The organism is Microtetraspora sp. AC03309 (assembly GCF_020826795.1).
GTDB classification, from domain to species: domain Bacteria; phylum Actinomycetota; class Actinomycetes; order Streptosporangiales; family Streptosporangiaceae; genus Microtetraspora; species Microtetraspora glauca.
On record NZ_JADDIL010000077.1, the window covers coordinates 1 to 47,414 of the forward strand.

Genomic DNA, 47,414 nt, shown 5'->3' on the forward strand with positions numbered 1-47,414 from the left:
GCGGGGGCTGGGGCGGGAAGCGCTCCCGGAACCGCGACGCGCGAGGGGGAATCGTCTGGTTCCAGTCGCGGAGGAATGATGTCGACAAAGGGTAATCTCGTGCTATGCCGGTCGCCGTCGTCACGGATTCCACCGCCTATCTGGACGCGGCGGAGAGCGCGATGTGGGGTGTCACCGTCGTTCCGCTCCACGTGGTCATCGGCGGGCGTGAGTTCGACGACACCGCGGATCCTGCGCTCACCGGAGTCGCCGAGGCGCTTCGCGACCACGCGCCCGTCACCACGTCCCAGCCGGCACCGCAGCGTTTCGCCGCCGCCTACGCCGCCGCAGCCGCCGCGGGAGCCGACGGCGTGGTCTCCGTCCATCTGTCCGGCTCCCTGTCCGGTACGGCGGAGGCCGCCAGGCTGGCCGCCAAGGACGCTCCCGTCCCGATCGAGGTGATCGACAGCGGGTCCGTCGGCATGGGCCTCGGATTCCCGGTCCTCGCCGCCGCCGAAGCCGCCCGGCGGGGCGCCTCCCTGGCCGAGGTGGTGTCCGCGGCGGGCGAGTCCGCCGCCGCCACGCGCAGCTTCTTCTATGTCGACACGCTCGAATACCTGCGTCGCGGCGGCCGGATCGGTGCCGCCGTCAACCTCCTGGGATCGGCCCTCGCGATCAAGCCGTTGCTCCACCTCGCCGACGGCACGATCACGGTCCTGGAGAAGGTGCGAACGGCGAACCGGGCGATCGCCCGGCTGGAGGACCTCGCCGTCCAGGCCACCGCCGACGGCGCGGTGAGCGTCGCCGTGCAACATCTCGGGGCGGCCGCGCGGGCGCGGGCACTGGCGGACGGCCTCGCGGCCCGTGTGCCCGCGGCATCGCGCCTGACCGTGGTCGAGGTGGGAGCCGTGATCGGAGCGCATGTCGGTCCCGGCCTGCTCGGGGTGACGATCGCGCCGGCCCATCCGTAGGCGTACTGATTTCCACAGGCGCACTGGTTTCCACAGGGTGTACCGCGGGGCCGTCGCGGGGGCACGGGCGCGCCTAACGTCACGGGCGTGCGAACCAAGGAGCAGCCGGACCACCGCCTCGCCGCCGAGGCACGTCTCCGCCTCCTCCTGGATGCCCGGCCGGCGCGGCCGGCGTCCCGGCCGTCCGAACCGCCTCGCCGACCAGGGGGCTCCGAGCCTTCCTCCGGCCGATCCGCGCGTCCAGGACCACCGCCGTCCTTCGGCCGTTCTCCACAGGCCCGGTCTCCCCACGGCGGTTCTGCTTCTGATGCTCTTCCGCCACGCGCACATCGCGAGGGCCGGCCCCGGCCTCCGGGCCAGGTCCTCAGCAAGCGGCCGGAGCGGTCTGGGCCTGCGACAGGAGTAGATCCCGACCATGACGGATCGTCGGTGGACATCGCGATGCGCCCCGTCGACGACTCACGTCGGGGCGCCGGAAGCGGGGGTGAGTGGGCGGATCCCGGGCCCCGGCCGATGAAGGACGAGGCAGCGCAGGATGACCACTGTCTGCCGCCGACGCCGCCGGAGCGCATCGGCTCCACCTGGAGGGAAAACGCCCTGTCGAGGGGGCGAGCGGTTCTCGACGGAAGCTCGGCGCTGAAGGAGACCATGCCGTTGCTCGATCCCGGGCGTCCCGGCCTGCGCGTTCTGGTTCTTCTCGGGTTGCTCGCCGCGGCAGTGGCGGGGATCTACGCCTGGCGGTCACAGCCGGTGGCCGAGCCCGTCACACCGCCCGTTCCCTCGGGTGCGGGGGCCATCAGCGCCGATGGAGCCGCCGCGAGAGCGGTTCTCCCCGGCGCCGCTTCCGGTGCCGCTTCCGGTCCTACGTCGCTGTCGCAGGCAGCCGGGGTGACGGTGCATGTCACAGGCAAGGTGCGGAAACCCGGTGTGCTCACACTCGCCACCGGAGCCAGAGTCGTCGACGCCATCGAGGCGGCCGGGGGAGCGCGCGCCGGTGCCTCGTCCGACGGTCTCAATCTCGCCAGGCGCCTCGTGGACGGCGAGCAGATCGTGGTCGGTGTGCCCGCCCCGCCGGGCGCCCCGGCCGGTACCGGCGCCGGAGGGATCACGACGCTTAGCCTCAGCTCCGCGACACTCGATCAGTTGCAGGATCTGCCCGGCGTGGGTGAGGTGCTGGCGCAGCGGATCGTCGAGTACCGGGACGCCCACGGAGGCTTCCAGAGCATCGACCAACTCCAGGACGTCTCCGGCATCGGCCCGCAGAAGTTCGCCGACCTGAAAGGCAGGGTCACGCCATGAGCGGATCGGCGCGGAGGCTCGGTCCGGCGGCTTCGCCCACAGCGTCTGAGCGGCCGCACACCGGGACGGCGGGCCTCGCCTGGGCTTCGGGGCACTCCCTGCGTCTGGTCTGCCCGGCGATCTCTTGCTGGCTGGTCGCGCTCGTGCTCATCGGGTGCTCCGCCACGACGGGTGCCGTCGTGGCCGTCGGGTCCGCGTCCGCCGCGCTGCTGATCTGGGCGGCGACCAAGCGCCGCCGCCCGCGTGCCCGGAAAAGCGGCCCCGGAGCCCCTGCGACTTCCCGCGCACACGGCTTCATGACCCGTGGAGTCGGCCGCCTGCGTGGCGCCATGGCTCATGGGGCCGGTTCTGGTGCCGGGCGGATCGGCCGCTCGTACGGCCCGGTGGCGGGGACGGCCCTCGGGGTGCTGGTCTGCTGCGCGGCGACAGCGGCGGTCGTGGCCTTCACGGTGCATGCGGTCGGCAGCGGCCCGGTGGCCGAACTCGCCGCCCGGCGTGCGACGGTCACCGCCGTGATCGAGATCAGCGATGACCCCAGGCCGCGACCGCAGCGGGGCGGTCTGACCCGGCAGGACGGCGTCGTGGTGGAAGCCCGGATGCTCACCGTCGAGCCCGGAGGAGGCACACCCGGTGGAGCTCCCGTCTCCCGCTCGGGGCTCCTCGACTCCCACCCCGCCGGCTCGGCCGCCTCCGTTGGGGACGGCCGACGAGAGGGGACGGGCGGGCGGATCCTGGTCGATGCTCCGGTGATCGTTCTCGCATCGGGGGACGGCTGGCGAACGTTGTCGCCCAGTCAGCGCGTCCGCGTGTGGGGGCGACTGGGGGTGGCAGACAAGGGGAGCCTGACCTCCGCCGTGCTGCTGGTCCGGGGGCCGCCTGAGGTGCTGACCGAGCCTTCTGCGCTGCAGCGGGCCGCCGGGGCGCTGCGCTCGGGTCTGCGAGGGGCCTGTGACGTGCTCCCGCAGGGGCAGCGTGGTCTGCTGCCCGGTCTGGTCGTCGGGGACGTCTCCCGTCTGGACGAGGAGATCAAGGAGAACTTCACCGCCGCGGGACTCAGCCATCTGACGGCCGTTTCCGGTGCCAACCTGGCGTTCGTCGCCGGAGCCGCACTCGTGATCGCCAGGATGGCGGGGCTTCCGCTTCCCGCGCGGGCGGTCCTGGCGATCGTCGCCATGGCGGGATTCACCGTGGTCGCCCGGCCGTCTCCCAGCGTGGTCCGGGCACTCGCCATGGGCGTGGTGGCGGCGCTCGCCCTGGGCACGGGACGGTCTCGGGACGGCGTCACCGCACTGTCCGCGACGGTGCTCGGCCTGATCCTCTTCAATCCCGGGCTCGCCCGGCAGTACGGCTTCGCACTGTCGGTCTTCGCCACCGGCGGCATCCTCGTCCTCGCTCCCCGGTGGCGTGACCGGATGGCGGCGCGGATGCCCCGTTGGGCGGCGGAGGCGATAGCCGTACCGGCCGCGGCGCAGGTGGCCGTGACCCCGCTACTGGTGCTCATGTCGGGACAGCTCGGCTTGGTGGCGATCCCCGCGAACCTGCTGGCGGGCCCGGCGGTCGCACCGGCGACCGTGCTGGGTTTCGGCGCGGCGATCGTCGCTCCGATGAACATGACCGTCGCTCAGCTTCTCGTCCGTCCGGCGGGGCTGGCCGCCGGCTGGATCATCGTCGTCGCGGAGCGCGCGGCGGCGCTTCCGGCGGCGACCATCGGCTGGCCCGGTGGCCTGACCGGGCTCGCACTCCTGGCGGCGGCGGCCGTCCTCGGCTGGTTGGTTCTGCGCGGCAGAGCCCGCCGGTACGCCGTGGCGGCGCTGGTGGCCGGAGCCCTCGTCGCGGTCCTCGTCATCGGTCCGCCGACCTCACCGTGGCCTCCTCCCGGGTGGCTGCTCGTCGCCTGTGACGTCGGGCAGGGGGACGGCATGGCCCTGTCCACCGGTCCGGGCAGCGCCGTGGTGGTCGACGCCGGTCCGAAGCCCGGCTCCGCGAACCGGTGCCTGCGCGATCTCGGAGTCAGGCGGGTGCCTCTCCTGGTCCTCAGCCATCCGCATCTCGATCATGTAGGTGGGCTGGCGGGCGTGCTGCGCGGGCGCACGGTGGGCGCGGCGGTCGTCAGCCCGAGACGGATACCGGCGGGCGAGAGTGCCCGCGTGTCCGCGGAACTCCGCGCGCGGCGGATCCCCGAGTGGGTGGTCCCACCCGGCGGCCGATGGCGGTTCGGCGCCACCGAGATCACGGTGGTCGCACCCGAGCCCGACGCCTCCGGAGAAGGTTCGGCGGAAGGAACGATCGCGAACAACGCCAGCGTCGTGCTGCTCGTACGGTGGTCCGGCGCGGGGGGCGCTCTCATCGGGTCGGCACTGCTCGCGGGTGACCTGGAGACCGAGGCACAGGCCGCCCTGTGGCGCCGGGGCATCCCGCGGGTCGATGTGCTCAAGGTGCCGCATCACGGTTCGTTGAGACAGGAGCCGGCCTTTCTCGCCGAGACGGGGGCGCGTGCCGCGCTGATCAGCGTCGGCACCGGCAACGACTACGGGCATCCCGCACCGTTGACGATGGCTCGCCTTCACCTGCTGGGCATGCGGACCTACCGCACCGACCTGTCCGGTGACATCGCGGTCATCGAGCGCGACGGCCGCCTCGCCGTCGTCCAGCGCGGCGATGACCGCTGATCGCCCCCCTCCGCGAGACGAGCCCCGGCCGCACGTTCGTTGCCCTCCGCGAGACGAGCCCCGGCCCCACATTCGTTTCCCTCCGCGTGGTCGCCCCACGGCCGGTCGATCCGCCGCGCGTCGGCTCCTCCTGAACGCCGTCCTCCGGCGAGGGCCGATCTCTGTGATCATCTGCGATAGAGCACGGACGTGGTCATGGGACGCCGTCAACGCCACTATGGCCACCGGGAGGATCACTGTGGAGAAGCTGCTCGTCTCGTGTGAGGAGCTGGCCGGGTTGATCGGCGCACCGTCGGTCCGGATCGTCGACACGCGCTGGCCCGTGGGCGACGGTCCGGCCGGACGTGGCCTGTACCGCCGCTCACGCGTGCCCGGCGCCGTCTACCTCGGGTTCGACGCCACCCAGGCGCCCAGCCCGCAGCCACAGGGCCGGGCCGCCCATCCCGCGACGCTCGCCACCGCGCTCGCCGGCCTCGGCGTCGGCACCGACACCACCGTGGTGGCCTACGACGACAATCACCAGTTCACCGCGGCGCGGCTGGTATGGCTGATGCGGGCTCACGGCTTCGAGCGGTCGTTCCGCCTCGACGGTGGATGGCCCGCCTGGCTGCGGTCAGGTGGGCCCGTGGAGACCGGTCCGACCTCCTGGCGGCCCGGCGCGACTCGCCCGCCGTTCCTGAGCCAGGCCGGCCCCGCGGTCGCCGGCCTGGACGACGTGCTCGCCCATCAGGCGGCCGGCCTGCCCATCGTCGACTGCCGCCGCGACTCCAGTTGGGCTGAGCAGCCGCAGCTCATCCCGGGCGCGACGAGGTTGCCGATGCGCATGCTCGTCGACTCCTCGGGGTTGCACCTTCCGCCGTCCCGCATCAGGTCGGCGGCCGCCGCGGCCGGGATCGGCGTCAGCACACCGGTTGTCGCGTACTGCGGAGCGGCGATCTCCGCCCCGGCCGTTTGGCTCGCCCTGCGCTCGGCCGGCATCGCCGGGGTACGGGTGTACGACGGTTCGATCACGGAATGGATCGCCGACGGCCGGCCCCTGAGCCCTGCGGCGGAGTGCCGGCCCGAGCAGCCCCGGGTGGCACAGCCTCGAACGGCCATGCCCGCGGGCCGAGAAGGGGCCGGCGATGCGCCGGCGACCGAGGATCGCTGACCACCATCGCCGGACGGCGGGAGCCGGCGAGGATGGCTTCCGTAGGTCTTCGGTAGGACCTCAGTACGGCTTCGGTACGGCTTCGGTACGGCTTCGGTACGGCCTCCATACGGTGGGAGAGCGGGCTGAGGGGCTGGAGGGGCGTTCAGTCGGCCGTTTCTCCTCCGGGTCCGGTTCCCGGTGGGGAGGCCGGGCGTGGCATGCTGCCAGGCATGGCGAATCCCGCACCCGTGACCCTGGTCGTCGGCGACGAGGAACTCCTGTCCGACCGGGCGGTCGGATCCGTCGTGGCGGCCGTACGAGCCACCGACCCGAGCGCTGAGATCCATGACCTGGTCGGCGGCAAGGTCGAGTCCGGCGAGCTCACCGGCCTGGCGTCGCCGTCGCTGTTCGGCGACAGATCCGTGATCGTGATCCGTTCCGCCCAGGACCTGTCCAAGGACGTCATAGCCGAGATCGTCAAGTACACGGCCCATCCGGCGGAGGACACGGTCCTCGTGCTGGCCCATCCGGGTGGTGTGAAGGGCAAGGCCCTCGTCGAGGGCGTGAAGAAGGCCGGTGCCGATGTCGTCACCGTCACCAAGCTGACCAAGCCCGGCGAGCGGCTGGAGTTCATCAAGGCCGAGATCAAGCGGGCGGGCCGATCGATCGCTCCCGCCGCCGCGCAGGCGCTGCTCGACGCGGTGGGGAGCGACCTGCGCGAACTCGCCGCCGCGTGCGGCCAGCTCGCCTTCGACACCCCTGGCAAGACCATCGACGAGGCCGCGGTCGCCCGTTACCACCGGGGCCGGGCTGAGGTCAGCGGGTTCACCATCGCCGACCTGGCCGTCGAGGGCAAGCTCGGTGAAGCGCTCGAACAGCTCCGATGGGCCCTGGCGACCGGGGTGGCACCCGTGCTGATCGTCAGCGCCCTCGCGGGCGGCCTCCGGTCGCTCGCCAAGGTCGGGGGTGCTCCGCGAAATCTGCGGGGTGGCCAGCTCGCCAGCCATGTCGGCATGCCTCCGTGGAAGATCGACCGCGTCAAGCGCCAGCTCACCGGGTGGGGCCAGGAAGGCATCTCCCGCGCCATGCAGGCCATCGCCACGGCGGACGAGCAGGTCAAGGGTGGTGGCACCGACCCCGCATACGCTCTGGAGCGAGCCGTCCAGATCATCGTCGCCAGCCGAACCGGCCGCTGAGCGGGCTCCGACCGGCCTTCCGCCCCTCGCACACGTATCCGGGTCGGCCTCCGGGCCCCGGATCGGGATCTGAGCGGCCTTCCGGCCCTCGCACACGTATCCGGGTCGGCCTCCAGGCCCCGGCCCTGTCTCCGATCGGCCGTCCGGCCCTTGGCACAGCCTTCGGTTCCGAGTCGGCCTCCAACCCCGCCCGGCGTTGGGGTGCCGTCAAGGTTGGCCCCACCAGCCGCCATCTGCAATGTTCCCGCAGGTCAGGCAATGGGATAGCTCCGCCGGCAGATAGCTGGCCGCGTGCGTCACACGGCCTCTCGCGGCGAGGCGGTGCCTGGGCCGGGCAACCGCACGGTTACCACCAGGCCGCCGCCGTGTCGAGGGACGGCCGTTACCGAGCCGCCGTGACCGCGGGCGATGGAGCGCACGATGGACAGGCCGAGGCCGAACCCTCTCCCACCACCGGTACGCTCGCGATTGAGACGCCGGAACGGCTGGAACAGCGACTCGATCTCGTAGTGCGGCACGATGGGCCCCGAGTTGGCCACGGTCAGCACCGCGTCCTCGCCGACGGTCTCCGTGCTCACGCAGACGAGCCCGGAGGGCACGTTGTGCTCGACGGCGTTCTCGACCAGGTTCTGTACCAGCCGTTCGAGCAGGATCGGATCACCTCTGGTGATCGCGGCGGCCGCGCCGTCGCAGGGCACGCCGAACTGGTCGCAGACGTGGCCGGCGATGTCAGCCAGGTCGACGGGGGTGCGCTCGGTAATGCCGTGCTCGGAGTCGGCCAGCGTGAGCAGGCCGTCGATCAGCCGTTCGTGCCGTTCGTTGACGGTCTGCAACGACGTGCCGAGCCGGATGCAGTCCTCCGAGGCGCCAGGCCTGCTGACCGCGAGCTCCACCAGCGTCCTGTTCATGGCCAGCGGGGTGCGCAACTCGTGAGAGGCGTTGGCGACCAGCCTGCGCTGTCCGTCGAAGGCCGCGTCTAGTTGCTCCACCATCAGGTTGAAGGCGTCGGCCAGGTCGCGTACCTCGTCTTGCGGGCCGTCCATGACGATCCGTTCGTGCAGTCCCCGCCCCGCTCCCACGGCGAGCCGCCGCGCGGTCTCGGTGATGTGGTGCAGGGGCTGCAGCGCGCGGCCCGCCACCAGCCAGCCGAACCCGACTGTGGCTGCGCCGACCAGCAGCAGCCCGATCGCGCCCTGCGATATCAGGGCGGTGGTGGTCGCCGCGCGGATCCTTTCGCTCAGCATCTGCCGTCCCTCTTCCATCGGCGGTCCAGATGGCGTAGAGGACAGAATGTGCTTTCCGCTGATGGCTGACGGCACCTGCTGGGACACCAGCAGGGTCGTGACGCCGAGCAGCACCAATCCGCCCACCAGGAAGAACGCCGCGTACACCAGGGTCAGCCTGGCCCTGATCGTGAGCTTCTTCATGCGATCCGGTACCCGGCTCCAGGAACGGTGTCGATCACGGGGATCTCCAGCTTGCGGCGCAGCTTCAGAATCGTCACCCGCACGACGCCGGTGAACGGGTCGATGTGCTCATCCCAGGCCCGCTCCAGTAGGTCTTCGGCCGACACCACCGCCCCGTCGGCGCGCAGCAATTCGGCGAGTACGGCGAACTCCTTGCGCGACAGCGCGACGTAACGTCCGTCGCGGTAAACCTCCCGCCTGGCCAGATCCATCCGGATGCCACGGCGGCTGAGGACTGGAGGCGTGGCGGGCCCGGTGCGCCGCAGCAGTGCCTGCACTCTGGCCGACAACTCGGCCAGTGCGAACGGCTTGGGCAGGTAGTCGTCAGCGCCGAGTTGGAGGCCCGCCACCCGATCCCGTACGGCCGCAGCAGCGGTCAGCATGAGAACGCGGGTTCGTGTGGCCGATTCCACGATCGATCGGCACACGTCGTCCCCATGGACGGCGGGCAGATCACGATCAAGGATGACCACGTCGTAGTCGTTCACTCCGAGCCGCTCCAGCGCCGAGCCGCCTTCGTTGACCACGTCAACGGCCAGCGCGTCGCGACGCAGCCACTCGGCGATGCCGTCGGCCAGCACCGGTTCGTCCTCAACGATCAGAACACGCACGCTCAGAAGTTCTATCCGGTTGTGTGTATCGCCACGGTTAACGTTCGCGCTAACGCCACGGTAATCGGATCTGCGATGAACTCCGGGGCCATGAAGACGAAGACGCTGATCACGCTCCTCGCCGTGGGCCTCACCCTGACTGCCTGCGGCGCCCAACCCGAGCCCAGGGTCGCCACCGCGAGCGGCGCCACGGCGAGCGCGGCCACGAGCCCTTCGGCCGCCGGTGACGGAGAGGTGGCCTTCGCCCGGTGCATGCGAGGTGAAGGCATCGACATCAAGGACCCGACCGACGGCCGCTTCCAGGTCAGAAGCGACATCGCAGAGAAGAAGAAGATGGACGCGGCGATGGCCAAGTGCGGTCACCTCCTCCCCGGCGGACAGGGAGGCAAGCCGAGTACTCAAGATCTCGATAGCGCGCGCAAGCAGGCAAAGTGCATGCGCGAGAACGGATACCCTAAGTTCCCCGACCCCGACCCCAGCGGAAGGCTCCAGCTGGATGTCGGAGCCCTCGGAGCCAGCCCTGACGACCCGAAGTTCAAGGCCGCGATGGAAAAGTGCCGCGCGGCATGACCGGCCGGATCGCGGCCGGGTCGCTCATCCTTGCGGCGGTCTGCGCCACCACCGCGGTAATCGTGTTTGGCGGGCGCGGAGACGAACCGGTCACCCGCGACGCCGTGCCCGCCGCTCTCGCCGAGGTCACCAAGCAGGACCTGGCCGACACCACGACGGCCACGGGGATCGTGGGCTACGGCCGGGAGCGCCCGCTGGCCGCGGCCGCTGCCGGCACGGTCACCGCGCTCCCCGCCATCGGCTCGACGGTCCGGCGCGGTGGCGTGCTGTTCAAGGTCGACCAGGTTCCCACCGTGCTCTTGTACGGCAAGGTGCCCGCCTACCGGACACTGCGGTCCGGCGTGCGAGGGGCCGATGTCCGGCAGCTGGAAGAGAACCTGCGCGAACTCGGCTATCGCGGTTTCACCGTCGATGACGTATTCAGCAGGGAGAGCGCGCGGGCCGTACGGAAGTGGCAGAAGGACCTCGGCGTCAAGCAGACCGGCGTGGTCGAGCTCGGCCGGATCGTCTTCCAGCCGGACGCCGTCCGCGTCAACGACCAGACGGCAGTGCCTGGGACGCTCGTCCGTCCGGGCTCTCCTCTCCTCACCGTCACCGGAACCGCGCACTTGGTCACCGTACGGCTGGACGAGACAGAGTACCGACTGGCCAAGATTGGCGCGACGGCGACGGTCAAGACACCAACCGGCGAGCAGGTCCAGGGAAAGGTCGCCACTGCGCACTTCGTGGTCAATTCCGATCAGGGAGGCACGACCACGAAAGTGGAGCTGACCGTGGCGATCGGAGCCGTCGGCTACGACCGGGCGGCGGTCGATGTGACGCTCGTCTCCGAAGTGCGCAAGGACGTCCTCACAGTGCCGGTCGCGGCGCTCCTGGTGCTGTCCGAGGGCGGGTACGGCGTCGAGCTCGGGGATGGCCGGATCGTTCCGGTCCGGACGGGGCTGTTCGCCAGTGGGCGGGTCGAGGTGTCGGGACAGGGGCTCACCGCCGGCCTGAAGGTGGGGATGCCGACATGATCGCGCGGCTCGAGGGCGTCACCAAGGCCTACCCCGGTGGGGTCACCGCGCTGGATGACGTCTCGCTGGAGGTCGAGAAGGGCGAGCTGCTGGCCATCGTCGGGCCGTCCGGGTCGGGAAAGTCCACCATGTTGCACATCCTCGGCACCTTGGACCGACCCACCAGTGGCCGGGTGCGCCTCGACGGCCAGGACGTGGACACGCTGCCGGACCGCGCCCTGTCGGAGCTGCGGGCCACCAGGATCGGGTTCGTGTTCCAGCAGTTCCACCTGACCACAGGCGCGTCGGCGCTGGACAATGTGGCCGACGGACTGCTGTATGCAGGGGTGCCGCTCGGGCAGCGGCGCGCCCGCGCGCTGGAGGCGCTCGACCAGGTGGGCCTCCGCCATCGCGTACGGCACCGGCCACACGAGCTGTCCGGCGGTGAGCGGCAGCGCGTGGCCATCGCCAGGGCGGCCGTGCGCAAGCCCGTCTTGCTGTTGGCCGACGAGCCGACGGGCAACCTCGACTCAGCGGCGGGCACGGGCGTGCTCGCGCTGCTACAGGAGCTGAACGCGTCAGGAACCACGATCGTGGTGATCACACACGACCTGGACATCGCGCACGCCCTGCCCAGGCAGGTGTGCATGCGGGACGGGCGGATACTGCCATGACAACGCTATCGGCCAGGGACGTGATCAGGGTGGGCGGGGCCGGGCTGCGCACCCGACCGCTGCGAGCCCTCCTGTCGGCCCTCGGCATCGCCATCGGGATCGCCGCGATGGTGTCGGTCGTCGGGATCTCCGCTTCCAGCACAGCCGAACTGGACAGGACCCTCGCCAGACTCGGCACCAACCTGCTCACGGTCGCGCCGGGCCAGACCGTCTTCGGGAAGCAGGCGCAGCTGCCGCAGGAGGCGGCGGCCATGATCCGCAGGATCCGCCCGGTGACGGGTGCCGCCGCCACCGCGCTGCTGCCCGACGCGCACGTTTACCGCAACGATCGGATCCCTGCCGCCGAGAGCGGAGGCATCGCCGTCGTCGCCACAGAGCTGACCGTCCCCCATCTCATCGGGGCGGCCGTAGCGCGAGGCACCTGGCTCAACGGCGCGACGGCGAGGTACCCAGCCGTCGTTCTGGGCTCGACGGCGGCTGAACGGCTGGGCGTCACAGCACTGGGACGGCGGGTGTACCTGAGTGGACACTGGTTCACCGTCATCGGGATGCTGGACGCGGCACCGCTCGCGCCGGAGTTGGACTCCTCCGCCCTGATCGGCTGGCCCGCTGCCGCACGGTACCTGTCGTTCGATGGGCATCCGACCACGATCTACACCCGCACCGAGGACTCGGCCGTGGAAGCGGTGCGCGCCGTGCTGGCCGCCACCGCCAAACCTCAGGTGCCCGGCGAGGTGAACGTGTCCAGGCCATCCGACGCGCTCGCCGCCCGCCAGGCGACAGACCGGGCTCTGACCGGCCTGCTGCTCGGCCTCGGCGCGGTCGCCCTGGTCGTCGGGGGTGTGGGCGTGGCCAACACCATGGTCATCTCGGTCCTGGAACGCAAAGCCGAGATCGGGCTGCGCCGGTCACTAGGCGCCACGCAGGGGCAGATCCGCGTCCAGTTCCTGGCCGAGGCGCTGCTGCTGTCCGGTCTCGGCGGTCTCGGCGGCCTGTTCCTGGGCACCGCGGTGACCGGTGTGTACGCGGCCATCCAGGCCCTGCCGATGGTGATCCCCATCTGGGCACTGGGAGGCGGTCTGGCCGCCACCCTGCTGATCGGCGGCCTGGCTGGGCTCTACCCCGCCATCCGTGCCAGCCACCTGGCCCCGACAGAGGCGCTGGCCTCGCCCTGACCAGCCGCCATCACACCACTGGATCGGCGGCTGGCCGCTGGGCGCGGCGGTGCGGGGAACGCGGTGAGTCCAGGCTCGGCGGCCACGGTTTCGGCTTACGTCGTGAGGCACTGTTGATCGGTAAGTCGGCGTACGAGGCCGGTGAACATGTGCTGGTGGACGTGGCGCGGCCTCCGTAGCTGTAATGTTCGCCGGCGCCTTCGAACTCCGGGAGGCTGATGAGGGTGGCCGGGCAGCTCAGGCGTGTGCCGGAGCCGTCCGGCCGAAGTGCCGACTCGCCGATGGGTGTCGGCACTTCGCTGGTTTTGAGGACAGGCCAGTGCCGGTACGTCCAGGATGAGACCCGATTCGGGGAAGGAATGTGCCGCCTCCGCGTGTTCTCGGCACTTTCCACGTGCGCATGCCCGCCGCGGCCAGAGGCCGCCATCCTTCTCTGAGCGTAGAAGAGAGACCTGAACCTCGTGGCGCGCCCCCTGCTGGTGGGGCCGGCCTTACCAACAGGCCGCGTTCCGGCGCTGTCCGTTCGCTCCGGGGCTCGACGGACCAGGTCAGGCGGCGGTCTCCTGCATGATGGCGCCGTCGTGCAGTTCGAGTACACGATCGGCGAGTGTGATGAGCTTCGGATCATGGGTGGCGACCAGCGCCGTCACCCCTTCGCTGCGGACGAGGGCCTGGAGCAGTTGCATGATCTGCAGTGCGGTGTGCGAGTCGAGCTGTCCCGTCGGCTCGTCCGCGATCAGCAGGCGGGGCCGGTTCGCCAGCGACCGGGCGATCGCCACACGCTGCTGCTGCCCACCGGACAGCTCGTACGGCCGCTGGTTCATGTGATCGCCCAGCCCGACCAAGGTCAGCAGCATCCGCACCCGCTCCTCACGCTCGGCGACCGCCGCGCGGGTCAGGCGGAGCGGCACCCCGACGTTCTCGGCCGCGGACAGGACGGGAATCAGTCCGAAGGACTGGAACACGAAGCCGATCATGTCCCGGCGCAGCTCAAGCAGGGCGGCCTCAGGCAGCTCCGTCACTGTCCGCCCGGCTACCTCGACCCGGCCCTCGTTCGGCCGGTCCAGGCCGCCGATCATGTTGAGGAGCGTCGTCTTGCCTGATCCGGATCGGCCGCGTACGGCGACCAGCTCTCCGGGGTAGGCCTCGAACGACACCCCTCGCAGGGCCTCGACCCCCTTGGGATAGACCTTGCGCACGCCTTCGGCGACGACCAGCGGCTGCTTCGTCATCACTGTTCGTCTCCCTGGTTGGCGGGCCACACTCCGATGTGGTCGCGTTCGAGCTCAAGCCGGACCCGGCGTTCCATCTCCAGCGCGGACATGAAGTCACGCGGGAGCTGCAGGCGGCCTGCCCGGTCGAGCACGGCGTACTCCTCGGCGATCACGCCGCCGTCCTCGGACGTACGGCGGAGCGTCTCGCTGGAGGTCCGGCCGTCCCGGATGCCGATCGTCCGGTCGACCTGGTCGGCCACCATGGGGTCGTGCGTGACGATGACGGTGGTGACGCCGAGCTCCCGGTTGGCCCGGCGCAGGGCGCCGAAGACGTCTTCCGATGTGTCGCTGTCGAGCTCGCCGGTCGGCTCGTCGGCCAGGATCACCTCGGGAGAGTTGGCCAGCGCGACCGCGATGGCCACGCGCTGCTGCTGGCCGCCCGACATCTCCCCGGGGCGCCGTCCGGCGCAGTCGGCCACGCCCAGCAGCTCGAGCAACTCCGCCGCCCGCGCCCGATGCGCCTTGTTGGCCGCCAGCCGCATGGGCAGCAGGACGTTCTCCTGCGCCGTGAGGTAGGGGAGCAGGTTGCGGGCCGTCTGCTGCCAGATGAACCCGACGACGGAGCGGCGGAACCGCAGCCGGTCGCGGGCGGTCATCGACAGCAGGTCCATGCCGGCGACCCGGGCGAGCCCGGCGGTCGGCACGTCCAGCCCGGAGAGCACGTTGAGCAGCGTCGACTTGCCCGACCCGGACGCGCCGACGATCGCGATCAGCTCACCCTTGTCGATCAGCAGGTCGAGCCCCTGCAGGGCGACCACCTCGACGCCCTCGGTCTTGTAGATGCGCACCAGGTTGTCGCACAGGATGTGGGCGGCCGCGCCGAAGGCGGCTTTCGCCGCCCCGGCCTGTGCCTCCAGATCAGCGAGACTTTGCACGGCTGCCTCCAAGGTAGATGCCGGCCAGGGCGACGAGGGCGATCCCGCCGGCCAGCAGGGCGGGCATGACCGGGTCGATCGGGTAGTCGCCGAACCGCAGGCCGGCGTAGGCGGACAGGTCGATGCCCTTTCCGAGCAGCGTGGGCAGGCCGAGCCCGAGCGCGAGCCCGGCGAATCCGGCGAGGACGAGCACCGGGCCGACTTCGAGGACCGCCATGACCCTGGCCTGGCGGCCCGTCAGGCCGATCGCGGTCAGCAGTCGCAGGGCCCGGGCCCGTTCGGCCGCTCCCGAGATGAGCATGATCGCCACCGCGACCAGCGTGTACGCCGCGAGGGCGAGCGTCACGACGCGCAACCCGGTCATCAGGCTGGACGTGAGCGGCGCCGCGGCGATCTGCGCGAGTTCGTCCTCCATGGTGCGGACCACCGTGCCGGCCGGCACGGCCGCCTTGACCGCGGCGGGGTCTCCGCTGATCAGCAGCGTGTTCGTGTGCTGCGGCATGGCCGGGACGACGACGAGCGCCAGGTCGGGGGACCCCACACCGGGCAGTGAGGTGATCTTGCCTTGCGGGCGCACGGTCATCCGCTCCGGCCAGCCGATGTCGAAGCTCGACATCGCGGCCACGTCGGGTGACACGAGGGCCCCGCCCGCGGGCGGCCGGGGGATGTCGAGGGGACTGCCCGCCACCAGCCGCCGGTAGGCGTTCAGGTCGATCGCGACGACGGCGGTGTCGCGGCCCCTGAACCCGACCTCGGCGACGGACTGGCCGATCGCGGCGGGGACGACCTCCTTGACCCCCGACGTCCGCCTGATCCGCTCGATGAGGTCCGCCGGGATGCCCTGCTGCCGTTCCACCCGGATCTCGGCTCCGACCCGCTGCCAGGCGGCCAGGCGCTGCGCCGTACCGAGCCCGTCCGCGGCGACCGCGCCGTACGCGGAGATCGCGAGCGCGGGCAGCAGGGTCAGCACCGGCAGCGTGGCGCCCGTCGCGGCGCGTGCCGCCATGGCCAGCCCGAGGTACGGCGCCGCGTCCCTGCGGCGGGCGGCGAGCCGCAGCAACAGGCGGAGCGGGAACGGGTAGAGGCGGAGCGCGACCAGCGCGGCGGCGACCGTGAGGAACGCGGGCACCAGCATCAGGAACGGGTCGTCGCCGAGCCCGCGGGTGCGCAGCAGTTGGACGCCTCCGGCCCCGAGCAGGACGATCAGGATCTCCAGGGCGATCCGCTTCGGGGACGGCTTGCGCGCCACGATGTCGTCCCGGCGTTCGTTGAGGGGCTGCCGGTGGTCGCGGGCCGCTTCCGCGCACGCGTAGGCGACGGCCGCGACGGCCAGCGCGACGGGACCGGCGAGCAGCATCGGCAGGTACGGCCCTCGCACCAGGAAGGACAGCCCGGCGCCCGCCAGCGCCGCGGGCACCACGGCGAGCGCGGTCACCCCGCCCCCGATGGCCGTGATCCGCCGCAGTGACGCGCCGCGCGCCCGCATCAGGGAGAGGCTGCCGTGCATCCGGGCGCCGAGGAGTCGTACGGCGAGTGCGATCGTGCCGAGGCAGGCCACGGCGAGGCCGCCGAGGAGCACCGCCATCAGCGCGCGGGTGGTGGACAGCCGGTCGAGGAACTCCGCGATCAGCTGGTCGAGTCCCGTCGCGAGCGAGACGCCCTGCCCTTGGGTGGAGATCCCGGTGGTGACGGAGGTGCCCTGCCGCGCGCTGGGCACCTTGTGGCCCGCCTCGACCACCCCGGCGAGCACGTCCCGCGCGTTGCGGGCGGTCAGGGCCGCCGGGTTCACCTGGAAGACCCAGCTGTAGTTCAGGTCCAGTTTCCCGGACGCCAGGGCGTCGCCGTTGGCCAGGCCGGTGATGTAGTGGTCCTCTTCGTCGGCGAGCGGCTCCTGCCTCCTGACGACCTCCGACATCCCCCTGTTGTAGACCGTCCAGAACGCGTCGTCGGGGTCCAGCGGTTCGTAGAGGCCGGTGACCGTGGCCTGGTACCCCTCGAACGGGACCGTGTCGCCGACCTTGATGCCGAACTGGGCGGCGGGATCGGCCGCGAAAGCGACCTCGAAGTGCTTCGGTGTGTCGCTCCGTCCGGGAGCCTTGCCCTCGACATACCTGATCCGTGAATCCGTGTCGTTGACCCAGACGAGGTACAGATAGCGGTGCCGCCGGTCCGTGATCTGCATCTTGCTCGTCAGGTAGCCGTACCTGGCGGTGCCGTCCAGCACGCCCTGGACGCTCGGCGGCATCGCGGCACGCCAGAGGGCGTTCTTCCGCGCCGTCTGCTCGACGTTCTTCGGAGGGTCGAAGCTGTAGGTGCCGTCCAGGTTGACGGTCAGCGCGGTCGTCAACGGGGGCGAGGTCCGCAGCAGGGTCTCCGCGCTCTCGTCGAGGGACGCCTCCAGCGCCCGGGGAAGCCCGGCGACCAGCAACGACGCGGTCAGCGCGAGCAGGGCGAGCAGCGCCGCCGTCCCCCGGTGCGCTGTGAGCAGCCGGATCATCGGTCCTCCCCGGAACGCAGCACGCCACCGGGCCCGCGCCGATGCAGCGTGCGGGCCAGTCCGATCACGACCACCAGGAGCACGGACGCGACCGCGAGGCCGAGCGCGGTGATGCTCGGCCACGGGATGTCCAGGATGACCGACGGTGTCACCGTCGTGGCCTGCCCCGTCAGCACGATGGACGGCACGACGGCCATGGCCACCACCACGGCGAGCAGCACGCCACCTACCAGTGACAACCCGATGACGAACGACTGCTCGACGGCGAGCAGGCCGAGCATCTGCCGGAAGCTGACTCCGAGCGCGCCCAGCAGCGCGAACTCCGACCTGCGCTCTCGCGCGGACACGGCCGCGTTGACCAGGAACCCCAGGACGGCGAACGCCAGCGCGGCGACGAAGCCGAGGACCAGCGCTCCCTGCAGGCCGCCCGCCAGCGGGTCGTCCCTGAGCTGCCGGTTCAGGGCGCCGACGTCGGTCACCTCCGCCCCCCGTTTCGCCAGTACGGCCGCCGCGGCCGAGGTGTCGTCGCCGGAGACGGCCAGCCACCACTCCGTCGCCTCCGCCGGGACCTTGGCCGCGGTGCGCAGCAGGGACAGGTCGGTGAGGACGGCCGAGGTGCCGGCGGGCGTGCCCGGCATCGCTCGCACGGTCCCCACCACCATGACCGGGACGGGTGCCGTGCCGACGGTCAGCGTGTCGCTCTTCGCCAGGTCCTCGGTGACCACGACCGGCAGAGCCGCTTCCTGCGCGGCCAGCCTGGACGAGAGTGCGGCGAGCGAAAGGTCGGACAGGTCCGGGCGGAGCAGCATGATCTCGTTCAGCTTCGTCGCCTCCGCCGCGATGAGATCGACGTCGCCGCCCCCCATGGCCGCCCGTACGCGGTGGACCGGCATGAGCGCGGTGACACCGGGCAGCGACGAGAACGCCTGCTTCTGGTCTCCCGCGTCCGGCCGGATGGCCACCCGCAGGTCGGCGCCCGCGAGATGCCTGGCCTGGTCGTCCTGCGACTGCCTCCAGGTGGAGGAGGTGGCGAGGGACAGCGCGCCGATCGCGACGGCCATCGTCAGGAGCAGCGCAGGACCTGAGTAGCGCGCGGGTCGCCTGCTCACCTGGCGGGCGCCGACGGCGGGTGCGAATCCGGCCCGCCGGGCGGTGGCCCGCTCCAGGATCCGTGAGACGAGGGGGACCAGTCGAAGGCCGAGCAGGCCACCGCAGAGCAGTGCCAGCGCCGGTCCCATCACGATCAGCGGGTCGATGCCCAGATCGCCGCCCGTCGTCTCGGTCACGGGGGCGCCGTAGAGCCGTAGCTGCCAGATCGCGAGCGCCGCGACCACGAGCAACGCGAGGTCGGCCCCGGCTCGCTGGATCAGGCCCTGCCGGTCACCGCGCCCGCGCGCCCCCTGTTCCTCGACGTACGTCCTGCGGGCCCCTCTGACGGCGGGAAGCGCGAGCAGCACGGCGCAGACGAGCGCCACTCCCGCGGAGATGACGAAGGTGCTCACACCGGGGGCCTGCCAGAACGGCACCTCCGCGCCGCCGACGAGCGCGAGCAGGGGCGGCGCCAGGAACGGTGCGGCCACCGCGCAGGGGAGCGCCACCAGCAGCGCCTCACCGCCCGCCAGGGCGGCGAGCCGGACCGATCCCGCACCCCGGGACCGCAGCAGCGCGATCTCCATCCGGCGGTGGTCGGACAGCAGGCGGGCCGTCAGGGTCAGGGCGTACGCCGCAAGGACCAGGAGCTGGAGCACCGGGATCAGCATCGTCGAGCGGGCGACCAGCGCGGCCCGGTCGAGCTGGGTGAGCATGCCGGGAAGGCCGGTGGAGATCGAACACCCCGCGCAGTCGCCCTTGAGCGCGTCCGAGATGCCGGTGACCGACGCGGCCAGGGGACGGAGGTCCTCTCGGGACAGGCCGCCCAGATCGGGTACGGCCAGCCAGGTCGCCGAGACGCCGGTGGCGAACCGGCCGAGAAACGTCTTCGCGGGAATCAGGAGCGGGCCGTATGTCGTGTAGTCGCCGACCTGGCTGCCCGCGCGGAGCAGTTCGTCACCCGTCCACCGGCCGCCGTTCGGGGCGGTGAGCCGGAAGACGCCGCTGATCCGGACCCGGACGCGGCGGTCGTCCAGCCGGCCCACGACCTCGAACTCGCTGCCCGTGCTCAGCCGCATCGCGGCGGCGGCGGGCTCGGACAGCGCGGCCTCGACCGTGCTTCCCTTCTCACCCTTGTCCGCTCCCGTGCCGGCGTTCGGGGCGCTCTCACCGGGCCAGGCGCCGGCGACCAGCTCGGCGTGCTCGCGGAGGTCGTCGTACGTGGCGAATCGGGTCAGGTCCGGGCGGTCCCGCCCCTCCTGTCCGGGCATCGCGTACGAGTCGGACCGGGCGCCGGACACCACGCGGTTGGGGACGCCCGCGTAGCCGCGCGCGATCCGGTCACGGACCCTCTGGTCGATGCGGGCGTAGTCGTCGGCCCGCACGGAGGAGGTCACGGTGGTCGACGTGAAGGAGAGCGGCGCGGTCTCCATGGCCTGCCGTACACCCCTGTCGGTGACGGAGGCCGCGTACGCCATGAGCGCGACCAGCGTGGTGGTGGCAAGAAGGATCGAGCCGAACGCCGCCACCAGCAGGAGCGGCTCGCTCAACGCGCGCCGGATGACCAGCGGTGTCCGCCCCCGCATGTACCGTCCTAAAGGCTCGCCGGGCTACCTATCGATCGCCTCACCATAGGGGGGTTGACGACGGGTCAGGAAGATCGGTGACGGACTCGATGCGCGGCGGCGACCCGGACGTGATATCGAAACTGTGACATTTCTCGACTTGAATCGTCAAAAACTTTATGAATGCGTCCCATGCGGGCGGAACGTGCCGCCGTGCGCTCAGGAATCGCGGTGGGCACGGCGAAGGCACGGCGAAGGAACGGCGAATCACGGTGACCGTACGGCCGGCGCCGTGCCTGGTCATCACGTGAACCCCGGCACCGCGAGCACCGGAGCACCGGAGCACGCCGGGCGCGGCGAAAATGCGATAAATCCGATGACCGTGATGAGCCTGATGACCGTGACGAACCGATGAACACGATGAAGCCGATGAAGCCGATGAACGTGATGACTCTGATGAACTAGCGTCATGACGTGATGAACCCGATGAAATGGTGCCTGCCGGCGCGCGGCGGCCACGCGATGAACGCGATGAACGCGATGAACGCGATGAACGCGATGAACGCGATGAACCGGTTGGAGGCACCAAAACGCCGCACCCCCGGAAAAGGGGATGCGGCGTGGACGTCCGCGCGGCCCGCGTCGCGGGTGACTGCGTGAACTACTTGGCGGCCTGCAGGGCGGCGGCGCGCTTGGCGATCGCCGACTTGCGGTTGGCGGCCTGGTTCTTGTGGATGACGCCCTTGCTGACGGCCTTGTCCAGCTGACGGCTCGCGGTCTGCAGCGCGGCCAGGGTCTCCTCGACGTTGCCCTGGTCGGCGGCCTCGCGGAACTTGCGGACCGCCGTCTTCAGGGACGACTTGACAGCCTTGTTACGCAGCCGGGCCTTCTCGTTCTGCCGGTTGCGCTTGATCTGGGACTTGATGTTCGCCACGAAGAAAGCCTCGGTGTGAGTCTTGGTCGGATGGGGCGCGCGGGCTCGAGAGAGGGCGCGCCACACGCAGTTGAACAGGGTACCAACAGCCTGGTATGTCGCTCAAATCGAACGAACGGGTGGTCACCTGCCCCGCAATCCTAACCCGGTCCGGCCCCGTCAGGTGTGCGGCCGGACCCAGGATTCCTCGTATTCCCGCCAGTCTTGTTCCGTGGCCGTGAAATCGACGTACATCGCCAGCCCCACCTTCGTCCTGCGGCTGTGTTCCGTGAGGGCCAGGCGGGCGCCCTCGGCCGCCGTCGCGACGCTCTCGGCGTGGTCGCCGGCGTGGTCGTGGTAGGCGGGGGCGCCGATGAGGAGGGTCTTGTCCTCGGGCACGATGCCGAGTGCGATCTCCGCCTGCCGCGTGACGTGGCCGCCGTAGAGCGAAGGGAGGAACGTCCACGAGTCGTACGTCATGATGGCGACCTGGTCGGTGAGTCCGGTCACCTGGCGGAAGTAGCCCTGGCTCCAGTACTTCTCGTGCCCGATGGCCAGCCGGGCCGGCGGCCCCAGGCCCGCCAGCGGCTCGATCTGCTGGGTGGCGACCGACAGAGGACGCGTTCCGATGGCTTCGCGGGTCTCCCGCAGCACGGCGAGGAAGGCCGGATCCCCGTCCCTGACCGGCTCGAAGTCGTAATGGATGCCGTCGAAGCCGAGATCGACGAGGGCCTTGGCGCCGGCGACGATGCGCGTCCTGGCCTCGGGATCGCTCAGATCCAGGCGACCCGGATCGACGCGCTGCCCCAGCCATGCGGAGACCCGGACCCCGGGGAGTCGTTTCTTCCACCATTTCAAGAAATTTTGGGCATTGGGGTATTTGTCAGGGGCAAGGGTGCCGTTGTGAGAGAACGGGCCACTGTGTACGTACACGTCCTTGACGGAGCCCAGCCGTACGGCGAGGGCGTCGACGTCGGCGGCGGTGCGGCGGCCGTCCACCCACGCGTGTCCCATCCAGAGAGCGTCGTTCCCCGTGCTCCTGGCCCACGCCGCCGGAGAGCCAGTGAACTGCAGGCGCAACGCCGCTATGGCGATCAGCCCGATGGCGACCAATACGGCCAGGACGATCGCGGTCCACCTGATCAACCGCTTGGTGATGGTCAAGGCAAGCATCCGGACATGCCACCATGGAGGTTGGCTGGTTCGCCAGCCGTTGACGAGAGAGAAGGCCGAGTCGGCGACGGCACGGCCCGATCCGTCGATCGCAGTCACAAACCCTGTTGAAACGGACCTCGGTGCGCACTCAGCCTGGCCAGACCGACCCCGCGTTGATCCGCAACTTCTGCATCATCGCGCACATCGACCATGGCAAGTCAACCCTCGCCGACCGGATGCTGCAGCTCACCGGTGTGGTCGACGACCGTTCCATGCGCGCGCAGTACCTCGACCGCATGGACATCGAGCGCGAGCGCGGCATCACGATCAAGTCGCAGGCCGTGCGGCTCCCGTGGAACGGTCATGTGCTCAACATGATCGACACGCCCGGCCACGTGGACTTCTCCTACGAGGTGTCCCGCTCGCTGGAGGCATGCGAGGGCGCGATCCTGCTCGTCGACGCGGCCCAGGGCATCGAGGCCCAGACACTGGCCAACCTCTACCTGGCCATGAACGCCGACCTGCACATCATCCCGGTCCTCAACAAGATCGACCTGCCCGCCGCCCAGCCCGACAAGTACGCCGAGGAATTGGCCGGGCTCATCGGCTGCGACGCTTCCGACGTGCTGCGGGTGTCCGGCAAGACCGGAGTCGGCGTCACCGAGCTGCTCGACCACGTGGTCGAGACCATTCCCGCGCCCGTCGGCAACGCCGACGCGCCCGCCCGCGCGCTGATCTTCGACTCGGTCTACGACACCTACCGCGGCGTCGTCACGTACGTCCGGGTCGTGGACGGGCAACTGTCCAAGCGTGAGCGGCTGCTGATGATGTCCACCGGCGCCCAGCACGAGCTCCTGGAGATCGGCGTCATCTCGCCCGAGCCCATGCCGTCCGCGGGGCTCGGCGTCGGCGAGGTGGGCTACCTCATCACCGGTGTGAAGGACGTCCGACAGTCCCGGGTCGGTGACACCGTCACCAGCGCGACCAAGCCCGCCGTGGAGGCGCTCGGCGGCTACGAGCACCCCAAGCCCATGGTCTACTCCGGGCTCTATCCGATCGACGGTGACGACTACCCCGAGCTGCGCGAGGCCCTCGACAAGCTGCGGCTCAACGACGCCGCGCTGGTCTACGAGCCCGAGACCTCGGCCGCGCTCGGCTTCGGCTTCCGTTGCGGCTTCCTTGGCCTGCTCCACATGGAGATCGTCAGGGAGCGGCTCGAGCGTGAGTTCAACCTCTCGCTCATCTCCACCGCGCCGAACGTGATCTACCGGGTGGTGATGGAGGACGCGCGCGAGCTGATCGTCACCAACCCGTCCGAGTTCCCCGAAGGCAAGATCGCGGAGATCCACGAGCCCATGGTCAAGGCCACGCTGCTCGCTCCCGCCGAGTTCATCGGCGCGATCATGGAGCTGTGCCAGGGACGGCGCGGAAACCTCCAGGGCATGGACTACCTGTCCGAGGACCGCGTCGAGATCCGCTACACGCTGCCGCTCGGCGAGATCATCTTCGACTTCTTCGACCAGCTCAAGTCGAAGACCCGCGGCTACGCCTCCCTCGACTACGAACCGTCGGGCGAACAGTCCGCCGACCTCGTCAAGGTCGACATCCTGCTGCAGGGCGAGGCCGTGGACGCATTCAGCGCCATCGTCCACCGCGAGAAGGCGTACGCGTACGGCGTCGAGATGGCCAAGAAGCTCAAGGACCTCATCCCGAGGCAGCAGTTCGAGGTGCCCATCCAGGCCGCCATCGGCGCCCGCGTCATCGCCCGCGAGAACATCCGCGCCATCCGCAAGGACGTCCTCGCCAAGTGCTACGGCGGCGACATCAGCCGTAAGCGCAAGCTGCTGGAGAAGCAGAAGGAAGGCAAGAAGCGGATGAAGATGGTCGGTCGCGTCGAGGTCCCTCAGGAAGCGTTCGTGGCTGCTCTTTCCACGGAGACGTCGTCGGCGGACAAGGCCAAGAAGTAGGCGCGAAGCGGACGCGGCACGGTCCGAGCCGCCGGGCCGTCGGCTGAGGAGCGTGCATGGACGTCCTGGTCACCGAGCGTCTGGAGCTGCGCCGGCCGGTGATCGGCGACCTCGCCGACGTGTACGTCGTGCACGCCGATCCGGAGACCAGCCGGTACAACCCGTCCGGCCCGGACGCCGACGAGCAGGCGAGCCGGCTCCGGTTGCAGGGCTGGATCGCCGACTGGCGGGAGCGCGGCATCGGCTACTGGACCGTGCGCGCCGGGGGAGTGGTCCTCGGCTTCGGCGGGCTCCGCTTCCACGAGGTGGGGGGCGACGAGGTGCTCAACCTCTACTACCGGTTCCGGCCCGCCGCCTGGGGGCGCGGCTATGCCCGGGAGATGGCCGCGGCGGCCCTGGCCGCAGGTCGGGAACGATTCCCCGACCTGCCGATCGTCGCGGTCGTCCGGGACATCAACATCCCCTCGCGCAAGGTGGCCGAGGGCATCGGCATGCGGTTCGATCGCACGATCCCCTATGCCGGCGTGGACAGCCACGTCTTCGTGCTCGATCCCGGCGTACGGCCGGCTCCCAACGGCGGGAACCGCTGACCCGCCGGGAATTGTCGGTCGCCTCGCGTACCTTCTGAGTCGAACGCCTGTGCGATTCGGAGGTCGAAAATGATCGCAGATGCTCACGCCGCCGAGCGGTTCCTGCGCGCCGCGATGCTCGGCGTGGCGATGGCTGTGGAGACGCAGCGGATCCTTCGGCTCCATACCGGCGACTCCCCACCCGACGCGGACGGCACCGTCGGTGTCGAGATCCCGTTCCCGGAGTCGACCGTGATCGCCGCCGTGCTCGACGCCGCCGCCACCTGCTTCCAGCCGCGAGGCGACACGGGGGAGGATCCACGGCAGGCTGTCCTCATCCCGCTGCTTGAGCTGGCCTCGCTCGCGGGTCCCGCCATCCCGCCCCAGTCGCTCCGGGGCGGGTGACGGTCCGCGGGTACGCGCCCGCGGGCTCCTGTACGGAGATCAGCGGACGGCGCGGCAGACAAGAGCGTCGGACGCGCCGCGGAAGGCGGCCGAGATCACGTCCGAGGTGAGGTACTTGCAGGCCAGGTACGGGTCCCCCTGGCCGGCGTAGACGAGCGCGGAGGAGGTGGAGCCGGAGGCGTAACACCTGAGGACGTTGTCGCTCTGGTAGAAGCCGATCCACGCCGACGAGCTGACCTTGGCGTGGCAGTAGTCGCCGATGGACAGCGGGCCGAACGTCAGGTCGACCGTCTGGGCCTGGGCGGGCGAGCTGGCGGTGAAAACGGCGGCGAAGGACAGGAGCACGCCGGCGGTCAGGGTGAGCGAGCGGCGGAGCATGGCACCTCCACGGGAGCGGGGAACGGGGCACTGAGTCGCGCCACCGGATCGGACACGGCAGCGCCGGATGGGGATGCGGCGGGGACCGAATCGGGCAGCGCCGGGTTGGGATGCGGCGGGGATCGGTATCGGGCGGTGCCGGGTCGGAATGGGCGGATGTCGCGGGGACCGGTGCGAACCCAGGCGCACCGATCCCCGCAGCAGGTGGGTGGTCAGCGCAGCACGGAATAGAGCGCCGAGGTGAGGGACGCCTTGGCGTCGTCCTGATCGAGTGACCACATCATCGAGCCGCCGAGACCCTTGAGGCGGATGTAGGCCGCCTTCTGCACGAGAACCGCCGGATCGTCGTACGACCAGAACTCGTTGCCGTCGTAGAGCCACAGGGTGCCGGTCAGCAGGTCCCGGTATCGCTTGCCCGGCTTGCCCGCCAGGATCTTGTAGTCCTCGGTGCCCGCGGCGAAGGTTCCCGGAGCGGGGCCGGTCGCCGCCGCGTACAGCCCGTTACCGCTGGACCGCACGCCCGTCCAGCCCTGCCCGTACGCCGGGACGCCGACGACGATCTTGTTCTTGGGGGCGCCGCGCGACACGTAGTCCTTCACGGTCTGGTCCACGCTGAAGCGCACCGGGTTCGGGTCCCGCCGATCGGTCAGCAGGTTGCCGTTGTGTCCGGTCCGGAGCTCCCAGGATCCGTGCAGGTCATAGCCCTGGACGGTGGCGAAGTCGAGCTGGGCGAAGACCGGGCCCACCTCGAAGCCGGCGTCGATCTTGGCTGCCGCGGCCGGGAGGAAGGCCGTGAGCTCGGAGTGCCGGTCTACGGCCGTCATCTGCCGCCGCAGCTCGCTCAGGAACAGCGTGAAGTTCTGCTTGTCCTCCGGCCGGATGATGTTCCCGTCGTTGCCGGAGGAGCCGGGCCACTCCCAGTCGAGGTCGATGCCGTCGAAGATCCCGGCCCCGGTGCCTTCGGGGAGACCGGGCAGGTTGCCCTTCAACCACAGGTCCACGCAGGACGCGGCGAGCGTGGCGCGCGATTCCGGTGTGAGTACGGCGTCGGAGAAGTACTTCGAACCGGACCATCCGCCCAGCGAGATCAGCACCTTCAGGTTCGGGTGCTTGGCCTTCAGCTTCCTGAGCTGGTTGAGGTTGCCCTTGAGCGCCTGGTCGTCGCCGTCCGCGACCCCGTCCACGCTCTGCTCGGCGGGAACGCCCCGCTGCCAGTCGGCCCACGGATCCGCCGAGTAGCACGTGCCCTCGGCGCCGACGAAGCCGAACGCGTAGTTGATGTGGGTGAGCTTGGCGGCGGCGCCGCTGGTGTCCAGGTCCTGCACATGGAAGTTCCGGCCGTAGACGCCCCACTGGATGAAGTAGCCGACCCGCTTGTAGCGGTCGTTGCCGCCGGACCGGCCCCGTGCCGCCTCTTCCTGGGGTCCGGCGGCGGTCCCAGTGGCGGTCCCAGCGGCCGCGGCGGCTTCGGGTGCCGCGGCCTGTACCGGTTCGTCCTGTGCCGATCGGGCCTGCGCTGTCTGTGCCAGCGCGGGCGTGGACGCGGCCGCGGCCGCGAGTCCCGTGGCCAGTGCCACGGCGAGGAGGAGTCGACGCACGTTGTCCCCTACTCTTAGGAAACTTTCCTTAAAGTTTGCTGGATCGTAGCCCCGGGGAACGCGGCGGTCAATGGTGGAAGAAGGCCCGGACGGAAGGCCCTGGCCGGCCCCGGATCCCGGTCTGGGTCAGGTTCGTTGCCCACGTCGTAGCCGGGGGGAGTTCATGACGCTGGTCAGGTCGCCGGCGTTGGTCTGTGATCGATGTCCCGGGCGAATGCCCGGCCGTTCGCCTTGGCGGTGTGCCGCCGAGGACGGCGTGAGCATCGCCTCGCCCACGCCGCCCTTCCGGGTCGGCGACGGTGATCAGATGGCCGTCCGCACGGCGTGCATCGCCGTGCCCCCGCTCCGCGGTCGATGAGAGCAGGACGGCAAGGGCATCGGCCGGATACCGGCAGACTGGAGACGTGCCTTCCGTTCTTCCCGACGGCGATCCGGTTCCCGCCTCCGGCGAGCTGCCTTACAGCGCTCTCGACGGGCTCGGGTCCCGCCCGTTCGGCTTCTACGTGCACGTACCGTTCTGCGTCACCCGGTGCGGCTACTGCGACTTCAACACCTACACCGCGTCCGAGCTCGGCCCCGGCGCCTCGCAGCGGGACTACGCCTCCACCGCCATCGAGGAGGTACGGCTCGCCCGGCGCGTCCTCGGCGACGCCGAACTGCCCGTGGAGACCGTGTTCTTCGGCGGAGGCACACCGACCCTGCTGCCGCCGGACGACCTGGTCCGCATCCTCCACGTCATCGACGAGGAGTTCGGCCTGGCCGCCGGGGCGGAGGTCAGCACGGAGGCCAATCCGGAATCGGTCACCCAGGAGACCCTGGAAGTCCTGCGGGACGGCGGGTTCACCCGGATGAGCTTCGGCATGCAGAGCGCCCGCGAGCACGTTCTCGCCGTGCTGGACCGCCGCCACACCCCCGGCCGGGCGGCGGGAGCCGTACAGGAGGCGAGGAAGGCGGGGTTCGACCACGTCAACCTCGACCTGATCTACTCCACCCCGGGCGAGACCGACGACGACTGGCGGGCGTCGCTCGCCGCCGCGCTGGCCGCGGGTCCCGACCACATCTCGGCGTACTCGCTGATCGTCGAGGAGGGCACCCGGTTGGCCGCCAGGATCCGGCGCGGCGAGCTGCCCATGCCGGACGACGACGTGGCCGCCGACCGCTATCTCATCGCCGAGGAGATGCTCACCTCCGCCGGGTTCCGCTGGTACGAAGTCTCCAACTGGGCGGTCTCCGACGAGGCCCGCTGCCGCCACAACCTGCTCTACTGGACCGGCGGCGACTGGTGGGGCGTCGGGCCGGGCGCGCACAGCCATGTGGGCGGCACCCGGTGGTGGAACGTCAAGCATCCGGCGTCGTACGCGGCTCGTCTCGCGGTGGGCGAGTCGCCGGGGTACGCGCGCGAGGAGCTGGCGGCGGATGACAGGGCCGTCGAGCGGCTGATGCTGGAACTCCGCCTCGCCTCCGGGTTCCCGCTTGCCGACCTGCGGCCGTCGGCCCGTACGGTATGCGCCAGGGCGCTGGCCGACGGCCTGCTCGATGTGGAGGCGTTCAAGCGCGGCCGCGCCGTGCTGACGCTGCGTGGCCGGCTCCTCGCGGACGCCCTGATCCGCGACCTGACCTGATCAGGTGATGAGGCGGATCGTCATCGGATAGCGGTAGCTCTCGCCCCGGTTGGCGGCCATCGAGCCCATGATCCCCATCACCAGTGTGTAGAGCCAGATGACGGGGAGCAGCAGGAACCCGATGACTCCCACGAGGACGAACGTCAGGATGAACGACAACACGGTCACCGTGACGAAGGCGATCGTGGCGGTGATCCAGAAGTTCAGCGCCTCGGCCGCCTGGTCCCGGACGTACGGCGACTGGTCCTTCTTCGTCATGTAGATCACCAGTGAGCCGACGGAACCCAGCGGCCAGGCGATGAGGTTCCCCAGGCCGGCCAGGTGGGCCAGCATCGCCATGTTGGTGTCGTCGGTGCCGGGACGCGGGCCGTACTGCCCGGGCACGTACGGCCCGGCCGGGCCGTGAACGGGAGCGCCGTATCCCGGGGCCCCATATCCCGGTGCGCCGTATCCCGGTGCGCCGTAACCGGGAGTCCCGTAGCCCGGCGTGCCGTAACCGGGAGTCCCATAGTCCTGGCTTCCGTAACCCTGGTTTCCGTAGTCCTGGTTCCCGTAATCGGGGGCGCCGTAGCCCGGACCCCCGTGACCGGGAGCTCCGTGTCCCGGAGCGCCCTGACCAGGAGCTCCGTGTCCCGGAGCGCTCTCGCCTCCGTACGGCTCCCGTGGATCGCCAGTCATGCGGCCTTCCTTCGCTGTGTAGAGGGGTTGGAGTTCGCTTGGCCCTGCTGCCGCGAGGGAGACGCGGCGGATTCGTCCTTTCCCGGCCACCGGGCCGGGCTTCGTCACCCGTCCTCGCCGGGATCCGTGACGAAGTCGATCAGCTCTTCGACCCGGCCGAGCAGCTCGGGTTCCAAGTCGGTGAAGGCCGTCACACGGCCGAGGATGTGCCGCCAGGCCTCCGAGGGGTCCATCCGCCAGCCGAGCGCGGCGATCACACCCTCTTTCCACGGGATCCCCCGCGGCACGGAGGGCCAGGCCGGTATGCCGAGGACCGACGGCTTGACCGCCTGCCAGATGTCCACGTACGGATGGCCCACGATCAGCACGTCCGCCCCGGACACCTGGGAGGCGATGCGGCTCTCCTTGGACCCGGGAACGAGATGGTCGACCAGCACGCCGAGCCGCCTGCCCGGTTCCGGGGAGAACTCCTCGACGATCGCGGGCAGGTCGTCGACCCCTTCGAGGAACTCGACGACGACGCCCTCGACCCGGAGGTCGTGCCCCCAGATCTTCTCCACCAGGGAGGCGTCGTGGACGCCTTCCACGTAGATCCGGCTCTCCCTGGCGACCCGCGCGCGCAGTCCCTCGACGGCGATCGACCCGGAGGCGCTGCGCCGCTGCCCGCGCGGCGCCTCGGACGGGCGGACCAGCGTCACCGGCTTGCCCTCCAGGAGGAACGCGGCCGGGGCGAGCGGGAAGACGCGCCGCCGCCCGAACCGGTCCTCCAGGGTGACGGCCTCCTTGTCGCAGGCCACCACCGCGCCGCAGAAGCGCCCTTCCGCGTCCTCGACCACGAGATCCCGCTCCGCGGGCACCTGGGGGATCTTCCCCCGTCCGGGCCGCCGCCAGTCTCCGGAAAGCACGTCCTGCCCATACATGCCGGGAACGCTAGCAAAATCGGGCATCCGCGCGGGGGAGTCAGCCGGAGGCTGTGGACAGGAGCCGGCGCGGGTCAGCGCATCGCCCTTTTGCGGGCGCCGCTGCGCCGGACCAGCACGACGATGGTGACGATGACGGCGATCAGGAAGCCCACGCTTGGAAGAGCGATCATCGCGACCATGCCGCCGACCAGTTTGCCCATGCTGCTCATGATCTCATTGCCGACGCCGAACCAGACGTCCTCGCCCTCGCCCTCGCAGGAGACGTTGTAGGCGCCCGCGGTGGGGGCGCCGATCTGGAAGACCATCCCCCACGCGGCGTCGCCGTACGTGATCGTCTGGGAGGCGGTCGGCTGGGTGAGACTGACGTCCAGGCCCGCGTCGTCCTCGACCTTGCAGGTGACGTTGGCCGCATGGTCGGACGAGGCGTAGATCGCCGGCTTGTCCTTCGGGTCGAGTCGGACGTTCACCTTCTCGCCGCTCTTGAACGTCGTGATGGAGGCGGCGTCCTTGATGGTGGAGGTCAGCCCGCCCGCGAAGCCGGCCACTCCCACGACGAGCAGGATGACGAAGAGCAGCCAGGCCAGGATGATCCACAGGATCCTGGGCCGCACGGGTCCCTGCGGAGGCGGCGTGCCGTAGGCGCCCTGCGGGTACGGTGTGCCCTGCGCGTACGGCGAGCCCTGTCCGTACTGCGTGGGCTGCCCGTACGGCGTGGCCTGGTCATACGGCGAAGACGGGCCCCGGGCGTCGCCGGGGAGGGGGTTCTGGTTCTCGGTCATGGGGCGGACCATAAGGAATGCGACTTGTGAGCTGATTGCGACCGGCTTGCCGGGTTGGCCGGATTGGTGTTATCGCACCCTGTGGGCGGTAGCCGTACACTTGGCACTCGGGAACACGGAGTGCCAGACACCGCGTTTCCCGATGCACAGGGAGGTGACACTTTGCTCGACGAACGCAAGCTGGCCGTGCTTCGTGCCATCGTCGAGGACTATGTGTCCACCAATGAGCCGGTGGGGTCCAAGGCACTCGCCGACAGGCACAACCTCGGCGTGTCACCGGCCACCATCAGAAACGACATGGCGGCGCTCGAAGAGCAGGGCTACATCCACCAGCCGCACACCAGCGCGGGACGGGTGCCGACGGACAAGGGCTACCGCCTGTTCGTCGACCGCCTCTCCCAGGTCAAGCCGTTGTCCGCGGCGGAACGCCGTGCGATCGAGACCTTCCTCGCCGGTGCCGTGGACCTGGACGAGATCGTCATGCGGACGGTCCGGCTGCTGGCCCAGCTCACCCGGCAGGTCGCCGTGGTGCAGTACCCCTCGCTGACCCGGTCCACGGTCCGCCACGTGGAGATCGTGCCGCTGGCGGAGCGGCGCGTCATGCTCGTGCTGATCACCAACACCGGCCGGGTCGAGCAGCGCGTGATCGAGTTGCCCGAGACCGTCGCGGACGACCGCATCGCTCACCTGCGCGCCGTGCTGAACGCGTGCCTGGACGGCTGCGGCCTGTCCAGGGTGCCGGACACGGTGGCGGAGCTGCCCGATCGGCTGCCCGCCGAGGACAGGCCGGTGGCCGCCACCATCCTGTCGGTGCTGCTGGAGACCCTGGTCGAGCGGCACGAAGAAAAGATCGTTTTCGCCGGTGCCGCCAACCTGGCGGCCGCCGACTTCAGCGTGGGCCTCCGCGAGGTGCTCGAGGCGCTGGAGGAGCAGGTCGTGCTGATGCGGCTGCTCGGCGAGACCGGCGACCTGTCGGGGCTGACCGTCCGGATCGGCTCCGAGAACCCCTACACCGGACTGCGCGGCACTTCTATCGTGGCCGCGGGATACGGTGCGGGCGACAAGGAACTGGCCCGGCTCGGAGTGCTGGGCCCGACGCGAATGGACTATCCGGTGACGATGGGTGCGGTGCGCGCGGTCGCGCGTTACGTCGGGCAGATCCTGGCGGGGTCATAAGTGGCCAAGGACTACTACGGCACCCTCGGGGTGCGGCGGGACGCCAGCCAGGAAGAGATCAAGAAGGCGTACCGCCGTCTTGCCCGGGAGCTGCATCCGGACGTCAATCCGGATCCCGAGACCCAGGAGCGGTTCAAGGAGATCACACAGGCCTACGAGGTCCTCTCCGACACCAACAAGCGCCAGATGTACGACCTCGGAGCCGATCCGTTCAGCTCCGGCGCGGGCGCCGGGGCCGGCGGGTTCGGCGCGGGATTCCCGTTCAGCGACATCATGGACGCCTTCTTCGGCTCCGCCGGAGGCTCGCGCGGACCACGCTCCCGGGCCAGGCGCGGCCGCAACGCGACGATCCGGGTCGAGCTCGACCTGGCGGAGACCGCGTTCGGTACCACCCGCGAGATCGTGGTCGACACGGCCGTGCTGTGCGAGGTCTGTCACGGTTCCGGCGCCGCCGCGGGCACCCACCCCGACACCTGTGACATGTGCCACGGCCGGGGCGAGGTGTCGCAGGTCACCCGCTCGTTCCTCGGCCAGGTGATGACCTCGCGGCCGTGCCCCCAGTGCGGCGGCTTTGGCAGCGTCATCCGCAACCCCTGCCTCGAGTGCTCCGGCGAGGGCCGCGTCCGCACCCGCCGTACGATCAAGGTCCGCATCCCCGCGGGCGTCGAGGACGGCACGCACATCCAGCTGGCCGGCGAGGGCGAGATCGGCCCCGGCGGCGGCCCGCCCGGAGACCTCTTCCTGGAGATCGCCGAGCGTCCGCACCAGATCTTCGAGCGGCGCGGCGACGACCTGCACTGCACGGTCCAGATCCCGATGACGGCCGCCGCTCTCGGCACCATCTTGTCGATCGAGACCCTGGACGGCACCGAGGAGATCGACGTACGGCCCGGCACCCAGGCGGGGCAGGTCATCCCGCTGTACGGCAGGGGCGTCCAGCGCCTCAACGAGACCGGCAGGGGCGACCTGCTCATCCATGTGAACGTCGAGACGCCCATGAAGCTCGACGCGCAGCAGGAAGAGCTGCTCAGAGAGCTGTCCAAGCTGCGCGGTGAGGAGCGGCCCCCCGGGAAGTTCTCGCCGGGGCAGCAGGGCTTCTTCTCCCGGCTGAGAGACGCGTTCAACGGTCGCTGACACCATGATCAGGCTCCTGGTGACGCCATGACCGCTCCTGTTTTCCTGGCCGATCTGTCCGGTGTGCTGCCCGGTGGCGCGCCAGTCGCCCCCGGTGATCGTGTCCTGCTGGACGGCCCCGAGGGGCGGCACGCGGCCGCCGTCCGGAGGCTGCGCCCGGGGGAGCGGCTCGACTTGACGGACGGCGCCGGCCGGGTCGCCGAGTGCGTGGTCCGCGACGTGGCCAAGGACTCCCTCACCGCCGAGGTGCTCCGGCGATACGACGTGGAGGCCGCCCGGCCGCGCCTCGTCGTGGTCCAGGGGCTGCCCAAGGGCGACAGGGGAGAGCTCGCGGTCGAGATGATGACCGAGGCGGGCGTGGACGTGATCGTCCCGTGGTCCGCGGCGCGCTGCGTCACCCAGTGGAAGGGCGAGCGCGCCGCCAAGGCCCTCGCCCGCTGGCGGAGCACCGCGCGCGAGGCCGGAAAGCAGGCCCGCCGCTTCCACCTGCCGGAGGTGGCCGAACAGGCGAGCACCGCCCAGGTGGCCGAACTGCTCGCCGGGGCCGAGCTGGCTGTCGTGTTGCACGAGGAGGCCGCCCAACCCCTGACCGGCCTGTCCCTGCCGCGGAACGGCGACGTCGTCGTGGTCGTCGGCCCCGAAGGCGGCATCACGGACGAGGAGATCGCCGCCTTCCGGGCGGCGGGAGCCGTACCCACCCTGCTGGGCCCGACGGTGCTGCGCACCTCGACGGCGGGGGTGGCCGCCGCGGCGGTGCTCCTGTCACGCTGCGGCCGCTGGTGATCCGCGGAGCCGTGTGACGGCTCCGCTCCCGACGCCGGTCGGCGCCTACGGAGTGGGCGTCTCTGCGGGGGGTTCCGGAGTGACGACGTCACTCGCCGAGGGGCTGGGCGTCGGTGAGAGCGACGGCTTGGGCGTGGGGGTCCCGCACTGCCCTCCGGAGCAGCCGGTCGGCGTGCGGCTCGGGCTCGGGCCGGTGGACGGGCTGGTCGGCGGGGCCGCTGTCTCCGTCGCGGGACACATGGGGGAGCCCGACGCGTACGGTTCGACGGCCTGGACTGGCGTCGCCGGAGTCGCGCACGGGTCACTCGGGGACGGCGTCGGCTTCGCCGGAGGGGTGTTCTTCGGCGTCACCACGGACGAGGCCTCGCTCCGGGACGGCGGGCTGTTGACGACCTGGGGCGGGGTGTGCACCGTCGGGGGGCGGTTGATGGAGGAGACGTCGGGGAGCCGGGAGTCGTCGCCCGTGTTGGAGACCGAGCTGTGCATCACCTGGGTGCGCAGGTCGGGGACGATCATGACGACCGTGCCCGCCACCAGCGCGGCGCCGGCCACGGCGGCGCCGACACGCCACCAGAAGAGGCCGCGCAGTCCACGCACGCCACGCTCGTCGATGCGGCGCCGGATGATGTCGAGCCCTTCGGGCGAAGGCACGACCGAGTCCGCCTCCGCCCGCATCGCACGGCGGAGGAACTCGCCGTACTCGTCGTCGGTGGGGAAGGTCATGAGAACTGCTCCAGTGCCATCCTTAGGGCGGCCATGCCGCGGGCCGTGTGACTTTTCACCGCGCCCTTGCTGATGCCCATCGCATGTGCGATCTCGGCCTCGGACAGATCCCCGTAGTAGCGCAGGACCAGTGCCTCGCGTTGCCGTGTCGGCAGATGGCGCAGTGCCTCGATGACCGCCGATCGCTCAAGCTCGCCGATCGCGCCGTTCTCGGCGCTCGGCGCGTCAGGAAGCCCCTTGGGAGCGTACTTCTCCACGACGGCGCGATGACGCAACACGGAGCGCGATCGGTTCACGACCGATTGGCGCAGGTAGGCGAGTGCCTTGTCGGTGTCCCGCAGGCGCCGCCAAGCCCCATGGATGGCGACGAACGCGTCCTGCACGACTTCCTCCGCGCTGGCCACATCTCTGACCAGCAGCACGGCGAGACGCACGAGTGACCGATAGTGCGCGCTGTACAGCGCGGTCACGGCCATGTCGGCATCCCATCCGACGGGCACCGCCCCCAGCGACCTGTCGGCCACGAGGGTCTCGGTGGTCACGTCAGTAGGACGCTCGTCCTCCCCGGGGGGTTTACGCTCTTCCGAATCATTAGGGGGCATGACCCAGTTGTGTCCTCGCCCGACACTAGGGGTGTTTTTGTCGGTGCAGTGTCGCACATTCACACTATCCGGGGGATCTTTCAACGGCATCACTGATTGGCAACGGCTACGCTTCTCGATCGTGACCGACTGCCTGTTCTGCAAGATCGTGGCCAGGGAGATCCCCGCCGACATCATCCTTGAGACCGAGCGGGCGCTGGCGTTCCGCGACATCAATCCGCAAGCGCCCACGCACGTCCTGGTCGTCCCCAAGTCACATCACGAGAACGCCGCGGCGCTCGCCCAGGCGGACGACGGTCTCGCCGACGACGTGCTCAAAGCATGCCACGACGTGGCCCTTCAGGAGGGCATCTCCGACTCGGGATATCGCGTCGTGTTCAACACCGGTCTGGGAGCGGGCCAGACCGTGTTCCATGTTCACGCACATGTGCTGGGCGGACGCAGCCTGACGTGGCCTCCCGGCTAGCGGATAGCATGACCGTAGGAACTAGGGAGGCGAGCAGGCCGTAACGGCCGCCCATGTCCGAGTCACAGACCACCAACAAGACCCAGGCCAAGGTCCTCATCCCCGAGGGACAGGCGATGATCAGCCTGCTCGGCTCGCGTGACGAGCTGCTGCGGGTCATCGAGAAGGCCTTCCGCGCCGACATCCACGTGCGCGGCAACGAGATCACCATCACCGGTTCTCCGGAGGAGAGCGGCGTCGTCGTGCGGCTCTTCGAGGAGTTGGTGGAGCTCGTCGGCTCCGGCGCCGAGCTGACCACCGACTCCGTCGAGCGCAGCATCGCGATGCTGCGGATGACCAGCGACCGGCCCGCCGAGGTGCTGTCCTTGGACATCCTCTCCGCGCGCGGCCGGACGATCCGCCCCAAGACCGTCAACCAGAAGCGGTACGTCGACGCGATCGACAAGCACACGATCGTGTTCGGCATCGGCCCCGCCGGCACCGGCAAGACGTACCTCGCGATGGCCAAGGCCGTGAAGGCCCTGCAGAACAAGCACGTCAACCGCATCATCCTGACGCGGCCCGCGGTCGAGGCGGGGGAGCGGCTGGGCTTCCTGCCGGGCACCCTCTACGAGAAGATCGACCCCTACCTGCGGCCGCTCTATGACGCGCTGCACGACATGCTCGACCCCGACTCGATCCCGCGGCTGATGTCGGCGGGCACGATCGAGGTCGCCCCCTTGGCGTACATGCGGGGACGCACGCTGAACGACGCGTTCATCATCCTCGACGAGGCGCAGAACACCTCGCCCGAGCAGATGAAGATGTTCCTGACCCGGCTGGGGTTCAACTCGAAGATCGTCGTCACCGGTGACGTGACCCAGATCGACCTCCCCGGTGGGCAGGACAGCGGCCTCAAGGTCGTCCAGAACATCCTCCACGGCATCGACGACATCCACTTCAGCAGGCTGACCAGTGCCGATGTGGTCCGGCACCGCCTGGTGAGCGACATCGTCGACGCGTACGGCAAGTACGACGCGGCCATGGCGTCGGAGCCGCGGGCGATCGACAGGCGCCCCCGGGGGAGACGGTGAACGTGAGAACGGAACGGCGCGGCCCGCGCTCCCTGCCCGGGTCGCCGAGCGAGGAGAACCGGTGAGCGTCGAGGTCGCCAATGAGTCGGGCGTCGAAGTCGACGAGGCGGTGTTCGCCGAGCTGGCCGGTCACGTCCTGGGAAAGATGGGGATCAACCCCCTCGCGGAGCTGTCCATCCTGATCGTCGACGAGCCGGCGATGGCCGAGTTGCACGAGCAGTGGATGGGCGAGCCCGGCCCCACGGACGTGCTCGCCTTCCCGATGGACGAGCTGCGCCCCGGCCCCGGCGGGGGCCGCGACGAGGACGCGTCGCCGGATCCGGCGCTCCTCGGCGACGTGGTGCTCTGCCCGCAGGTCGCCGCCAAGCAGGCGGCCGAGGCGGGACACGGCACGCAGGACGAGCTGGAGCTGCTCTGCACCCACGGCATCCTGCATCTGCTCGGCTACGACCACGCCGAGCCCGAGGAGCACGCCGAGATGTTCGGACTCCAGGGCGAGCTGCTCGAGTCGTGGCGGGAGGCGCGCGGGAAGCGGTGAGCGACCGATGAACGGCTGGTTGTTCTCCGCCGTCGTCCTGATCGTGGTCGGCGGCCTGCTCGCGAGCGCGGAGACGGCGTTGTCGCGCATCTCCCGGGTGCGTGCCGAGGAGTTCGTCAAGGAGGGGCGGCGCGGCGCGGGGCGTCTGCAGACCATCGTCGCCGACCCGCCGCGTTACCTGAATCTGCTGCTCCTGCTGCGGCTGATCTGCGAGCTGGTCGCGACGGTGATCGCGACGCTCCTGTTCATCGACTGGCTCGGTGACAAGGGGCAGGCCTACGCCGCGGCGGCGATCGTGATGGTCCTGGTCAGCTACGTCATCGTCGGCGTCTCGCCGCGTACGCTCGGCCGCCAGCACGCCGACCGGGTCGCGCTCGCGAGCGCGCCTGTCGTGTACGGCCTGACCAGGATCTTCGGCCCGCTGCCGAAGCTGCTGATCCTGCTGGGCAACGCGCTGACGCCCGGCAAGGGGTTTCGCGAGGGACCGTTCACGTCGGAGGCCGAGCTGCGCGACCTGGTGGATCTCGCCGAGGAACGCCGGGTCATCGAGCCGGACGAGCGCGAGATGATCCACTCGGTCTTCGAGCTGGGTGACACGCTGGTCCGCGAGGTCATGGTCCCGCGCACGGACATGGTCATCATCGAGCGGCACAAGACCCTCAACCAGGCGCTCTCCCTGGCCCTGCGCAGCGGCTTCTCCCGCATCCCCGTGACCGGTGAGAACGAGGACGACGTGGTGGGCATCGCCTACATGAAGGACATCGTCCGCCGGATGCAGGACACCGGCGACGGGACGGCCCGGGTCCAGGAGCTGATGCGCCCGGCCACGTTCGTCCCGGACAGCAAGCCGATCGACGACCTGCTGCGCGAGATGCAGGCCAGGCAGATCCACCTCGCCATCGTGATCGACGAGTACGGCGGCACCGCCGGCCTGGTCACGATCGAGGACGTGATCGAGGAGATCGTCGGGGAGATCACCGACGAGTACGACCAGGAGATCCCCCCGGTCGAGTGGCTGGAGGACGGCTCCGTACGGGTGACGGCACGGCTGCCGGTCGACGAACTGGGCGAGCTGTTCGACCGCGAGATCGAGGTGGAGGACGTCGACACGGTCGGCGGGCTGCTCGCGCACGCTCTGGGCCGGGTGCCGATCGCCGGTTCCGAGGCCACCGTCGACGGGCTGCGACTGATCGCGGAGAACCTCGCGGGGCGCCGGAACCGGATCAGCACCGTGGTGGTGCGTCCGGTCGAGCAGGAGGGGCAGGGACCCGTCACGACCCGGGCGGAACAGGAGTAATGTCCCGGATTCTCGGGACTCCGCAGCTCTGCCGCATGGGACTACCTGCTCTGTAGGGTTTTTCCGTGGCGACATTCCGGGTTCTTGGTGCGTTCGACGCCATAGGGGACAGGGGACCGGCAGAGCTTGGCGGACCGCGGCAGCGCTCAGTGCTCGCGCGGCTGCTGGTCGCACGGGGGCACATCGTTCCGGTCGAGCGCATGATCGACGATCTGTGGCGGGATCAACCGCCCCCGAGCGCGCTGGCCTCCATACAGGCGTACGTTTCGAATCTCCGGCGGGCGCTGGAGCCGGACCGCACGGCGCGCACGCCGGCGCGGGTGCTGGTGACGATCCCGCCCGGATACGCGATCCGCGACGGAGACGTCGACGCGTGGCGGTTCGAGGAGCTGGTGCGCAAGGGGGCCGAGGCGCTGGTCGGCGGAGACGCGAGGATGGCCATCCACGAGACGGACCAGGCGCTCAGATTATGGCGTGGTGCCGCCTACGCCGAGTTCGCCATGGCCGACTGGGCGGTCACCGAGATCATGCGCCTGGAGGAGCTGCACGCCATGGCCGTGGAGCAGCGGGCGTCGGCCGCCGTGGCGCTCGGCGCCGCGGGCTCGGCCGTCGCGGACCTCCAGGGGCACGTCGCGGAGCACCCGCTGCGCGAGGAGGGTTGGCGGCTGCTGGCCATCGCGCTGTACCGCCAGGGCAGGCAGGGGGACGCGCTCGCCGTGCTCCGCCAGGCCCGCGGCCGGCTCGCCGACGAACTGGGTGTCGACCCAGGGCCCGCCCTGCAGCGGCTGGAGAGCGACATACTCGCCCACGCAGCCTCGCTGGAGCCCGCTCACGCGGTGATCGGAGGCGCGGCTGGAGGCGTGACCGGCGGGGCGGCCGGGGGTGTGGCCGACGGTGTGGCCGGTGTGGCCGGTGTGGCCGGGAGTGCCGACGATGTCACGATCGTTCCCGAGTCTCCCACCATCGCGGCAGACCGACTGGTCGGTAGGGATCGGGAGCTGGCCCTGCTGCTCGGCCGCGCCACGGGCGTCGCCCTGATCGGCGGCGAGGCGGGTATGGGCAAGTCCGCCCTCGCGGGGGCCCTCGCGGCCGAACGATCCCGCGCGGGATGGCGGGTGGCCGTGGGCAGGTCTCCCGAGACCGAGGGAGCCCCCGCGGGATGGGCCTGGGCGGAGATTCTCCGGACGCTGATGGCGGACGTCATGCCGCGCGGGGCGCTCGCCGTACAGATTCGGCGGCTTCTCGGCGAGCCGACCGAGGGCGAGCGCGGGCCGGAGGACACGGACGTGACCGCCGAGCGGTTCCGGCTCCGCCGGGCGCTCGCGATGTACCTGGCGGACGTGGCGCGGGAGGCGCCCCTGCTGCTGGTCCTCGACGACATGCATCGCGCGGACGAGGAGACGCTGGCCACCCTTGTGCACCTGGCCGCCGACCTGAGGGACGTGCCCGCGTTGATCGTCGGAACATTCCGACAGGAGGAGGCCGAGCGGCTGGCCGAGACGTCGGCGGCGCTGGCCCGGTACGAGCCCCTCCGGATCGTCCTGAGCGGGCTCGGCCGGGACGCCGCCGCCGAACTGCTCGCCGCGGTCTCCGGCGCCGAACTCTCGGACGAGACCGTCGACGCCGTGGCCGAACGCACCGGGGGCAACCCGTTCTTCCTCCGGGAGACCGCCCGGCTGATCACGGCCGAGGGTGAGCCCGCGGCCGTGTCCGCCGTCCCGGCGGGCGTCCGCGACGTGTTGCGACGCCGGTTCGTCCGGCTCCCCTTACCCGCGCAGACCACGCTCCGCGAGGCCGCGGTGATCGGCGGGAGCCTCGACGTGGACGTGCTCGCGGACGTGAACGGCGGAGGCGAGGACGGCGTGGTCGACGCGGTGGAGGCGGCGCTGATGGCCGGGCTGCTCGTCGAGCCCAAGGGGGGCGGTCTGCGGTTCGCGCACGCCCTGGTCCGGGACACGCTCTACGACGACATGTCGCGGTTGCGGCGCTCCCGCACGCACGCCCGCGTGGCCGAGGTGCTCGAACGGCTCCGCCCGGACGAGGTGGCGGCGCTGGCCCACCACTTCGCGGCGGGAGGGGAACGTGCCAAAGCGGCGCGGTACAGCGCGCTCGCCGCGGAGCAGGCCGAGAGGCGGTTCGCCTACCGGGAGGCGGCCGCGCTCTGGCAGCAGGCGCTCGACCTCGGCGACGGGGAGGACCTGGAGCTGATCATGCGGCGGGTCCAGGCGCTGGCGTTCGGCAACCAGCTCGCGGCCGCCCGTGAGATGCGGGAGCGGGCCATCGGCCTGGCGCTGCCCAAGGCCGATCCCGAGCTCGTCGCCCGCGTCATCGGCGCCTTCGACACACCGTCGCTGTGGAGCACGAGGGACTACGGCGTGGTCTCCTACGAGCTCGTCGAGGCCATCGAGGCCACGCTGCCGATGCTCCCGCCCGGCGACGGCGCGGCCCGGTGCGCCCTGCTCACCTCGCTGGCGTTCGAGCTCGAAGGTGAGCCGACCACGCGCGGGATCGAGGCCGCGGACGAGGCGCTCGCGATGGCCCGGCGGCTCGGCGACGCCCATGCCATCGTGCGTGCGCTCAACGCCCGGCACTTCCACACCTTCCGCGAGGACGGCCTCGCGGACCGGCGGCGGCTCGGCGCGGAGATGCTGCGGCTGGCCCAGGCACACGGCATGGCGATCGCCGAGGTCGTGGCCCACCTGATCCTGATGCAGCAGGCGCTGGGCGTCCTCGACTTCCCGCGGGCGGAGGAGCACGCCGGTCGCGCGGAACGGCTCGCAGAACGGCACGACCTCGCGATGCCGGGATCCCTCGTGACCTTCTACCGGGCGTTCCGGTGCGCGCTGGTCGGTGACTTCGACGAGGCCGCGCGGTTCTTCCGCACCGGTGCCCGGACGCACGCCGCCGTGGGAGCGTGGCGGTTCGAGATCGGCCTGTCGTACATGGGGAGGTACTGCCTCGGACTGCTCCGTGGTGACCTCACGGACCTCCTGCCGGAGGCCGAGCTCATCGCCGAGCACTGGGCCGTCGCCGTGGAACCGTACGCGCTCGCGCTGGCCAGGGCCGGGCGGGTGGCGGAGGCGACCAAGGTCGCGGGCACGCCGCGGCCGATCCGGCCCGACTACTACGGGCGCCTGTTCCTCGTGGTCCGGGGCCTGCTGGGAGTGGCCATCGGTGACCGCGACAGGGTGATGGAGGCCTACGAGGCGCTCGTGCCGTACCCGGACAACATCGTCACCAACGGCTCCGGCCTGATCCCGCTGTGGCCGATCGCCCAGGTGCTCGGAGATCTGGCGGCCTTTCTCGGCCGTCCCGACGAGGCCGCCGAGCGGTACGCCACCGCGCTCCGCATGGCCGAGGGGGCCGGCGCCACGATGTGGGCCGAGGCCGCCCGTCAAGGTCTCGCGGGTATCACCCGGGGCGCCTGATCCGGCCGATCCCCGTCGTACAGGGTCCACTCGGTGACGTCCAGCCGGTAGAGCCGCTCGCCGGGCGAGAGTCGTACGGGATGGTCGGGGATCTCGGTGTTCTCGGGCAGCTCGCGCGCGGTGCCGGTGAAGGTCACTCCCTCGGCCGGGGCGTGGCCGTCCCCGCCGAGACTCACGATGCACCCGGCCACCCGGATGTCGGACCGCAGGTCGTGCGCGTGCGGCCGATCATGGTGGGCGATGAAGTAGAGCCGGTCGGGTGAGAACGTGGCGTGGTACCGGACGTTGCAGAGCGCGGGGGAGCCGTCGGTGCGCAGGGTGGCGAGATGCATGAGAGCGCCTCGCACAGGGGCGCCGGACAGCCGCCGCTCCAGTTCGCTAATCACCGTTCCAGAGTGCATTCGGGCAGTTGGAAGCCCCTAGGCCGGTGCATGGCGGAGCTGGCAAGCGGGTCGCAAGTCGTCTCCAAGTGCGATAGAGGACGATTCCTTCAGACGCCCAGGAGGGGTTCGGGGCGTTCAGAGGGGAAGAACCGGCGCGCCGGGAGGGGTTCGCGGCGCACCGGCCCACTTCCATACGGGGGAGTCCATGGGGCCTCTCGCCCGACTTGATCGGGTGAGGGGCCCATTTTGGTTACTTAGAGTGATTGCGGCTTTTGCTTCCGGGAAGAAAGCCGTCGGCGGGGATCTTCCGGACCCGTCGGCGAACGGGGGAGACCGGAATGCGGATCATTGGCGGAGCTGTCTGCGCGTCCGCCGCCTGCCTGCTGGCCGCGCTGGCGGGCTGCGGCGCCCATGAGGAGGCGGGTCGGCGGGCCGCGCTGAACTCCGGGCAGTTGAAGGTCCTGCTCCGGGGGATCGAGGACATGCCCCAGGGGTTCTCGGACCGTCAGCGTGAGCGGTGGCGCCCGCCGTTCCGTGCCAAGGACGGCGACTGCCGTGCGCTCTTCGACGCGGCGGCGGGCCGGCCGCCCGGACGAGGGCTCGTGGCCGGGGCCGCGACCACGTACGAGGGCGATCACCTCGGCGAGTCGGCGGCCGTCGGGCTCGCCGTCTACGGGGAGGGCGCCGCCGACGGAGGGCTCGGCCGGTTGGAGCGGGCCATGCGGGGATGCCGGGTCGCCGCCGCCGGAGGCGCGGGAAAGGGCGACAGGCTGCGGGTGTCGAACCTGCGGATCCCGGACGTCGGCGACGGCGCCGAGGCGCGGCGGTTCAGGGGCCGGGTCGGCGGATATCCGTACGAGATACACCTCGTGGTGGCGAGAGAGGGGAACGCGCTGATCACCCTCGTCCACGGAGGCGTCACGTCTCCGGATGCCAAGGGCACCGAGGAACTGGCCAGGGTGCTTGCCGGAAGGGTCAGTACCCTTGAGCTGTGACAGAGACACTGGACCCCGAAGACCACAAGATCATCACCCTGGCCAGGTCGGCCCGCGCCCGTAACGGCTCGGCCGAGGGCGCCGCCGTACGGGACGAGACGGGGCGCACCTACGTGGCGACGAACGTCGCGCTGCCCTCGCTCGAACTGTCCGCGACGCAGGTGGCGGTGGCGATGGCGGTCTCCAGCGGGGCGGCGTCTCTGGAAGCGGTGGCGCTGGTCAGCGAGGCGGACGAGCCTGGCGAGCAGGACATCGCCGTCGTCGAGGACCTCGGCACCGCGACCATCTTCCTGGCCGGTCCCGACGGTGTGGTGAAGGGCCGGTACATCTGACGTGAGTACTCCCGAATTCCGCGCCGGGTTCGCCTGCTTCGTCGGCCGGCCGAACGTGGGCAAGTCCACGCTGATGAACGCGCTGGTCGGCACGAAGGTGGCCATCACCTCGTCCAAGCCGCAGACCACGCGCCGGGCCATTCGCGGGATCGTGCACCGGCCCGACTCCCAGCTCGTCATCGTGGACACCCCCGGCCTGCACCGGCCGCGTACGCTGCTCGGCGAGCGGCTGGACAGCCTCGTGCTGTCCACGTTGACCGAGGTCGACGTGATCGGCTTCTGCGTGCCCGCCAACGAACCGATCGGCAAGGGCGACAGGTTCATCGCCGAGAAGCTCGCGGCGCTCAAGAAGACGCCGCTCATCGCCGTGGTGACCAAGTGCGACCTGGCGAGCAGGGAGCAGATCGCCGCGCAGCTGCTCGCGGTCTCGGCCCTGGCGGACTTCCAGGAGATCGTCCCGGTGTCCGCCGAGAGCGGGGAGCAGCTCGACGTGCTCGCCGATCTGCTGACCGCGCGGCTGCCCGAGTCCCCGCCCCTGTACGCCGGAGGCGAGCTGACCGACGAGCCCGAGCAGGTCCTGGTCGCGGAGCTGATCCGCGAGGCCGCGCTGGAGGGGGTGCGCGACGAGCTGCCGCACTCGATCGCGGTCGTGGTGGAGGAGATGACCCCGCGAGAGGGCCGGGACGACCTCCTCGACATCTACGCGTTCATGTACGTCGAGCGGCCCTCGCAGAAGGCGATCGTGATCGGTCCGGGGGGCGCCAGGCTCAAGGACGTCGGCACCCGGGCCCGCAAGCAGATCGAGGCGCTGCTCGGCACGCGTGTCTACCTCGACCTGCGGATCAAGGTGGCCAAGGAGTGGCAGCGCGATCCCAAGCAGCTCCGCCGCCTCGGTTTCTACGACTGAGTCCCGGGTTCCGGGTCCCGGCAGGCATCGCGGCGGACCTGCCCGCGGGTCTCCGAACGTGCCCCGAGAGCGCGTGTAGCGCGGCCGACCGCGACAGGGCACGGTGGCGTGTCGCGTACTCGTCGGTGAAGGCGACGTCTTCCGGAGGGAGGCTGACGCTGATCTTCATACCGATGACGCGACCCGTTGTCGGGTTCCGGGTGTGGGCGCCAGGAGGAAGGGGTTGGTCTCCGCGCCTGTCAACCTCGGCGGATGAGGGCCGTGGCGGACAGGGCGGCGACGAGGACGGAGGCGAGCAGGGCGGCGAACCAGCCGTACTGGATCGTCGGATGGACATCGACCAGCCCGGGGATCCGGAAGCTGAGCCGATCGCCCCAGTCCTGCGGGTCCGTCAGGAACATGGCGAGCGCGAGCGCGGCCACGGCTCCGGGCAGGATCGCGAACCCGGTGAACAGCCGGCCGCGTGTCATCCCGACAACGCCCAGCAGCGTGGCGGCGATGCCCGCGCCCAGGACGAACCAGCCGGAGCCCCTGTCGATGCCGCGGATCGCATGGGTGAACTCCGTGCCCATGAGGCCGAACTCCGCCGTGACTCCGGCCCAGGGCAGGATCGCGGTGACGGCGAGCACGAGACCGGTGACGATCACGGCCAGCGAGAGCATCGTCCCCGCGCCGCTCCTGGCGGGAACTCCCTGCGGGGACGAGGTGAGATCAGCCACGATCACCAGGCTACGGCTCAGGACCGGTGAGAGGGGCGCTCCCGCCGCTCCTGTTCACCCGGACGGGTCGTGAGCCCGATGCCCCGGCGGCGAAGGATGGGCTGGGAGTATCGCCCCCGCCGGGGCCTTACCGCTGTCCCGCGGGGAACGCGGGAGCGGCGTCACCAGGCGCGGCGAGCGCTTCGCCCCATTCGAGGCGTTCGCGGAGCTGGACGGCGTCATCGGCCAGGGCCGAGACCAGGACGCCGGGGCCGGCCAGGGGGAGCACCGCGCAGCCGTCCCCGAGCACGGCTCGCCCCGCCGCCTTCCCGGCCCGTACGGCCTCCGCGTGACCGCGCCGCGTGGCGTCTCCGGTGGTTTCTCTGGTGGCTTCTCGGGCGGCTTCTCCGAGGGCTTTCCCGGTGGCTTCGCGTCCGGCGACGAGGGTGCTGCCGACGCAGCGGGCGATGCCGTACACGGCGGGGCTGCCGTCGCTCGCCGGATCGCCGACGACGAGCTCCTGCCGGAGCAGTGGCGTCCCGTCCACGACGGCGTCGAAGCGGGACCGGCACCGGCCGGGGCGCTCGCCGTGCCGTCCGAAGACGATCTCCTCGCGCCAGAACACGGCCGCGTCCCGCGCGAGCGAGAGCCGTACGGCCACGCGGTGGGAGCACCCTGCGGCCAGCACGGTCGGCTCAGGAACGAATCGGAGCGAGGCGCCCGCGCCGACCCGGGCGTTGACGACCATGACGGAGTCCTCGGCGAAGGGGCCGGGCAGGACCAGCGTGCTCGCGATCGACCGGATGTCCAGCATGGTGCCGGGCGCGACGTCGATGTCCAATCTCAGGCGGTCGCCGCCCAGAGGCCCGGCCGCCGTCGAGACCAGGTGGACCACGCCGGGCCCGGTCTGCCGCAGGGTCAGCGGCGGATCGGAACGCAGCGTCTCCAGGCGGGTGCCGCCACCGGAGACGGGCTCCGTCCTGATCGACGCGTGGGCCCGTACCGACGACCGGACGTCGCCGGAGGACGCCCTCATGGAACCACCTCTCCGTCATGGAGGTGGCCGTGGTGGTGGTGCCAGGAGTCGACGACGCCGGACACCCACTCGGCGACGCCATGCGCGCCCCCGTCCTCCCTGATCGAGGTGAACAACACCGGCCTGCCGTCGCGTACGGCTCCCGCGTCACGGGACATGACGGTCAGGTCCGCGCCCACCATGGGGGCGAGGTCGGTCTTGTTGACCACGAGCAGGTCGGCCGTGGTGACGCCGGGACCGCCCTTGCGCGGGACCTTGTCGCCGCCGGAGACGTCGAGTACGAAGATCTGGCTGTCCGCCAGCCCCCTGCTGAAGGTGGCGGTCAGGTTGTCGCCTCCGCTCTCCACGATCACCAGGTCGAGCGGGCCGAACCGCTCCTCAAGGGTCTCGACCGCGTCGAGGTTGGCCGCGATGTCGTCGCGGATCGCGGTGTGCGGGCAGCAGCCGGTCTGCACCGCGAGGATGCGATCGGGGTCGAGGACGCCCGCTCGGCGCAGGAAGTCGGCGTCCTCGGTCGTGTAGATGTCGTTCGTCACGACCCCGAGCCGCATCGACGGGCCGAGGCTGCGGCAGAGTGCGGCCACCAGAGCGGTCTTGCCGCTGCCGACGGGGCCGCCGATGCCGAGGCGGAGCGCCCGGCCGTGGCCGTCGGGTGCGTCGTGCTGGTCGTCGTGGTGAGCGCCCACGTGCGGGTCACCGTCCTTTGCGTAGCCTGCGGGATCGGGAACTGCCCAGGAGATGGCCGGGATGGCCCGGTCGCGATGACCGGTCGGGATTGCCCGGTCGGGGAGATCGGGATGGGCGGGGCCAAGATGGGCG

At 70.8% G+C, this 47,414-nt stretch carries 44 protein-coding genes; 25 read left to right on the top strand and 19 right to left on the bottom strand.

The window, feature by feature from the left end; translation table 11 throughout:
- The first annotated feature begins 104 nt into the window (after positions 1-104).
- The 5 genes from IMZ11_RS34060 to holA all read left to right on the top strand — a co-directional run bounded on the left by IMZ11_RS34060 (position 105) and on the right by holA (position 7,246).
- On the top strand, positions 105-950 hold the full coding sequence (locus tag IMZ11_RS34060; RefSeq protein WP_228646514.1) for a DegV family protein: 846 nt from the start codon (positions 105-107) through the stop codon (positions 948-950).
- 648 nt (positions 951-1,598) lie between these two features.
- Positions 1,599-2,249, top strand: coding sequence for a ComEA family DNA-binding protein (locus tag IMZ11_RS34065; RefSeq protein ID WP_228646515.1), 651 nt, complete (start codon positions 1,599-1,601; stop codon positions 2,247-2,249).
- Positions 2,246-4,918 carry a ComEC/Rec2 family competence protein gene (locus tag IMZ11_RS34070; protein ID WP_228646516.1) on the top strand — a complete coding sequence of 891 codons (2,673 nt, stop codon included), beginning with the start codon at positions 2,246-2,248 and terminating at the stop codon, positions 4,916-4,918. The genes IMZ11_RS34065 and IMZ11_RS34070 overlap by 4 nt, the downstream gene beginning before the upstream one ends.
- Positions 4,919-5,156: 238 nt before the next feature.
- Complete coding sequence (locus IMZ11_RS34075) at positions 5,157-6,068, top strand: rhodanese-like domain-containing protein (protein WP_228646517.1); 912 nt, start codon at positions 5,157-5,159, stop codon at positions 6,066-6,068.
- 212 nt (positions 6,069-6,280) lie between these two features.
- On the top strand, positions 6,281-7,246 hold the full coding sequence (gene holA / locus IMZ11_RS34080) for a DNA polymerase III subunit delta (protein ID WP_228646518.1): 966 nt from the start codon (positions 6,281-6,283) through the stop codon (positions 7,244-7,246).
- A gap of 296 nt (positions 7,247-7,542) precedes the next feature.
- Here the strand turns inward: holA and IMZ11_RS34085 are convergent, their stop codons facing one another.
- Positions 7,543-8,673: a HAMP domain-containing sensor histidine kinase gene (locus IMZ11_RS34085; protein ID WP_228646519.1), complete on the bottom strand. Its 1,131-nt coding sequence runs from the start codon at positions 8,671-8,673 to the stop codon at positions 7,543-7,545.
- Positions 8,670-9,323: a response regulator transcription factor gene (locus IMZ11_RS34090; RefSeq protein WP_228646520.1), complete on the bottom strand. Its 654-nt coding sequence runs from the start codon at positions 9,321-9,323 to the stop codon at positions 8,670-8,672. Before IMZ11_RS34090 ends, IMZ11_RS34085 begins: the two co-directional genes overlap by 4 nt.
- 90 nt (positions 9,324-9,413) lie before the next feature.
- On the opposite strand from IMZ11_RS34090, the gene IMZ11_RS34095 reads away from it, so the two are divergent.
- From IMZ11_RS34095 to IMZ11_RS34110, 4 genes are read left to right on the top strand one after another with little or no spacing between them, the layout of a single operon-like run.
- Positions 9,414-9,893, top strand: a complete 480-nt coding sequence (locus IMZ11_RS34095) for a hypothetical protein (protein WP_228646521.1) — start codon at positions 9,414-9,416, stop codon at positions 9,891-9,893.
- Complete coding sequence (locus tag IMZ11_RS34100; RefSeq protein WP_228646522.1) at positions 9,890-10,909, top strand: peptidoglycan-binding protein; 1,020 nt, start codon at positions 9,890-9,892, stop codon at positions 10,907-10,909. Before IMZ11_RS34095 ends, IMZ11_RS34100 begins: the two co-directional genes overlap by 4 nt.
- Positions 10,906-11,562, top strand: a complete 657-nt coding sequence (locus IMZ11_RS34105) for an ABC transporter ATP-binding protein (protein WP_228646523.1) — start codon at positions 10,906-10,908, stop codon at positions 11,560-11,562. Before IMZ11_RS34100 ends, IMZ11_RS34105 begins: the two co-directional genes overlap by 4 nt.
- The gene (locus IMZ11_RS34110) at positions 11,559-12,737 is read left to right on the top strand and encodes an ABC transporter permease (RefSeq protein WP_228646524.1); all 1,179 of its coding nucleotides are present in this window, start codon (positions 11,559-11,561) and stop codon (positions 12,735-12,737) included. The genes IMZ11_RS34105 and IMZ11_RS34110 overlap by 4 nt, the downstream gene beginning before the upstream one ends.
- Positions 12,738-13,285: 548 nt before the next feature.
- Here IMZ11_RS34110 and IMZ11_RS34115 read toward each other — a convergent pair.
- From IMZ11_RS34115 to IMZ11_RS34130, 4 genes are read right to left on the bottom strand one after another with little or no spacing between them, the layout of a single operon-like run.
- A complete protein-coding gene (locus tag IMZ11_RS34115) occupies positions 13,286-13,969 on the bottom strand; it encodes an ABC transporter ATP-binding protein (RefSeq protein WP_228646525.1) in 684 nt (227 codons plus the stop codon).
- The gene (locus tag IMZ11_RS34120) at positions 13,969-14,886 is read right to left on the bottom strand and encodes an ABC transporter ATP-binding protein (RefSeq protein WP_228646526.1); all 918 of its coding nucleotides are present in this window, start codon (positions 14,884-14,886) and stop codon (positions 13,969-13,971) included. Before IMZ11_RS34120 ends, IMZ11_RS34115 begins: the two co-directional genes overlap by 1 nt.
- The gene (locus IMZ11_RS34125) at positions 14,870-17,383 is read right to left on the bottom strand and encodes an FtsX-like permease family protein (RefSeq protein ID WP_228646527.1); all 2,514 of its coding nucleotides are present in this window, start codon (positions 17,381-17,383) and stop codon (positions 14,870-14,872) included. Before IMZ11_RS34125 ends, IMZ11_RS34120 begins: the two co-directional genes overlap by 17 nt.
- A complete protein-coding gene (locus IMZ11_RS34130; RefSeq protein ID WP_228646528.1) occupies positions 17,380-20,058 on the bottom strand; it encodes an FtsX-like permease family protein in 2,679 nt (892 codons plus the stop codon). Before IMZ11_RS34130 ends, IMZ11_RS34125 begins: the two co-directional genes overlap by 4 nt.
- Before the next feature lie 453 nt (positions 20,059-20,511).
- Here IMZ11_RS34130 and IMZ11_RS34135 point away from each other — a divergent pair, with 453 nt between their 5' ends.
- Entirely contained in the window at positions 20,512-20,697 is a 186-nt protein-coding gene (locus IMZ11_RS34135; RefSeq protein ID WP_228646529.1) for a hypothetical protein, read from the top strand.
- A 1-nt stretch (position 20,698) separates the two neighbouring features.
- On the opposite strand, the gene rpsT is transcribed toward IMZ11_RS34135, so the two are convergent.
- Positions 20,699-20,971, bottom strand: coding sequence for a 30S ribosomal protein S20 (gene rpsT, locus IMZ11_RS34140; protein ID WP_061257571.1), 273 nt, complete (start codon positions 20,969-20,971; stop codon positions 20,699-20,701).
- 159 nt (positions 20,972-21,130) lie between these two features.
- Positions 21,131-22,123, bottom strand: coding sequence for a hypothetical protein (locus IMZ11_RS34145; protein ID WP_228646530.1), 993 nt, complete (start codon positions 22,121-22,123; stop codon positions 21,131-21,133).
- Between the two features lie 122 nt (positions 22,124-22,245).
- Here IMZ11_RS34145 and lepA point away from each other — a divergent pair, with 122 nt between their 5' ends.
- The 3 genes from lepA to IMZ11_RS34160 all read left to right on the top strand — a co-directional run bounded on the left by lepA (position 22,246) and on the right by IMZ11_RS34160 (position 25,046).
- Complete coding sequence (lepA, locus tag IMZ11_RS34150) at positions 22,246-24,072, top strand: translation elongation factor 4 (RefSeq protein WP_228646531.1); 1,827 nt, start codon at positions 22,246-22,248, stop codon at positions 24,070-24,072.
- Positions 24,073-24,128: 56 nt separating this feature from the next.
- Positions 24,129-24,662, top strand: coding sequence for a GNAT family N-acetyltransferase (locus IMZ11_RS34155; protein ID WP_228646532.1), 534 nt, complete (start codon positions 24,129-24,131; stop codon positions 24,660-24,662).
- 69 nt (positions 24,663-24,731) lie between these two features.
- Entirely contained in the window at positions 24,732-25,046 is a 315-nt protein-coding gene (locus IMZ11_RS34160) for a hypothetical protein (protein ID WP_228646533.1), read from the top strand.
- Between the two features lie 39 nt (positions 25,047-25,085).
- Here the strand turns inward: IMZ11_RS34160 and IMZ11_RS34165 are convergent, their stop codons facing one another.
- Positions 25,086-25,424: a hypothetical protein gene (locus IMZ11_RS34165; protein ID WP_228646534.1), complete on the bottom strand. Its 339-nt coding sequence runs from the start codon at positions 25,422-25,424 to the stop codon at positions 25,086-25,088.
- A 212-nt stretch (positions 25,425-25,636) separates the two neighbouring features.
- Entirely contained in the window at positions 25,637-27,022 is a 1,386-nt protein-coding gene (locus IMZ11_RS34170; RefSeq protein WP_228646535.1) for a glycoside hydrolase family 18 protein, read from the bottom strand.
- 404 nt (positions 27,023-27,426) lie between these two features.
- Between IMZ11_RS34170 and hemW the strand changes: the two genes are divergently transcribed.
- The gene (hemW, locus tag IMZ11_RS34175) at positions 27,427-28,644 is read left to right on the top strand and encodes a radical SAM family heme chaperone HemW (RefSeq protein WP_228646536.1); all 1,218 of its coding nucleotides are present in this window, start codon (positions 27,427-27,429) and stop codon (positions 28,642-28,644) included.
- Here hemW and IMZ11_RS46015 read toward each other — a convergent pair whose 3' ends face one another.
- From IMZ11_RS46015 to IMZ11_RS34195, 3 genes are all read right to left on the bottom strand, one after another.
- Positions 28,645-29,322, bottom strand: a complete 678-nt coding sequence (locus IMZ11_RS46015) for a DUF4870 domain-containing protein (protein WP_305075929.1) — start codon at positions 29,320-29,322, stop codon at positions 28,645-28,647.
- Between the two features lie 104 nt (positions 29,323-29,426).
- Positions 29,427-30,242, bottom strand: coding sequence for a DUF3097 domain-containing protein (locus IMZ11_RS34190; protein WP_228646537.1), 816 nt, complete (start codon positions 30,240-30,242; stop codon positions 29,427-29,429).
- A gap of 74 nt (positions 30,243-30,316) precedes the next feature.
- The gene (locus IMZ11_RS34195) at positions 30,317-31,024 is read right to left on the bottom strand and encodes a hypothetical protein (RefSeq protein WP_228646538.1); all 708 of its coding nucleotides are present in this window, start codon (positions 31,022-31,024) and stop codon (positions 30,317-30,319) included.
- A 162-nt stretch (positions 31,025-31,186) separates the two neighbouring features.
- Here IMZ11_RS34195 and hrcA point away from each other — a divergent pair, with 162 nt between their 5' ends.
- From hrcA to IMZ11_RS34210, 3 genes are read left to right on the top strand one after another with little or no spacing between them, the layout of a single operon-like run.
- Complete coding sequence (hrcA, locus tag IMZ11_RS34200) at positions 31,187-32,200, top strand: heat-inducible transcriptional repressor HrcA (RefSeq protein ID WP_061257562.1); 1,014 nt, start codon at positions 31,187-31,189, stop codon at positions 32,198-32,200.
- The gene (gene dnaJ / locus IMZ11_RS34205; protein ID WP_228646539.1) at positions 32,201-33,334 is read left to right on the top strand and encodes a molecular chaperone DnaJ; all 1,134 of its coding nucleotides are present in this window, start codon (positions 32,201-32,203) and stop codon (positions 33,332-33,334) included.
- Positions 33,335-33,361: 27 nt separating this feature from the next.
- Positions 33,362-34,117, top strand: a complete 756-nt coding sequence (locus IMZ11_RS34210; protein ID WP_228646540.1) for a 16S rRNA (uracil(1498)-N(3))-methyltransferase — start codon at positions 33,362-33,364, stop codon at positions 34,115-34,117.
- 45 nt (positions 34,118-34,162) lie between these two features.
- On the opposite strand, the gene IMZ11_RS34215 is transcribed toward IMZ11_RS34210, so the two are convergent.
- Positions 34,163-34,840 carry a hypothetical protein gene (locus IMZ11_RS34215; protein WP_228646541.1) on the bottom strand — a complete coding sequence of 226 codons (678 nt, stop codon included), beginning with the start codon at positions 34,838-34,840 and terminating at the stop codon, positions 34,163-34,165.
- Complete coding sequence (locus IMZ11_RS34220) at positions 34,837-35,316, bottom strand: SigE family RNA polymerase sigma factor (RefSeq protein ID WP_061257740.1); 480 nt, start codon at positions 35,314-35,316, stop codon at positions 34,837-34,839. Before IMZ11_RS34220 ends, IMZ11_RS34215 begins: the two co-directional genes overlap by 4 nt.
- 247 nt (positions 35,317-35,563) lie before the next feature.
- Here IMZ11_RS34220 and IMZ11_RS34225 point away from each other — a divergent pair, with 247 nt between their 5' ends.
- The 5 genes from IMZ11_RS34225 (at position 35,564) to IMZ11_RS34245 (ending at position 42,244) form a co-directional block, all read left to right on the top strand.
- Positions 35,564-35,908 carry a histidine triad nucleotide-binding protein gene (locus IMZ11_RS34225; protein ID WP_228646542.1) on the top strand — a complete coding sequence of 115 codons (345 nt, stop codon included), beginning with the start codon at positions 35,564-35,566 and terminating at the stop codon, positions 35,906-35,908.
- A 53-nt stretch (positions 35,909-35,961) separates the two neighbouring features.
- Positions 35,962-36,981 carry a PhoH family protein gene (locus tag IMZ11_RS34230; protein ID WP_228646543.1) on the top strand — a complete coding sequence of 340 codons (1,020 nt, stop codon included), beginning with the start codon at positions 35,962-35,964 and terminating at the stop codon, positions 36,979-36,981.
- Positions 36,982-37,042: 61 nt separating this feature from the next.
- Entirely contained in the window at positions 37,043-37,519 is a 477-nt protein-coding gene (gene ybeY, locus IMZ11_RS34235) for an rRNA maturation RNase YbeY (protein ID WP_061257557.1), read from the top strand.
- 7 nt (positions 37,520-37,526) lie between these two features.
- Positions 37,527-38,816, top strand: coding sequence for a hemolysin family protein (locus IMZ11_RS34240; protein ID WP_228646544.1), 1,290 nt, complete (start codon positions 37,527-37,529; stop codon positions 38,814-38,816).
- Between the two features lie 65 nt (positions 38,817-38,881).
- On the top strand, positions 38,882-42,244 hold the full coding sequence (locus IMZ11_RS34245) for an AfsR/SARP family transcriptional regulator (protein WP_228646545.1): 3,363 nt from the start codon (positions 38,882-38,884) through the stop codon (positions 42,242-42,244).
- Here IMZ11_RS34245 and IMZ11_RS34250 read toward each other — a convergent pair.
- On the bottom strand, positions 42,211-42,630 hold the full coding sequence (locus IMZ11_RS34250; protein WP_228646546.1) for a pyridoxamine 5'-phosphate oxidase family protein: 420 nt from the start codon (positions 42,628-42,630) through the stop codon (positions 42,211-42,213). The two genes, IMZ11_RS34245 and IMZ11_RS34250, sit on opposite strands and share 34 nt — an antisense overlap.
- 335 nt (positions 42,631-42,965) lie before the next feature.
- Here IMZ11_RS34250 and IMZ11_RS34255 point away from each other — a divergent pair, with 335 nt between their 5' ends.
- From IMZ11_RS34255 to era, 3 genes are read left to right on the top strand one after another with little or no spacing between them, the layout of a single operon-like run.
- Positions 42,966-43,622, top strand: a complete 657-nt coding sequence (locus tag IMZ11_RS34255) for a hypothetical protein (protein ID WP_228646547.1) — start codon at positions 42,966-42,968, stop codon at positions 43,620-43,622.
- On the top strand, positions 43,619-43,954 hold the full coding sequence (locus tag IMZ11_RS34260) for a hypothetical protein (RefSeq protein WP_061257552.1): 336 nt from the start codon (positions 43,619-43,621) through the stop codon (positions 43,952-43,954). Before IMZ11_RS34255 ends, IMZ11_RS34260 begins: the two co-directional genes overlap by 4 nt.
- A 1-nt stretch (position 43,955) precedes the next feature.
- On the top strand, positions 43,956-44,861 hold the full coding sequence (gene era, locus IMZ11_RS34265; RefSeq protein WP_061257551.1) for a GTPase Era: 906 nt from the start codon (positions 43,956-43,958) through the stop codon (positions 44,859-44,861).
- 239 nt (positions 44,862-45,100) lie between these two features.
- Here the strand turns inward: era and IMZ11_RS34270 are convergent, their stop codons facing one another.
- The 3 genes from IMZ11_RS34270 to ureG form a co-directional block, all read right to left on the bottom strand.
- Positions 45,101-45,580: a hypothetical protein gene (locus IMZ11_RS34270; protein ID WP_228646548.1), complete on the bottom strand. Its 480-nt coding sequence runs from the start codon at positions 45,578-45,580 to the stop codon at positions 45,101-45,103.
- 127 nt (positions 45,581-45,707) lie between these two features.
- Entirely contained in the window at positions 45,708-46,595 is an 888-nt protein-coding gene (locus tag IMZ11_RS34275; protein ID WP_228646549.1) for an urease accessory protein UreD, read from the bottom strand.
- Positions 46,592-47,281, bottom strand: coding sequence for an urease accessory protein UreG (gene ureG / locus IMZ11_RS34280; protein WP_228646551.1), 690 nt, complete (start codon positions 47,279-47,281; stop codon positions 46,592-46,594). Before ureG ends, IMZ11_RS34275 begins: the two co-directional genes overlap by 4 nt.
- Positions 47,282-47,414: the final 133 nt, after the last annotated feature.

Excerpts from the sequence above, each read along its gene's own strand:
- IMZ11_RS34130 (WP_228646528.1), bottom strand. The coding sequence starts at position 20,058 with ATGCGGGGGCGGACACCGCTGGTCATCCGGCGCGCGTTGAGCGAGCCG.
- IMZ11_RS34065 (WP_228646515.1), top strand. The coding sequence starts at position 1,599 with ATGCCGTTGCTCGATCCCGGGCGTCCCGGCCTGCGCGTTCTGGTTCTT.
- IMZ11_RS34105 (WP_228646523.1), top strand. The coding sequence starts at position 10,906 with ATGATCGCGCGGCTCGAGGGCGTCACCAAGGCCTACCCCGGTGGGGTC.
- IMZ11_RS34095 (WP_228646521.1), top strand. The coding sequence starts at position 9,414 with ATGAAGACGAAGACGCTGATCACGCTCCTCGCCGTGGGCCTCACCCTG.
- IMZ11_RS34220 (WP_061257740.1), bottom strand. The coding sequence starts at position 35,316 with ATGGCCGTGACCGCGCTGTACAGCGCGCACTATCGGTCACTCGTGCGT.
- IMZ11_RS34215 (WP_228646541.1), bottom strand. The coding sequence starts at position 34,840 with ATGACCTTCCCCACCGACGACGAGTACGGCGAGTTCCTCCGCCGTGCG.
- IMZ11_RS34070 (WP_228646516.1), top strand. The coding sequence starts at position 2,246 with ATGAGCGGATCGGCGCGGAGGCTCGGTCCGGCGGCTTCGCCCACAGCG.
- IMZ11_RS34145 (WP_228646530.1), bottom strand. The coding sequence starts at position 22,123 with ATGCTTGCCTTGACCATCACCAAGCGGTTGATCAGGTGGACCGCGATC.
- IMZ11_RS34165 (WP_228646534.1), bottom strand. The coding sequence starts at position 25,424 with ATGCTCCGCCGCTCGCTCACCCTGACCGCCGGCGTGCTCCTGTCCTTC.
- IMZ11_RS34190 (WP_228646537.1), bottom strand. The coding sequence starts at position 30,242 with ATGTATGGGCAGGACGTGCTTTCCGGAGACTGGCGGCGGCCCGGACGG.
- IMZ11_RS46015 (WP_305075929.1), bottom strand. The coding sequence starts at position 29,322 with ATGACTGGCGATCCACGGGAGCCGTACGGAGGCGAGAGCGCTCCGGGA.
- IMZ11_RS34110 (WP_228646524.1), top strand. The coding sequence starts at position 11,559 with ATGACAACGCTATCGGCCAGGGACGTGATCAGGGTGGGCGGGGCCGGG.
- IMZ11_RS34060 (WP_228646514.1), top strand. The coding sequence starts at position 105 with ATGCCGGTCGCCGTCGTCACGGATTCCACCGCCTATCTGGACGCGGCG.
- IMZ11_RS34210 (WP_228646540.1), top strand. The coding sequence starts at position 33,362 with ATGACCGCTCCTGTTTTCCTGGCCGATCTGTCCGGTGTGCTGCCCGGT.
- IMZ11_RS34115 (WP_228646525.1), bottom strand. The coding sequence starts at position 13,969 with ATGACGAAGCAGCCGCTGGTCGTCGCCGAAGGCGTGCGCAAGGTCTAT.
- IMZ11_RS34240 (WP_228646544.1), top strand. The coding sequence starts at position 37,527 with ATGAACGGCTGGTTGTTCTCCGCCGTCGTCCTGATCGTGGTCGGCGGC.
- IMZ11_RS34275 (WP_228646549.1), bottom strand. The coding sequence starts at position 46,595 with ATGAGGGCGTCCTCCGGCGACGTCCGGTCGTCGGTACGGGCCCACGCG.
- IMZ11_RS34255 (WP_228646547.1), top strand. The coding sequence starts at position 42,966 with ATGCGGATCATTGGCGGAGCTGTCTGCGCGTCCGCCGCCTGCCTGCTG.
- IMZ11_RS34230 (WP_228646543.1), top strand. The coding sequence starts at position 35,962 with ATGTCCGAGTCACAGACCACCAACAAGACCCAGGCCAAGGTCCTCATC.
- holA (WP_228646518.1), top strand. The coding sequence starts at position 6,281 with ATGGCGAATCCCGCACCCGTGACCCTGGTCGTCGGCGACGAGGAACTC.
- IMZ11_RS34195 (WP_228646538.1), bottom strand. The coding sequence starts at position 31,024 with ATGACCGAGAACCAGAACCCCCTCCCCGGCGACGCCCGGGGCCCGTCT.
- IMZ11_RS34155 (WP_228646532.1), top strand. The coding sequence starts at position 24,129 with ATGGACGTCCTGGTCACCGAGCGTCTGGAGCTGCGCCGGCCGGTGATC.
- IMZ11_RS34125 (WP_228646527.1), bottom strand. The coding sequence starts at position 17,383 with ATGATCCGGCTGCTCACAGCGCACCGGGGGACGGCGGCGCTGCTCGCC.
- IMZ11_RS34100 (WP_228646522.1), top strand. The coding sequence starts at position 9,890 with ATGACCGGCCGGATCGCGGCCGGGTCGCTCATCCTTGCGGCGGTCTGC.
- IMZ11_RS34085 (WP_228646519.1), bottom strand. The coding sequence starts at position 8,673 with ATGAAGAAGCTCACGATCAGGGCCAGGCTGACCCTGGTGTACGCGGCG.
- IMZ11_RS34160 (WP_228646533.1), top strand. The coding sequence starts at position 24,732 with ATGATCGCAGATGCTCACGCCGCCGAGCGGTTCCTGCGCGCCGCGATG.